The organism is Phnomibacter sp., assembly GCF_036803085.1.
In the GTDB taxonomy this organism is placed as follows: domain Bacteria; phylum Bacteroidota; class Bacteroidia; order Chitinophagales; family Chitinophagaceae; genus Phnomibacter.
The window spans coordinates 1-57,671 of record NZ_DAIRUZ010000006.1 but is presented as its reverse complement, the minus strand read 5'-3'; the positions used below and the strand labels follow the sequence as shown (position 1 = coordinate 57,671).

Annotated in this window: 50 protein-coding genes (1 of these 50 running past the window's edge); 25 read left to right on the top strand and 25 right to left on the bottom strand. The window is 46.2% G+C overall.

What is annotated here, in order from left to right:
- Nucleotides 1-849: the 5' portion of an NAD(P)/FAD-dependent oxidoreductase gene (locus tag V7Q13_RS12570; protein ID WP_333801026.1), read on the bottom strand. Its footprint begins 282 nt before the window's first position; 849 of the gene's 1,131 nt are visible here — the first part of the coding sequence; the start codon lies at nt 847-849; the stop codon falls past the left edge of the window.
- A gap of 175 nt (nt 850-1,024) precedes the next feature.
- On the opposite strand from V7Q13_RS12570, the gene V7Q13_RS12565 reads away from it, so the two are divergent.
- Entirely contained in the window at nt 1,025-2,422 is a 1,398-nt protein-coding gene (locus V7Q13_RS12565) for a tail fiber domain-containing protein (protein ID WP_333801025.1), read from the top strand.
- Nucleotides 2,423-2,659: 237 nt separating this feature from the next.
- Here V7Q13_RS12565 and V7Q13_RS12560 read toward each other — a convergent pair whose 3' ends face one another.
- From V7Q13_RS12560 to V7Q13_RS12545, 4 genes are read right to left on the bottom strand one after another with little or no spacing between them, the layout of a single operon-like run.
- Entirely contained in the window at nt 2,660-3,133 is a 474-nt protein-coding gene (locus V7Q13_RS12560; protein ID WP_333801024.1) for a hypothetical protein, read from the bottom strand.
- Nucleotides 3,134-3,136: 3 nt separating this feature from the next.
- Complete coding sequence (locus V7Q13_RS12555; protein ID WP_333801023.1) at nt 3,137-3,469, bottom strand: hypothetical protein; 333 nt, start codon at nt 3,467-3,469, stop codon at nt 3,137-3,139.
- A gap of 38 nt (nt 3,470-3,507) precedes the next feature.
- Nucleotides 3,508-4,104, bottom strand: coding sequence for an RNA polymerase sigma factor (locus V7Q13_RS12550; protein ID WP_333801022.1), 597 nt, complete (start codon nt 4,102-4,104; stop codon nt 3,508-3,510).
- Nucleotides 4,105-4,113: 9 nt separating this feature from the next.
- Nucleotides 4,114-6,945, bottom strand: a complete 2,832-nt coding sequence (locus tag V7Q13_RS12545; protein ID WP_333801021.1) for a TonB-dependent receptor — start codon at nt 6,943-6,945, stop codon at nt 4,114-4,116.
- A gap of 170 nt (nt 6,946-7,115) precedes the next feature.
- On the opposite strand from V7Q13_RS12545, the gene V7Q13_RS12540 reads away from it, so the two are divergent.
- The 3 genes from V7Q13_RS12540 to V7Q13_RS12530 all read left to right on the top strand — a co-directional run bounded on the left by V7Q13_RS12540 (nt 7,116) and on the right by V7Q13_RS12530 (nt 10,376).
- A complete protein-coding gene (locus V7Q13_RS12540; RefSeq protein ID WP_333801020.1) occupies nt 7,116-7,991 on the top strand; it encodes a carbon-nitrogen hydrolase in 876 nt (291 codons plus the stop codon).
- 102 nt (nt 7,992-8,093) lie between these two features.
- A complete protein-coding gene (locus V7Q13_RS12535; protein WP_333801019.1) occupies nt 8,094-9,134 on the top strand; it encodes an agmatine deiminase family protein in 1,041 nt (346 codons plus the stop codon).
- 144 nt (nt 9,135-9,278) lie between these two features.
- Complete coding sequence (locus tag V7Q13_RS12530; RefSeq protein ID WP_333801018.1) at nt 9,279-10,376, top strand: acyltransferase family protein; 1,098 nt, start codon at nt 9,279-9,281, stop codon at nt 10,374-10,376.
- Between the two features lie 250 nt (nt 10,377-10,626).
- Here the strand turns inward: V7Q13_RS12530 and V7Q13_RS12525 are convergent, their stop codons facing one another.
- From V7Q13_RS12525 to V7Q13_RS12515, 4 genes are all read right to left on the bottom strand, one after another.
- Complete coding sequence (locus tag V7Q13_RS12525; RefSeq protein ID WP_333801017.1) at nt 10,627-12,291, bottom strand: amidase family protein; 1,665 nt, start codon at nt 12,289-12,291, stop codon at nt 10,627-10,629.
- 185 nt (nt 12,292-12,476) lie between these two features.
- Nucleotides 12,477-12,854 carry a hypothetical protein gene (locus tag V7Q13_RS12520; protein ID WP_333801016.1) on the bottom strand — a complete coding sequence of 126 codons (378 nt, stop codon included), beginning with the start codon at nt 12,852-12,854 and terminating at the stop codon, nt 12,477-12,479.
- Between the two features lie 109 nt (nt 12,855-12,963).
- Nucleotides 12,964-13,158 (bottom strand): type II toxin-antitoxin system RelE/ParE family toxin, encoded by a 195-nt coding sequence (locus tag V7Q13_RS17435; RefSeq protein ID WP_442958259.1) that lies wholly within the window; start codon nt 13,156-13,158, stop codon nt 12,964-12,966.
- A 101-nt stretch (nt 13,159-13,259) separates the two neighbouring features.
- On the bottom strand, nt 13,260-13,487 hold the full coding sequence (locus V7Q13_RS12515) for a hypothetical protein (RefSeq protein ID WP_333801015.1): 228 nt from the start codon (nt 13,485-13,487) through the stop codon (nt 13,260-13,262).
- Nucleotides 13,488-13,848: 361 nt separating this feature from the next.
- Between V7Q13_RS12515 and metG the strand changes: the two genes are divergently transcribed.
- From metG to V7Q13_RS12490, 5 genes are all read left to right on the top strand, one after another.
- A complete protein-coding gene (gene metG / locus V7Q13_RS12510; RefSeq protein WP_333801014.1) occupies nt 13,849-16,053 on the top strand; it encodes a methionine--tRNA ligase in 2,205 nt (734 codons plus the stop codon).
- Between the two features lie 131 nt (nt 16,054-16,184).
- Nucleotides 16,185-20,021 carry a hypothetical protein gene (locus tag V7Q13_RS12505; RefSeq protein WP_333801013.1) on the top strand — a complete coding sequence of 1,279 codons (3,837 nt, stop codon included), beginning with the start codon at nt 16,185-16,187 and terminating at the stop codon, nt 20,019-20,021.
- A gap of 41 nt (nt 20,022-20,062) precedes the next feature.
- Nucleotides 20,063-20,626 (top strand): class I SAM-dependent methyltransferase, encoded by a 564-nt coding sequence (locus tag V7Q13_RS12500; RefSeq protein ID WP_333801012.1) that lies wholly within the window; start codon nt 20,063-20,065, stop codon nt 20,624-20,626.
- Between the two features lie 20 nt (nt 20,627-20,646).
- Nucleotides 20,647-21,807: a glycosyltransferase family 2 protein gene (locus tag V7Q13_RS12495; protein ID WP_333801011.1), complete on the top strand. Its 1,161-nt coding sequence runs from the start codon at nt 20,647-20,649 to the stop codon at nt 21,805-21,807.
- Between the two features lie 9 nt (nt 21,808-21,816).
- Complete coding sequence (locus V7Q13_RS12490; RefSeq protein WP_333801010.1) at nt 21,817-23,265, top strand: hypothetical protein; 1,449 nt, start codon at nt 21,817-21,819, stop codon at nt 23,263-23,265.
- Between the two features lies 1 nt (nt 23,266).
- Here the strand turns inward: V7Q13_RS12490 and V7Q13_RS12485 are convergent, their stop codons facing one another.
- Both V7Q13_RS12485 and pdxH read right to left on the bottom strand, forming a co-directional pair.
- Nucleotides 23,267-24,046 carry a TonB family protein gene (locus V7Q13_RS12485; RefSeq protein WP_333801009.1) on the bottom strand — a complete coding sequence of 260 codons (780 nt, stop codon included), beginning with the start codon at nt 24,044-24,046 and terminating at the stop codon, nt 23,267-23,269.
- 245 nt (nt 24,047-24,291) lie between these two features.
- Nucleotides 24,292-24,939 carry a pyridoxamine 5'-phosphate oxidase gene (gene pdxH, locus V7Q13_RS12480; protein ID WP_333801008.1) on the bottom strand — a complete coding sequence of 216 codons (648 nt, stop codon included), beginning with the start codon at nt 24,937-24,939 and terminating at the stop codon, nt 24,292-24,294.
- Between the two features lie 316 nt (nt 24,940-25,255).
- On the opposite strand from pdxH, the gene V7Q13_RS12475 reads away from it, so the two are divergent.
- A complete protein-coding gene (locus V7Q13_RS12475) occupies nt 25,256-27,631 on the top strand; it encodes a 3-hydroxyacyl-CoA dehydrogenase/enoyl-CoA hydratase family protein (RefSeq protein WP_333801007.1) in 2,376 nt (791 codons plus the stop codon).
- Nucleotides 27,632-27,708: 77 nt separating this feature from the next.
- Here the strand turns inward: V7Q13_RS12475 and V7Q13_RS12470 are convergent, their stop codons facing one another.
- The 7 genes from V7Q13_RS12470 to V7Q13_RS12440 all read right to left on the bottom strand — a co-directional run bounded on the left by V7Q13_RS12470 (nt 27,709) and on the right by V7Q13_RS12440 (nt 33,658).
- The gene (locus V7Q13_RS12470) at nt 27,709-29,022 is read right to left on the bottom strand and encodes a WG repeat-containing protein (protein ID WP_333801006.1); all 1,314 of its coding nucleotides are present in this window, start codon (nt 29,020-29,022) and stop codon (nt 27,709-27,711) included.
- A 98-nt stretch (nt 29,023-29,120) separates the two neighbouring features.
- Entirely contained in the window at nt 29,121-30,134 is a 1,014-nt protein-coding gene (locus V7Q13_RS12465; RefSeq protein ID WP_333801005.1) for a carboxypeptidase-like regulatory domain-containing protein, read from the bottom strand.
- A 90-nt stretch (nt 30,135-30,224) separates the two neighbouring features.
- A complete protein-coding gene (locus V7Q13_RS12460) occupies nt 30,225-30,503 on the bottom strand; it encodes a protease inhibitor I42 family protein (protein ID WP_333801004.1) in 279 nt (92 codons plus the stop codon).
- A gap of 82 nt (nt 30,504-30,585) precedes the next feature.
- On the bottom strand, nt 30,586-31,497 hold the full coding sequence (locus tag V7Q13_RS12455; RefSeq protein WP_333801003.1) for a C1 family peptidase: 912 nt from the start codon (nt 31,495-31,497) through the stop codon (nt 30,586-30,588).
- A gap of 34 nt (nt 31,498-31,531) precedes the next feature.
- A complete protein-coding gene (locus tag V7Q13_RS12450) occupies nt 31,532-32,116 on the bottom strand; it encodes a hypothetical protein (RefSeq protein ID WP_333801002.1) in 585 nt (194 codons plus the stop codon).
- On the bottom strand, nt 32,113-32,880 hold the full coding sequence (locus tag V7Q13_RS12445) for a hypothetical protein (protein WP_333801001.1): 768 nt from the start codon (nt 32,878-32,880) through the stop codon (nt 32,113-32,115). Before V7Q13_RS12445 ends, V7Q13_RS12450 begins: the two co-directional genes overlap by 4 nt.
- Nucleotides 32,881-32,965: 85 nt before the next feature.
- Nucleotides 32,966-33,658, bottom strand: a complete 693-nt coding sequence (locus tag V7Q13_RS12440; protein WP_333801000.1) for a DUF2589 domain-containing protein — start codon at nt 33,656-33,658, stop codon at nt 32,966-32,968.
- Between the two features lie 384 nt (nt 33,659-34,042).
- Between V7Q13_RS12440 and V7Q13_RS12435 the strand changes: the two genes are divergently transcribed.
- The 5 genes from V7Q13_RS12435 to V7Q13_RS12415 all read left to right on the top strand — a co-directional run bounded on the left by V7Q13_RS12435 (nt 34,043) and on the right by V7Q13_RS12415 (nt 42,711).
- Nucleotides 34,043-34,672 (top strand): hypothetical protein, encoded by a 630-nt coding sequence (locus tag V7Q13_RS12435; protein WP_333800999.1) that lies wholly within the window; start codon nt 34,043-34,045, stop codon nt 34,670-34,672.
- Between the two features lie 176 nt (nt 34,673-34,848).
- On the top strand, nt 34,849-36,426 hold the full coding sequence (gene atpA, locus V7Q13_RS12430) for a F0F1 ATP synthase subunit alpha (RefSeq protein WP_333800998.1): 1,578 nt from the start codon (nt 34,849-34,851) through the stop codon (nt 36,424-36,426).
- A gap of 723 nt (nt 36,427-37,149) precedes the next feature.
- Nucleotides 37,150-37,653: a hypothetical protein gene (locus V7Q13_RS12425; RefSeq protein ID WP_333800997.1), complete on the top strand. Its 504-nt coding sequence runs from the start codon at nt 37,150-37,152 to the stop codon at nt 37,651-37,653.
- Nucleotides 37,654-37,716: 63 nt separating this feature from the next.
- Nucleotides 37,717-41,520, top strand: coding sequence for a T9SS type A sorting domain-containing protein (locus tag V7Q13_RS12420; protein WP_333800996.1), 3,804 nt, complete (start codon nt 37,717-37,719; stop codon nt 41,518-41,520).
- A gap of 135 nt (nt 41,521-41,655) precedes the next feature.
- On the top strand, nt 41,656-42,711 hold the full coding sequence (locus V7Q13_RS12415; protein WP_333800995.1) for an alkane 1-monooxygenase: 1,056 nt from the start codon (nt 41,656-41,658) through the stop codon (nt 42,709-42,711).
- Nucleotides 42,712-42,764: 53 nt separating this feature from the next.
- Here V7Q13_RS12415 and acs read toward each other — a convergent pair whose 3' ends face one another.
- Nucleotides 42,765-44,729, bottom strand: coding sequence for an acetate--CoA ligase (acs, locus tag V7Q13_RS12410; protein ID WP_333800994.1), 1,965 nt, complete (start codon nt 44,727-44,729; stop codon nt 42,765-42,767).
- Between the two features lie 136 nt (nt 44,730-44,865).
- Between acs and V7Q13_RS12405 the strand changes: the two genes are divergently transcribed.
- Genes V7Q13_RS12405 through V7Q13_RS12395 form a run of 3 tightly spaced genes read left to right on the top strand, consistent with a single transcriptional unit; the run spans nt 44,866 to nt 46,901 of the window.
- On the top strand, nt 44,866-45,084 hold the full coding sequence (locus V7Q13_RS12405; RefSeq protein WP_333800993.1) for a hypothetical protein: 219 nt from the start codon (nt 44,866-44,868) through the stop codon (nt 45,082-45,084).
- A gap of 6 nt (nt 45,085-45,090) precedes the next feature.
- Entirely contained in the window at nt 45,091-46,620 is a 1,530-nt protein-coding gene (locus V7Q13_RS12400) for an MFS transporter (RefSeq protein ID WP_333800992.1), read from the top strand.
- A 23-nt stretch (nt 46,621-46,643) separates the two neighbouring features.
- Nucleotides 46,644-46,901, top strand: a complete 258-nt coding sequence (locus V7Q13_RS12395; RefSeq protein WP_157476727.1) for a DUF6814 family protein — start codon at nt 46,644-46,646, stop codon at nt 46,899-46,901.
- 236 nt (nt 46,902-47,137) lie between these two features.
- Here V7Q13_RS12395 and V7Q13_RS12390 read toward each other — a convergent pair whose 3' ends face one another.
- Nucleotides 47,138-47,866, bottom strand: a complete 729-nt coding sequence (locus V7Q13_RS12390; protein ID WP_333800991.1) for a DUF2490 domain-containing protein — start codon at nt 47,864-47,866, stop codon at nt 47,138-47,140.
- A 69-nt stretch (nt 47,867-47,935) separates the two neighbouring features.
- On the opposite strand from V7Q13_RS12390, the gene gldA reads away from it, so the two are divergent.
- From gldA to V7Q13_RS12360, 6 genes are all read left to right on the top strand, one after another.
- On the top strand, nt 47,936-48,853 hold the full coding sequence (gene gldA / locus V7Q13_RS12385; protein WP_333800990.1) for a gliding motility-associated ABC transporter ATP-binding subunit GldA: 918 nt from the start codon (nt 47,936-47,938) through the stop codon (nt 48,851-48,853).
- A 143-nt stretch (nt 48,854-48,996) separates the two neighbouring features.
- Complete coding sequence (gene eno, locus V7Q13_RS12380; RefSeq protein WP_333800989.1) at nt 48,997-50,286, top strand: phosphopyruvate hydratase; 1,290 nt, start codon at nt 48,997-48,999, stop codon at nt 50,284-50,286.
- A gap of 129 nt (nt 50,287-50,415) precedes the next feature.
- Nucleotides 50,416-50,712, top strand: a complete 297-nt coding sequence (locus V7Q13_RS12375) for an FtsB family cell division protein (protein WP_333800988.1) — start codon at nt 50,416-50,418, stop codon at nt 50,710-50,712.
- Between the two features lie 101 nt (nt 50,713-50,813).
- Complete coding sequence (locus V7Q13_RS12370; RefSeq protein ID WP_333800987.1) at nt 50,814-51,050, top strand: hypothetical protein; 237 nt, start codon at nt 50,814-50,816, stop codon at nt 51,048-51,050.
- 43 nt (nt 51,051-51,093) lie between these two features.
- Nucleotides 51,094-51,765, top strand: a complete 672-nt coding sequence (nth, locus tag V7Q13_RS12365) for an endonuclease III (RefSeq protein WP_333800986.1) — start codon at nt 51,094-51,096, stop codon at nt 51,763-51,765.
- Between the two features lie 43 nt (nt 51,766-51,808).
- The gene (locus tag V7Q13_RS12360; protein ID WP_333800985.1) at nt 51,809-52,810 is read left to right on the top strand and encodes a DUF6089 family protein; all 1,002 of its coding nucleotides are present in this window, start codon (nt 51,809-51,811) and stop codon (nt 52,808-52,810) included.
- Here V7Q13_RS12360 and V7Q13_RS12355 read toward each other — a convergent pair.
- The 5 genes from V7Q13_RS12355 to V7Q13_RS12335 form a co-directional block, all read right to left on the bottom strand.
- Nucleotides 52,790-53,083, bottom strand: a complete 294-nt coding sequence (locus tag V7Q13_RS12355; RefSeq protein ID WP_333800984.1) for a winged helix-turn-helix domain-containing protein — start codon at nt 53,081-53,083, stop codon at nt 52,790-52,792. The genes V7Q13_RS12360 and V7Q13_RS12355 overlap by 21 nt on opposite strands.
- Entirely contained in the window at nt 53,076-53,735 is a 660-nt protein-coding gene (locus tag V7Q13_RS12350) for a hypothetical protein (RefSeq protein WP_333800983.1), read from the bottom strand. The genes V7Q13_RS12355 and V7Q13_RS12350 overlap by 8 nt, the downstream gene beginning before the upstream one ends.
- A 74-nt stretch (nt 53,736-53,809) precedes the next feature.
- On the bottom strand, nt 53,810-54,454 hold the full coding sequence (locus tag V7Q13_RS12345; protein ID WP_333800982.1) for a hypothetical protein: 645 nt from the start codon (nt 54,452-54,454) through the stop codon (nt 53,810-53,812).
- 39 nt (nt 54,455-54,493) lie between these two features.
- On the bottom strand, nt 54,494-54,763 hold the full coding sequence (locus V7Q13_RS12340; protein ID WP_333800981.1) for a 2TM domain-containing protein: 270 nt from the start codon (nt 54,761-54,763) through the stop codon (nt 54,494-54,496).
- Between the two features lie 35 nt (nt 54,764-54,798).
- Nucleotides 54,799-57,018 carry a TonB-dependent receptor gene (locus V7Q13_RS12335; RefSeq protein WP_333800980.1) on the bottom strand — a complete coding sequence of 740 codons (2,220 nt, stop codon included), beginning with the start codon at nt 57,016-57,018 and terminating at the stop codon, nt 54,799-54,801.
- 159 nt (nt 57,019-57,177) lie between these two features.
- Here V7Q13_RS12335 and V7Q13_RS12330 point away from each other — a divergent pair, with 159 nt between their 5' ends.
- Nucleotides 57,178-57,606 (top strand): CBS domain-containing protein, encoded by a 429-nt coding sequence (locus V7Q13_RS12330; protein ID WP_333800979.1) that lies wholly within the window; start codon nt 57,178-57,180, stop codon nt 57,604-57,606.
- The last annotated feature ends 65 nt before the right edge of the window (nt 57,607-57,671 follow it).

Below are 57,671 nucleotides of genomic sequence, written 5' to 3'. Positions count from 1 at the left end.
AGCTTCGCTGGGCTGGTCGTTGGTATAATGATTGTTGTAGGTACTACCGGCCCAAAAATACCCGCCCCGCCAAGGCGTAAGGCTGTTTCCTTTTTTATAAATATGGTTGTTGGGCAAGCCATCTATTTTCAGTATCAGTGCTTCGCCTTTATTAAGGGCAAAGGGTAGCAGCTGAAAAAAGCCTGCAGCATTTGCAGCAATGCCATCGGCAAACACAATCTTATCGGCACGGATATCCTGGTACTGTACTCCGTCGGGCAGCAGTTGCAGTTGGCTGGCATCAAAGCGTTGTGCCAGCAGTTGCTGGTGCTGCAGCAGGTATTGCCGCCAGCCGTCGAGCATGGTTTGCAGGTCTACCTGATAGGCAGGTGCAATAATGCCGTAGCCCAACTCGTAGCGAAAATGTTGTTGCATGGCCGCCTCATCTTCGGGCCATTGCAGGTATTCGGCCGCATACTGTTTGGCTTTTTCTTCAAAGTCTTTGCGCCTGTCGGGGCTGTTGAAAAAGTCGATGATATCGCAACGTTGAATGAGGGTAGTGGCAGGTTGTTGTTGTTCTTGTGCAGGAGAGAATGTTCGCTCCCTCGAACTTCGTACTTCGTACTTCGCAGTGATTTTCCTTCCCAGTTCCTCATAGGCTTTTACAGCAAAAGGAATCACTTCATCGGCCATCCAGGTGCGGGTCATGCGGCGGCCGGTTACAGGGTTGATAACGCCACTGGCCACACGGGTGCTGGTGTTGGGTCGTTCTTCATCTATTACTACACAATCAATACCCAATTGCTGCAGCCAAAAGCTGAGCCAGGTGCCGCAGAGGCCCTGCCCTACTATCAATACCGATGTTTGCATGCCGCAAAGAAAGGGTGTGTTACGGCTAAACGTGCATGAGGAACGTCAGCTTGGCATCTATAGCTGCATTGCTGCAAGTACTGCGACTAAGTATTCGTGTACAGATGCGCATTTAAGTTATGAAAAGATTGCCAGAGGATGATTACATTAGTTCTACTTAAACTCCCCCTTCCCCATGAAAAATTTAATCTTGACCATTGCATTTGCAACGGCAATGCTTTCCGGTTTTGCACAAGGTGTTGCTATTAGTTCGCCATCCAGTACGCCAGATGGCTCTGCAATTCTCGACTTAAAAAGTACCAACAAAGGATTTTTAGTGCCTAGAATGACAGCTGCAGCAAAAGCAGCCATCGCTTTTCCTGCAAGTGGTTTGCTCATTTACCAAACAGATGGCATCAGTGGCTTTTATTACTTCAACGGCATTGTGTGGGCAAAACTCACCGTTGCAGGAGAAGGCGACAACATGGGTAATCATACCCAAACCATGAACCTGGCAACTAACAACTTGTACATGTCAAAATACGGCACCAATATGGGCATTCAATTGCTCGACAGTGGTGCTGTAAGAATACTGACGGACTATAAAGGCGCAGGCTACTCTTCCGGTACTGTAGGAGAACGGTTTCGGTTTGATGCAGGAGGGGGCTTTGTTGCCAAAAGCACTTTAGGCATCGGATTTATTCCAGCAACAGGTGCTGGTGAAAGAATGATGTGGCACCCTTACAAAGCAGCTTTCAGAGCTGGCTCTATCGGTTCGGCAGGTACTCAATGGGATGATCCCATGGTAGGTTTTTACTCAACAGCTTTTGGCTACAACACTGTAGCACTGGGGTTATCCAGTTTTGTGTCCGGCTATACCAGCTATGCCATGGGCTCTTATTCCAGCGCCCTGGGCTATACCTGTGCTGCCGATGGAACCGGAGCCGTAGCATTGGGCTACCGCTGCACCGCTAACGGTGATTACAGCATTGCCATCGGCCAACGTGCCAGTGCCAATAATTTTAATGGAGCATTCGTATTGTCAGATGCATCAACAACCGATAGTACACTGGCTACAGCCAGCAACCAATTTTCGGCCCGGTATGCGGGTGGATATCGACTGTTTAGCAATGCCACACGAACTGTAGGCGTATCATTAGCTGCCGGTGGCAACTCTTGGGCATCCATTTCAGATTCTTCAAGAAAAGAAAACTTTGAACCCGCTTCCGGCGAAACGTTTTTAGAAAAACTGACCTCATTGAAATTGGGTTCGTGGAACTACAAAGGTCAAAACCCCGGCAATGACAGGCATTACGGCCCCATGGCACAAGAAATATTTGCTGCCTACGGCAAAGATGAATTTGGCATCATCGGCAATGACACCACATTGGCCAGTGCCGATATGGATGGCATCATGATGATATTGCTTCAAGGCTTAGAAAAAAGAACACGGGAGCAGCAAGAACGCCTGACAAGCCTGCAACAGGAAAATGCGATGCTGCGTTCACAACTTGCTGAATTAGCCGAATTAAAAACTGCAGTAAGACAGTTGCTGGCTGCATCTGCATTGGCTTCGGTAAAAGAACAACAATGATAAAACTGATTTAGCTCCTACATAAATACAAAGCCGAAACAAAAAATGCTACGGGCTTATGCTGCTGTGTAAATAATTTTCTGTACAACAGATTTTCTTTACGATCTGCGTACACTCCAACCGAAGTCTACTTTTTTAAATAACAGCCAGCAGCTGCCAAGCGCCATGGTTACGCTGCATGTACAGGCACAAAAAGAGCTCACCCCAAAAAGGTGAGCTTTACTATGCGTTCTGCTTTTATTTACCGGAGCTGGTTGTATCGCCTGTATTGCGGCGTACCATTCGAGAGAGCATACTATCGAAACTGCCCAGCTGTTCAGGTGAGCACAAAGCCTGTATGCGTTTGAAGTGTTGAAAAAATTCCACTTCGATGGGGGCTTGTTTCATGGCTACTTCCAGCGCTGCTTTTTGCACCAGGCTATCGGGTACATTGGGCTGGCGCAGCAGTTCCAGAAAATTCATTTTGGCCTGGCGTAGTTCCAGATTGAGGGGCTGCATCAGCGAGTCGCGGCGCAGACGAAGCGTAATGTATTGCTGCACCTGGTCGTCGTTAAAACCCAGCTCTTTGCGCATCATATCGCCCATGCGTTCGGTGCGGCTTACGGGTTTGGTTTCTACCTTGCTTTCGCGGGTAAAATACCACAGCATACCAAGGTTGGTAGCCAGCAGTACCAATATGAGTACCAGTAAAACCTTGTTGTTCGACTTCATGACTTACTTGTTTGCGCTGAGTTCATTACTAAGGTTGGAACTGGTGCTGTATTCCGCTGCGAACATTTGCTCGTTGGCCTGTTTTTCACGGGCCAGCCGCTCCTCTTTTTCCTGATTGGCCACATAGAAATTGGCGGCCAAAAACAACAAAACCACGGCCAGGGCAAATGCCGGACGGGCTACGAAGCGGGCCAGCTTTTCCCAAGGGTTATTGCGTTGGCGGAGGCGTTCTTCAATGCGGGTAAACAGAAAGGGGTTGGCAGTGGCACGGCCAATACCATCAAGGCTTTCCAGCGCCTCGTTTACCCATTGTTCTGCTTGTTGTTCTCTTTTCATATACGGCAATTTAATACTGCCAACAATTTAGACGTTCCTTATTCTAAATTCTGACGGTAGAAATCTGATAACTGTTTTTTTAAATTTATTTTGGCACGTTGCAGCAGGCTTTCTACCGCTGGTACCGTGTTACCCATTACTTCACTCACCTCTTTGTGGCCCAGCCCTTCCAGGCGGGTCAATACAAACGCTACCCGCTGCTGTTCAGGCAATGTTTCCAAGGCTTTGAACAAAGCCGCTGCCACCTGTTTTTTTTCCGACACAATGCCGGGGTGCACAAATTCAGGCGGGTTGATGGCCAGTTCATTGTCTTCGCCAAAGAGGCTATAGATGTACCCAAAGCGCTTTTTCCGCTTTTTGCTACGCAAAAAATCGAGGCTTTTAGTAACGGTAATGCGGTACAGCCAGGTGCTCACTTTGCTTTCGCCCTTAAAACCGTGGATGCTTTCGAAGGCTTTTACAAACACTTCCTGCGTCACATCTTCGGCATCCATTTCATTCTGTACCAAGCCCAGCGAGGTATTATATACCATATCCTGCCACGAGGTAACCATAAAGCGGAATGCCGCCTGGTCGCCTTTCTTCAGTTTCTCAATTAATTCCTGCTCTATCACGTGGTAAGATCGGTTTTGCAAGCCGCCCGATTAGCGGCGCTGCAAGGTAGGCGTTTCACCCGCATTGCGTTTAGCCGCTTGTCCGAAATTTCGCAGGGTATACGTGAACGTAAGCATAAAATATTGCTGCAATACCTGGGTTTGCACGTCTTCAATATAGGTTTCACCAATGGTACGGGCAATGCTCTGGTTCTGCTTCAGCAGGTCAAACACACTCATTTTGATTTCACCACGACGGTTTTTCAGCATCTTTTTACCCGCACTCACATTCCACAGCCAAAAGCTTTGGTTGAAGCCATCGGCCAGGCCGCTGTACAGCTGGTTGGTGACTTCATTCAAAATAAACCAGCCGTATTTAGTCAGCAGGTTCACCTTAGCTCCGGTGGTATGGAAATAGAATTTGTTGTTCAATTCCGGACGGATACTGTTCACCACATTATTAAAATTGGCGGAATAGTTCACATTGAAATCGATAAACTCACTGATGTTGCTGGCAATGTTGATGCCGGCTGTATAGCCATAGTTGTTGGAGTAGTTCAGCTGATTGTTGACCAAACCCGGTGTGCGGGTATAGTTCAGTCCGGCATTCAGGTTCAGGTTGCTTTTGATGGCTTTGAGCGGAAAGCCATAGGTAGCAAAGGACCGCAGCGAGTAATAGCCATCAAGGTTGACAGGCTTGCTGATTTGTGCGCCTTTGCGCAGCGTAATGTTGTTGGCTATGGCTGAATCTTTCGAAGCAATCCAGGTACCGTTGGTTACATACTTGCTCACCATTTGGCCAAAGAAACCGGCAAACAAAGAGCGGCCTTTGGCAGCATTGGTATTGTTGATACGGGCGGTAAGAAAATGCGTGTAGCTCTGATCCAGATTTTCATTGCCCGTAGTAATAAACAGCGGGTTGGAAATATTAATCACGTTCTGTAACTGATTTACCGAAGGTGGGTTTACAGATGCCCGGTAAAACATGCGCAGGCTGGTTTGTTTGCTCAGCTGCTTGCGCCACTGCAGATTGGGCAGCCAGTTGCTGAATGTTTTGTTGAGTGTAGCCACGGCCGGAAACTGCTGCTCACTCAGCAGGCGGGTGTGCTGAAAGTTGATGCCCACAGAAAACTGATTGTCGCGGTCGCCGAGGCGGTAAGTAAGCCCGGCGTTTTGGGCCCGCACTTTGTTGTCGAACAGGTTGGAGAGTGTGGTGTCGAAGTTGGTATAATCGCCTTCGGTTTTATCATACCTAAAGTTGCGCTGATCGGCCTTGTTGCTGGTAAACTGCGGGTTGTAGTTCAGTTGTATCTGTCCTTTTTTACCTACAGGTTCGGTGTAAGCAATATTGGTAGAAATGCTGCTGCTGCGGGTGCTGTTGTCGGTGTACTGGCGCAGGGTATCGCCCAGCAACAGGCCGCCGTTGAAATAGGCCGAGATAGCATCTAGGTAGCTATCGCTGTTGCGGTTGCTGGCGCTGTTGTTGAGGTTGACCGAAATAGAACGGCCCCGCTTGGCAAAGCTGTGGCGGTAAGTAATCTCATTGCGCAGGTTAAAGCCGGCCGCATCGCTGTTGCGCAGGTTGGCGGTGCTGTTGATGAGCTGTTTACCAAAAGTATTGTTGACACCCGTCAGGTCGCTCCACGATTCATTTTTTTGGAAACTCAGATTGGGGGCAATGATCAGCGTGTTGTTGCTGTCAATTTTATACTCCGCCCTAAAGTTGATGCGGTGGTTGAAATTGTCGGTATTGCTGCGGCTCACTTCATTGTAAAACTGGCTGGTATCGCCGGTGAGGAACAGCTGCCGGTTGGTTTCCGAACGGGCCACCGTGTTGCTGTTATTGAAAAAATAGCTGGCTGATACTTCCATTTTTTTAAACCACAGGTCGCTGAAGTTGAGGCCAAAGGCATTGGTTTTGGCAATGCCCGGCTGCTGGCCCACAGAGAAACCGCCGCCACCACGGCCACCAAATCCACCGCCAAATCCACCACCACCGGGGCGACCACCGCCGCCACCACGGCCGGCATTGGCCTGGCCATTTACACCCAGCAGGTCTTCACCCGAAAAATTTTGCTGGTTCACGTTGTTGAACATGCCAATCACATTGAGTCGGGTATTGTTTTTGAAAAAATTGACACTACCGCCAGCGGCATAACGGTCGTCGGTGCCATAGCCACCATACACCCGGCCAAACTGGCCATTGCGCATGTTGGCCTTGGTAACAATGTTGATGGCCTTGAAACCATTGCCATCATCAAAGCCGGTGAGCTGTGCCTGATCACTCAGGCGGTCGAACACCTGCACTTTATCAATCACTTCCGCAGGCAGGTTACGCAGTGCCGCAGTAGCATCATCGCCAAAATACTGGCGGCCATCAATGGTAATGCGACGCACCTGTTCGCCCTGTGCGGTTACCTGTCCGTTTTCAATGGTTATGCCCGGTGCTTTTTTCAGCACATCTTCAGTCGTCGCATCGGGGTTTACCTTCAGCGCAGCGGCATTAAACTCGGTGGTATCGCCTTTTTGGCGGGCCGGTGGCACTTTGCCCACCACTACCACATCGCCCAGGGTTTTGTCTTTTTTAATGAGCAATACTTCCCCCAAATCGAGGGTGGTAGTTCCCACAGTAATTTTTCTGGTTTGCGGCTGATAGCCGGTAAAACTAAACGCCAGCACATAGGCGCCGGGTTTTACCTCTGTAAAAATGAAAGCGCCTTTATCATCGGCGGTTACGTAGCGGCCACGGGTGGTATCGGCGGCGGGTGATAGTTTCACCGAAGCCTTGGCCAGCATGCGGGCCGTATCGGCATCCTGAATGGTACCTTTTACAGAAACAGTTTGTGCCTGCGAGTGGCCGGCGGCCAGCAACAAGAGCAACATTGGAAAGAGAGTTATTACAAACCTTTTAAGCATACATCTTTTGACGGTGAAGCATGGTTGAACAGTCGAATCCTGCGGGCTTGATGATATTTTAACAATTGGCTAATACGCATGGGATGCGGTACTTTTGCCCGCCCCCAAACCGGGGAGGCAAAATTCAATTGATACCTATGAGTAAAGTGCACGTAGGATTGGTGCAAATGACCTGCACCGCCAACAAACAAGAGAACCTGCAAAAGGCCATTGAAAAAGTAAGGGAGGCAGCTGCCAAAGGAGCGCAAATTGTGTGCCTGCAAGAGCTGTTCACCAGCTTGTATTTCTGCGATGTAGAAGACTATGCCAACTTTGAGCTGGCCGAGCCCATACCCGGGCCCAGCACCGATGCGCTGCAACAAGTGGCTGCCGAGCTAAACGCGGTGATTATTGCCAGCTTGTTTGAAAAACGTGCTCAGGGTTTGTATCACAACACCACGGCCGTGATAGATGCCGACGGCAGCTATTTGGGTAAGTACCGCAAAATGCACATCCCCGACGATCCGGCATACTATGAGAAGTTTTACTTCACTCCCGGCGACCTTGGCTACAAGGTTTGGAAAACAAAATATGCCACGTTTGGTGTGCTCATTTGCTGGGATCAGTGGTACCCCGAAGCGGCTCGCATTACCAGCCTCATGGGTGCAGAAATTCTCTTCTATCCTACTGCTATTGGTTGGGCTACCTCGCAGGATACTGCTACCAACGAAGAACAATACAATGCCTGGCAAACCATACAGCGCAGCCATGCTGTAGCCAACGGTGTGCATGTGGTAAGTGTGAACCGCTGCGGATTGGAGCAAGATGGTGCCATGCAGTTTTGGGGTGGTTCTTTCATCAGTAATCCCTTTGGGAGCCTGCTGTACAAAGCCAGCCATACCGAAGAGGAAGTGCATGTGCAGGAACTTGACCTGAGCAAAACCGACCGCTACCGCACCCACTGGCCCTTCATGCGTGACCGGAGGATTGATAGTTACGCTCCTATTACCAAACGATTTATCGACGAGGATTGATAGCACACGGATGCCGCAGATAAAAAACGGATGCTCACGGATGTTTTTATCTGCGTACATCAGTTTTCATCCTTAAAATCTGCGTCCCATAAAATTCATTGCATGCAACCAACTCCAAAAGAACTCGGCTACTACTTCCCTGCAGAATTTGCACCCCATGAAGCCATATGGCTGAGCTGGCCGCATAAGGAAGCCAGCTGGCCTGATAAAATACAGGCCATTTTCCCCTACTACAGCCAGTTTGTAAAATACGTGGCACAAAGCGAAAAGGTACGTATCAACGTGGCCGACGAAGCCATGAAAGCCTTTGCCAGCGGGCATTTGCAGCAGGCAGGCGTAGACATGAGCCAGGTTGAATTTTTCTTTCATCCCACCAACGATGCGTGGTGCCGAGACCATGGACCGGCTTTTTTGTTGCACAAAACAGAACAAAAAAAGGCCATCGTTGACTGGGGCTACAACGCATGGGGCGGCAAGTATCCGCCCTACGATTTGGATGATGTGATTCCGACGTTGATTGGTAAACACTATGGTTACGAAGTGTTTCACCCGGGCATCGTGATGGAAGGTGGCTCGGTGGAGTTTAATGGTGCTGGCACTATTCTTACTTCAACCGCTTGCCTGCTCAATGAAAATCGTAACCCGCATCTCAATCAGGCACAAATAGAACAATACCTCTGCGACTACTACGGACAAGACCAAGTACTGTGGGTAGATGAAGGCATTGTAGGTGATGACACAGACGGCCATATTGATGATACTGTTCGCTTCGTCAATGCAGACACCGTTATTACGGTAATAGAGCCCAACAAGCAAGACGAGAACCACGATATTTTGCAGCACAACCTGCGGCAGTTGCAGCAAATGCGATTGCTGAATGGCAAGCAGCTCAACATCATTGAACTGCCCATGCCCGATGCTGTCATTTGGGAAGACCAGCGATTGCCGGCATCATACGCCAATTATCTCATCACCAACAAGTATGTGATAGTGCCTACGTTCCGCTCCGCAAAAGATGATGTAGCCATGCAAATTATTCAGCAGGCACACCCCGAAAGAGAAGTGGTTGGCATCGATTCTACAGAAATCATCTGGGGACTCGGTAGCTTTCACTGCCTGAGCCAGCAGGAACCGGAATGTTAATACTCAGAATCAAATGCGCCAAACTTTGGGTTTATTGAAGTTAAGAGAGCTGTCTATAATAACCAGTCAAATTCAAGATTGTCAGCATAATGGCTACTCAAACATGAACAACGTAAAGAGTAGCTAAAAATTACAATTGGCTAAATGCAAAAAGAAAGAGAAAATCCTATTTATTACAAGGGATTAAATGGCTTAAGAGCCATAGCCGCCCTCTTAGTAATAATGGCCCACAGTTGGGATGAAATGGGTAAATTTTTACCAATATTCAATGATGCTCCTGTGGGCATGGGCAATTTAGCTGTTACCATTTTTTTCACCTTAAGCGGCTTTCTTATTACCAGTCTATTATTTCTGGAGCAAGAAAAAAAAGGGAACATTGATATAGGTAGTTTTTACGTCAGGCGAATACTACGGATATGGCCTTTGTATTACTGGTATATACTGCTGTGCATAGTTGTGTTTTTTTTCTTACAGCAAGACAATTTACTTCAAAGTAGTTTGTGGTTTTATATACTATTTGCTGCCAACATACCATACATGTTTGATAAAGGGCTGAATGGCATCAACCACCTTTGGTCAATTTCTGTTGAGGAACAATTTTATTTGTTTTGGCCGCTTTTTTTCAAAATACATAAGAACATAACGAAAAGGATTTCAATTTTTCTTTTGGCTTACATCGGCTTAAAAATTATAGGATGGTTGGTATTTAAATACGCAGAATGGCCTTACTTGCACAACGCACTCCGCGTTTTTCGGTTCGATTGCATGGCCATTGGAGGATTGGCTGCATTGTTTTTTCACCAGCAAAAAACCATTATCAACTTTCTCTCAACCAAAGTAGCGCAGCTATTGGCTATTTCAATAATGTTGCTGATGATGATTTTTGAGTTTCGGATTTCAAGTGCTATTGATCATTTAATTATAGCCCTATGCACCGTTGTACTTATTATATCCAATATAGTACACCAAAAGCCTCTTATTAATTTAGAAAACAAGACGCTAATCTTTTTTGCAAAAATTTCATACGGCCTTTATGTTTATCACATATTGGTACTTACGCTCTTGGCCGTTATAGTACCCAAACTTGTAACAGATCCTTTATATCAGGCATTGCTCATTGGGTTTTGTACGTTTATTTTTTCAACCATCATTGCATATGTATCATATCGTTTTTTAGAGCAACCATTCTTGAGATTCAAGTCAAGATTTCAAAAAGTAAAAAGTAATGCAAATCCGATTTAAATTCTTATGTCTTTAAGAAGATACTTACCCTATTCATTGCTGTAATCTGATATTACAACGATGCGACTTTCTCATAGCTTCCGCAAATGGAAATATTGATTGCAGTAGCTGATAAAAAAAGAACTACTTATCTAATTATCATTGGTAGAATAAGCGTATCCATATTTATTTGGTATAAATAGTACGGCACGATAGTGGTTCGTACCGTGCTACCACCTATGGCAATACGAATTGCAAAAGGAACGATGAATTATTGTTTCAAGCTAACCTTGGCTTTCTCCAAATCCGGATCTTTTCTGGCTTTGGTTGCTTGCTCATAGCGATGGCCAACTGCGAGCAATTCGTATTCGCCCATGTAGCCACCTACCAATACAATCCAGTTAGGCTGTCCATTGGTTGCATAGCCCGATGGTACCGCCAATGCCGGATAACCTGCCGGCGCATAAATCTGTGAGAGTGACGAAGCAATCACCTGCACATCGTACTTCTTCAACAATCCATCAATAGCTGCTCTGGAACGTTTCAAATGATCGGCGGTGGCACTGTCGTAATGCGCTTCGGTCATGGTATTGTTTTGTGCATTAATCAAATGCCCCATGCCATACGGTGCCCTGTTAACAGAGTCTGCTTTGTTGTACGCAATGATGGCTTCCAAAGAAGCATGCGGAGCTTCCTTACCCAACCCCTGTAAAAATGCATTGAGGTCACGCTTGAAGCCATGCTGCAGCAAAGGGCCAACATTAAGACCGCTTGGCAAATCATACGCAGGAATGCGTACCACTTGCACACCCCCTTTTTCAAACTCCGCTTTTTGTTGCTCCATTTTCAGCTGCTCACCGGCATAAAAGTTTTTGCTCCGGGCTTTCATGGCAGAATCGGTATTTGCTGGCAGTCGTTTCATCATACTATCGATTACTGCAGCACTGTAATCAGGTAAGCCCACCCGCCACACTTTATTGTCGGCAGTTGCTTTGGCAAAATCCTTTGCCTGTGGCGTGTTGGCAGTGAGTGCATTCAATACCACAGCCACATCGGCTACGGTACGACCCATGGGGCCAGCCACATCCTGAAACAACATGAGTGGCACAACGCCTTCGCCGCTAAACAATCCCATGCTGGTTTTGAGGCCCACAATGCTGTTGATACCCGCCGGCATAATGATAGAACCCTGCGTTTCGCTACCAATGCTTACGGTAACCAAATCAGCCGCTACAGCTACCGCACTACCGCTGCTGCTGCCCCATGTATCATAAGCCCCATAAGGGTTGCGGGTTTGTCCGCCGTTGGTGCTGAAGCCACTGGGCATGCAGGGGTCCATGTAATTGGCCCACTCACTCATGTTGGCTTTACCGAATATAACGGCTCCGGATTTACGCAGTTGCTGCACCAAGGCAGCATCCTTGGTTGGCTTCCACAAAGCGAGTGCCGCAGTACCTGCACTGGTATGCATTTTATCGGCCGTAGCAATATTGTCTTTTAGTAAAATGGGAATGCCATGCAAAGCACCTTGTGCTTTTTTGGTTTTACGTTCGGCATCGAGTTTGGCAGCAATGCTCAGTGCATCCGGATTGAGCTCGATGATGCTGTTGAGCAGGCCTTCATCGTACTGCTTGATGCGGTGTACATAATACAGCATCAACTCTACTGAACTCAGTTTGTTGCTGCGCATCAGCTGTTGCAATTGCTGTACGGTTTGCCCATGCACCATACTGTGAAAAGCTGCTGTTTGCACCTGCGGGTGCTTGGCCAGTTCGGCATCAAAAATGAAAAAGTTGCGGGCCAGTTTGCCGCCATATTTGGGCTCGGGGCGGGGGTAAATGCCGGAGCGGGCCATGCAGGGATTGCTGGGCTGGGCCATGGTTTGGCTGCCGGCTACCATACCCGCCAGCAACAGCGTCATCAAAAGAGATCGCATATTCAGTTATGGTTTTACAGTTGTATCAGACGACAATACGTATGATTGCTGTTTCGAATATCGGAAAGCAGCAACTGAAAGCAATAGATTGTTTGACTGTGCTTGCTCTCAACAGGATTTTCTTAGAAATAGAAGCAGAGAGACAACGAGTTACTTAGATTTTTCCGGCATGGAAAATAGATTTCTCAATTTTCATTTCGAGATGTGAAAACACTATCCAAAATTTCTCCTGCTTGAAAGTATTGTGCATTGGGCAATGGTGTGAAAAGCAGACTGGCTTTTTGCGGATCTTTCTTATCGAATTTCACAAAAAGACGTTGTGAGCTTTGCCGCAGTTTATCAACTTCTTCATATGGCAAAGCATTTTTCAATGAATACCAACTTGTACCAACCAGATAACGAACGCTTATAGAGTCTGATTTTTTTGTAAGGTCGCTAGTGATAAATCCGATGGTGTATTGATACGGCAATGTAGCTGAAACGAATATTTGTCTCCATAAAAATTGGCCAGTTAGAATAACAAACACAACAATCAATCCAACAAAGCTGATTCTGTTAGACATTTTAGGGTCACTTAGGTAAAGACTGCAACTACCAATCATAAATTCAAATTAAAAACGTGTCCACCAAAGAATACGACTCACTGCATGCAAACAAAAAAACTTTGAGGAATTACATCTTCCTCTTCTTATCCGGGTTTTGCGATGCATGAAATACACTAAAAACAACTACCTTCTCATGAAATACTTCGTAAACTACCAAGTAGGGAAATGTGGATAGCCTGCCTTGGCGGATGTTGTCTTCAAGAAACCCACAAGTATTGGGGTTGCGGAGTAACATGGAAAAGAATTCGTCGAGGTCGGACAAGAACCGATCTCATAATCCAGCAAGCTGCGATTCATACCAATCATACGCATCCAAAATTTCCAGTGAAGCCAATGGCCGGAATTCCAATTGAATGGCCATCATTAATGCAAACTTTTACGCTGCGCTAAAGCTTTCACCTGTTCCCATGTAAAGAAGGCATCTTCTCCCCGAATGTATTTTTCCCGTTCTTCTCTGATGAGATTCATGCGTTCATCGGGAGAAGCGGCACCACGATGTTCAATGGCTTCCAGCGCATTTTCTTGCAACAACTGCTCGATAGCTGCGGCGGCATATTCCTTTTTCACTTTTACAAGATATACTTGCTCCATGCTTCCCGATTTTAAGGAAAGGTAAGCAGGAATGCGAATAAAGCAGTTCATGCCGATGGGCTGCGGGATGGAACGCCTGCCTGTCGGCAGACAGGGATACCCCACAGGCCGCAGCGCAGCCAGGCCGAGGAGTAGCAGTGACAGCCCGGACGGCTGCTGAGCAGGGCGATGTTGCTGATAGCCCACCCTCACCCAACCTCTCCCTACAGGGAGAGGAGCTGAAACCGTCTTCGATTGAGGAGATGCCTCCTGCGTCGGCATGACGATTTCTCCGGACTACCGACTACGGACTTTCCGTCTTCCGGTCTTTCGGACTTTCGGACTTTCCGTCTTCCCGACTACCCGCTGCTAACGCTTATCTTTGCGCCTCCGGCCCCGATGGCCGGCTTTTTTTACCAAGGAAATGAACACGATGAAAGACTATAAACGCATACTGGTAACGGCAGCGCTGCCCTACGCCAACGGCCCCGTGCATGTGGGCCACCTGGCGGGTTGCTACCTGCCGGCGGATATTTATGTACGCTGGGAACGGGCCCGTAAAAACGATATCAAATTCATAGGCGGCAGCGATGAGCATGGTGTACCCATCACCATCCGTGCCATGAAGGAAGGCATTACGCCGCAGGATGTGGTAGACAAGTACCACGCTATTATTAAAGACAGTTTTGAAAAACTGGGCATCAGCTTTGATGTGTACAGCCGCACCAGCAACAAAGTGCACCACGAAACATCAGCAGACTTTTTCAAAAAGCTGTACGACGACGGCATGTTTGAAGAAAAAGAAACTGAGCAGTACTACGACGAAGAGAAGCAAACCTTTTTGGCCGACCGCTACATTACCGGCACCTGCCCCGTGTGCAGCAATCCCAATGCGTACGGCGATCAGTGCGAAAAATGTGGTACATCATTAAGTCCTGAGCAACTCATTAGCCCCCGCAGCACACTGAGCAACAACCCGCCGGTGAAGCGCAAAACCAAACACTGGTATTTTCCGCTGAATGAGTTTGAACCTTTTTTGAACGAATGGATATTGCAGGGCCATACCGAATGGAAAACCAATGTGTTTGGCCAGTGCAAAAGCTGGCTCACCAGCGGTTTGCACCCGAGAGCCATGACCCGCGACAGCCAGTGGGGTGTGCAGGTGCCACTACCCGATGCCGAAGGCAAAGTGCTCTACGTGTGGTTTGACGCCCCCATTGGTTACATCAGCGCTACCAAAGAACTGCTGCCCGATACCTGGCAAGATTATTGGCAGCAAGAGGATACCAAACTGGTACACTTTATTGGCAAAGACAATATTGTATTTCACTGTATCATTTTCCCCTCAATGCTGAAAGCACATGGCAAATACGTGCTGCCCGATAATGTGCCGGCCAATGAATTTTTGAACCTTGAAGGCGAGAAAGTGAGTACCAGCCGCAACTGGGCGGTGTGGCTACACGAATACCTCGAAGATTTTCCCGGTTGTGAAGATGTGCTGCGCTACTACCTCACCAGCATTGCTCCGGAAACCAAAGACAGCGATTTTACGTGGAAAGGTTTTCAGGATGCCAACAACAGTGAGCTGGTGAGCATTTTTGGCAACTTCATTAACCGCACCTGGGTGCTGATGCACAAGCTCTGCGGTGGCAAAGTACCACCGCTGCACCTGGATGCAATGGACGATGATGACCGGAATATCTTCAACGACATTAGAGCGACCAAGCATAAAATGGAGCAACTGCTGGAGCAATACAAGTTCCGCGATGCACTGTTTGAAGTAATAGACCTGGCCCGCAAAGGCAACCAGTACATGCAGAAAAAAGAGCCGTGGATTAAGGCCAAAGTATTGGGCGATGATTTGCTGGCCGGCAAGGGCGGACTGGCTACCCCTGAGCAAGTGGCTGCACGCCAAAGCATCGACATTACCATGCATGTGTGCCTGCAGCTGAGTGCCAACCTCGCCATCATGATCAATCCTTTTTTGCCCGGCACTGCCCGCAAAATGATGCACATGATGAAGGTGGTAGAAAAAATGCTGGACTGGGAAAATGCCGGCAAAGAAAAACTGCTGAGCACAGGCTACAACCTGCGGGCACCGGAGCTGCTCTTCCGCAAAATTGAGGATGCAGAAATAGAGAAGCAGATTGAAAAATTGAAAGGACAAAGCCCCCCTGCCCCCGGAGGGGGAGAAAATAAAGGCATAGTAAATGCCAGTGAGGCTGTCTCTTCCCCCGCTGGGGGCCAGGGGGCAGTAAAGCCAGAAATCGTGTTCGATGATTTTGCCAAAATAGACCTTCGTGTAGGCACCATTGTAGCGGCTGAAAAAGTAGAGAAGGCCGACAAGCTGCTGAAACTGCAGGTAGATTTGGGCTTTGAAACCCGCACTATTGTAAGCGGCATTGCGCTTCACTTCAAGCCTGAAGAAGTAGTAGGCAAGCAAGTAACGGTGGTGGTGAATTTGGCGCCCCGCAAAATGCGTGGCATCGAAAGTCAGGGTATGATACTGATGGCAGAAGATGCCAGTGGCAAGTTGCACTTTGTAAATCCCGAAGACAAGATAAATGCTGGTGCCGGCGTAAGCTAAACCACCTGCTTATATTTCAGCAAAGCTGCGGGCAAGTTTGTCCGCAGCTTTTTTTATTACTATGCTGCGTAAATCAATTTGGGCTAACAACTGCTTTCTGTTTATTTTACTGCACCCATTTGTTTGTTGTTATGCGCCGATTGAAAAAGCTTGGGATTTACTTACTACTAACGGTAGCATCATTGTTACTGGCAGCGCACTTGTTGCTACAATACCGGGCCAAGCAGGTGCTTGAACAAGTAGTGAATGAATTATCAAACGGGCAATACAGTACAACAGCTAAAAAAGTACGTTTTGGATATTTTCCTATTGGGGTTAGTATGAAAGAGTTTGCACTACAACCCACCAATGCTACACGCAAGCAACTCTCATTTAGTGCCGATAGTATTGAATTGAAAATTGGCTCATTGTGGTCGCTACTTTTCAGCAATAAATTAGATGTACAAACCATTCAGCTGCAACGCCCAAGCATTGTAACATACAGCCTGTATAAAACAGATAGCAGCAACAAAAATGTGGCACAAACCATTGGTGCCATACAGCAGAAACTATTTGAGGCATTTGCTGAACTGAATATAAAAGATGCGGCAATAAAAGATGCGGCAATTACCATTATCGATGCAAAAGATGAACAGCAATATTTTAGTATAAACCATCTTGACATTTTACTAAAGGGCCTTGATGTTGGAAAAGATGCGCCTTCAAACGCTCCGCTTTTTACCGATGGAAAAATAATATTACAACGGCCAGACATTCATTTTGAAGATAGCAGCTTACAAATACAATTAGGCAAGCTGGAAGTAGATGGCATAAAGGGAGACCTTGAAATTGACTCACTCGACATTAGCTATCAAACAGCTAATGAGGCTACAGAAAAGGTACAACTCAATAGTATTGATGTAAGAAATTTCAACTGGAGCAGATTTATACAAGAAGGTTTTTTTGAAGTGGACTCCGTACTCATTAATGAGGGAAAAGCCAACCTGGACCTTACCCGAAAATCTACCGTACTAAAAAGGGAGGTTTCGAAACAGCAATACAATGGCAGTTCGTTTGCTATTCATTATGCAGCAATCTCAAATGTAACTTATGCATTAAAAACCCGTGACTATGTAAAAAAAGATGACATAGCCGTCATGCAGTTGCAAGGCGACAGGCTTTCTGTAAACGAGTTATCAGTAATAAAAGGCCGGAGTCCGGCTATTGGCATTGGCGCATTAGATATTCATATTTCAAATTATGCTGAAAGCGACAGCAATAGTGTGTATGCAGCATCACTAAGCGACCTTTCGATACAAAGCAATGCACTAATACTACGCAACTATCAAATTAGTGAAAAAGGCAAAGGCCATCGTCAATCTAACGTAGTGGTAGTACCCGAACTTAGGTTAGACGGATATTCATTAGGCGATTTATTACTGCGTAGAATCATTGCCAAAAAACTGACTGTTGTTCATCCTGAAGTAGTCTTCAATATTTTACAACAACCCAAAAAGGATTCGGTACGTCGAAAAGACATCAATCGGTCTGTAGATGTACTATTGAAAAAAATTGCGCAAAGCATACAAATAGATAATATTGTAATACAACAAGCAGCCATAAAGATGATACCTGCAAAACGGCAGCAGGATGAGTTAAAACTGTTAGGGCTATCGTTACAGATAGATGGTAAAAAGGCGCTGAAAGCGGGCAATATTATGGAGCTGACACACGCCATTCGCCAAATGGAAACAAAGGGATTCACCCTTACCGGCAATAATATTTTATTAACCTTGAGCGATGTACAACTGCTGAATAATCCACGTGGTTTTTACTTTGGTCGCATCAAGGGCCAGTTTGGTGAATACGCACAAATAGACCTGCAAGGTGTAACACTCCTGAACGCCTACAATAGCATTGATTTGACCAATCAAGCTGGTCTTTCACTATCACATATCAGTGTACAAAGTGGCACGGTAACCATCGACAAAAAAGGAAAAACAAACAACACGCAACAAACTACTTTGCCGGCATTTGCTATTGGCAACTTAGATATTCAAAACATTGTTTTCAACCTGCATCAGCACAATCAGCTGGCTGTTTCTGCAGCAATTGATCTAAAAGCTACTTCATTCAACTTTACCAATGGCATTGCTTACTGGAAGAGCCTGCAAATTGGCAGCCACAGCAATACTTTGGAAAGTGGAAACACCTGGTTTCAGGCAGGCAGCATGCAGCTGGAACAACCAGGAAAATTAATCATCAACAATGCCAAAGGCAGCAATAAAAAAGGTAACACAATCATCAATTTTAGTAGCGAGAAATTAGAAGCTGGTTTCGGCATATTTAATTCTCACCCCGAAGAGCTTCGCCTCACAAGCCTGTACATGCTGGAGCCCAAACTTCATATCAATACCACAAAACCGAGTGATAAAAAAAATGTACCTAAAGCACAGATAGCAGTCAGCACATTGTCTAATCCATTCTTTCTTCAGCACCTTGAGTTAGACAATCCTGCAATTGATTTTGTATTGAAATCTGATGCAGGAGATACACTCCACTACAGCAACGCTATAAAAGGAAAGTTGGTATGCGAAAACTTATCTTTTACAAACAACAATAATGTGCCACAGCTGTCGGCTGCTCATTTACGCTACCAAAGCAAGGATGTAAAAACTGTGTTTGCCAATCAACAATTTCAGCCCGATGGAGTGTTACTCGTAATGAGCAATCTACGTGTATGGCCCGTGAGCAAGCAGGCTAGCGGCATAGTAGATTCGCTATTGCTCAAAGGGCTACAGCATCGTATAATTGGCAAAAATCAGGATACCACAACCATGGCTATAGAAGAATTTGGCGCCGTCAATTTTGCCTACTCCAGTATGGATAGTGTAGAGTGGAAAAAAATATTTAAACAGCAGCATTGGTGGATACGTGGCGCAAACCTCACCCACCAAACAGCTAAACAAAAAGTTCAGGTTGTTGGACTGCAGGCCATCAACCATCACTCACTCAGCTTTATGCTCGATTCTTTTCTACTTACTCCTACGCTTAGCAGGGAATCTTTTTGGTTACAGCAGCCATTTGAAATTGACCACATCAGTGTATCAACGGGAAAAATAACCGGGCGAAATGTTCAAATAGATTTATCACAAGACAAGCCGCCAATTAGTATTGCCAGGCTCGACATAGATGCTGCAAACATTTGGCCACAAAGAGATAAAACAAGACCGGAAGACACTTTGACCTACAGGCCCCTGCTGGCACAGCAAATAATGGCGTTGCCTTACCCTATTCAAATCGACAGCATCAAACTCAGCAACAGCACTATTCGATACAATGAAATAGTACAAAAAACAGGTAAAGAAGGAAAGGTTTTTATTGATAATGTTGAAGGGCTTATCACGAACGTAAAGAATTACAACATACAAGAGCATGACTCTTTAATAATGATTATAAAAAGCAGGCTGTACGGCAAAGGGGAAACGAAGTTCAATTTCAGACAGTCGTACACAGACAGCCTGCAAGGCTTTTGGATGCGGGTACGCATGGGCCACATGGATATGCAGGAAATGAATGCTTTGCTACGGCCACAAATGAGCTTGCAAATAAGAAGTGGCATCATAGATACCTTAACCCTGCTTACCAATGGCAACAAATATTTTGCCTACGGCACCATGGATATACGCTATCGTAAAATGAGTGTAATGCTATTGGGAAAAAATGGGGATGGTGAATACTTTTTATCTGGCACCATCAACTGGCTGGTCAATCAAATGGTAAGGCGCCACGATAACGGCAAGCCCAATCTGGTATTTAAAAAAAGAACAGTAAAACGTGGCCAATTCAACTTCCTGAGTAAAATTGGTATTGAAGGAGTGCTGACCAATATTGGCATTAAAACAGACCGTAAAGAACGCAAGAAATTCAAAAAGAATTTGCACAAATACAAGCTGCCTGTCAACTATTGGGGCAATGATGATTTGTAACAGTGAATCCAGGTGACGGGTTGCTTATTTTTGACAACGTTATGACAGGTATTGATCGTTATTTGCAACAGCAGCGCATAAAAAAAGCCAGCAAACATATACCTGCCGGTAGCCGCTTGTTAGATATTGGCTGCCACCAGGGTGAAATGCTGCTTCAACTCGCAAACCGATTATCATTTGGTGTGGGTGTAGATCCGCTTTGCCAGGCCACTTCTCCGCATGCACACATACAATTGCATAAAACAAATTTCCCTTTTGATTTTTCGCCACACTGGCAGTTCGACAGCGTCACTGCACTCGCATTGATTGAACATTTGCCCAATGATATGTTGCTTCCTTTTTTCAGTTGCTGCTTTGAATGCCTGCAACCTGGCGGCCAGCTCATTTGCAGCATTCCATCCAAACAAGTCGATTACATTTTAGCGGTTTTATCTACACTCAAACTCATAGAAGGCATGAGCCTTGAACAACACCACGGTTTTGAGGTAGAGCAAACGCCGGAGATAGCAGCTAAAGCTGGTTTTACCTTGTTGCTGCATCAGCGCTTTCAGTTGGGACTCAATAATCTTTTTGTGTTTGGCAAACCAGCCATGCCTGTGTTGTAAAATGCCGCACATTTGCTGCTATGAATGCACTAACGGTACTCATGCCTTGCCTCAACGAAGCCAACACATTGGCCCGCTGCATCAGCAGTGCCCGGTTGGCATTGGCACAAGCAGGCATCACCCATAGTGAAATCATTATTGCCGACAATGGCAGTACAGATGATTCTGTAGCTATTGCAACAGCAGCGGGTGCACGTGTGGTACATGTAACCACAAAAGGATATGGTGCTGCTTTGCATGCAGGCATTCTTGCAGCACAATACGAATGGATCATTTTTGCAGATGCAGATGAGAGCTATGATTTTGCGGATGTGCACCAATTTATACCTGCTATACGTAGCGGTGCAGACTTAGTTGTAGGCAACCGTTTTACCGGCGGTATAGATGCAGGTGCCATGCCTTTGCTACACCGCTACCTTGGCACACCGGTTATTTCATGGATTGGCCGACAGTCATTTGCTGTTTCCCTGGGCGATTTTAATTGTGGTATGCGGGCTATTCGTAAAGCAGCATACGAACAATTAAACATGCAATCTCCGGGCATGGAGTTTGCATCAGAAATGATTGCCAAAGCCGGATTGCAACGCATGCATATTGCTGAAGTTCCGGTAAGGTTGCACAAAGATGGCAGGGATCGAAAACCGCATTTAAAAACATGGCAAGATGGCTGGAAGCATTTGCGACTTATGCTGTTGCTCAGCCCCAAATGGTTGCTACTGGCACCAGCTATTTTCTTTTTAATCCTGGGTCTGCTGCTCAGCAGCACATTGTTGTTTAGCTACATACAAGTATTCAACCTGGTGTTGGATATTCATACGCTGTATTATGCTTCCATTTTTGTAATGCTGGGCACACAGTTGCTACAGTTTTATGTGCTGGCCCGCCTGTATGGAAGTAAAATGGGATTGTATCCTGCACGGCAGTTTTCTCAGAAAATAAATCGCTGGCTCGATTTTGAAACGGGCTTACTCTTAGGTGGAAGCATATTCTTATTGGGTATTTTGCTATCGGCTTATGCAGTATGGCAGTGGCAGCAAGCAGGCTTTGGCCCACTCGATCCTTCTGCCGTTTTTCGCATCATTATTCCGGCAGGCTTTTGCATAGCCTTGGGCATGCAAATAATGGTCTTTGGTTTTTTATTGTACACCATTCGCCAACTTCAACAACCCACTTTAAAATAAGGCAATGCTATGCGTACATGGCTGAGTACACACCGCCTGTTTTTATTATTGCTGCTGGTGCTTATTGCTTTGCGCCTGCCGCATATCAACAGGCCATTGTCCAAGCACCACGATTTCAACAATGCAGTGATACTCATAAATGCTGTAAGCTGGTCACAGGCTGGTGGGGCTGCCAATGTTGGTTATACCCCGCTCATGAATTTTCAGGGAAACAGCAACAGGGTTTTGGAAAACGGTCCGCATATTGATGCAAATGGCAATCATGTCTATCTCTCCTTTGGTGCAGGCTGGTATGTACTCCCCTATTTTGTATTTCACTTTTTACAAATAACTCCCACGCCACTGGCACTTGAAATACTCAATATTTTCATCGGACTTTTTACTGTAAGCTTATTGTACAAATTGCTGCGCCAATGGCTGGCAAATGAACAACAAACCATACAAGCAGTGGCACTGTTTGCCCTGCTACCAGCACCGCTGTGGTACATGGGGCACAGCTACGTAACCACCGGCATTATGCTGCCATTAGTTTTGTGTGTATTGCTACTGTGGCGTAAGGCGGCAAGCACCAGCAATGCACTCACTGCCAGCTTTCACCTGCAATTATTTGTGGCGATTGTAATGCTCATGTATTTCGATTGGGTGGCTGCTTTTTTAGCCGCAGGCATGGGCGTATGGGGCCTTGCTAGCAAGAAACGAAACAACAGTTATGTTGGCTTATTCTTTACCGCAGGCATAAGTGCTGCCGTAGGCATAGGCCTTATCTTTTATCAGTTTGCACAATACCTGAGTTGGCAGCAGGTTGTTGATTATTGGAGTAGCCGGTCGGCCTACCGCACCATTGCCAATCAGGATGAAGGATGGCTTACGATGATTCGGCACTGCATTACCCATATTGGCAGTGGATATAACGGCATTGTATTTCTGCTGATATATATTTCGATAAAGCAAAAAAGCATACGTTGGTTACACATCCCCAATCAATGGCTAAGCTGGGCAATGATTGCTGTGCTGATATATAATCTGGTTCTTTTTCACTGGAGTGCCAGTCATGAATTTGCATGGATGGCATTTGCGCTGGTATTTACGATGTGGCTTTTTGTACATAAATATGAGTGGATTATAACCGTGAGCAAACCTGTTTTCTTCCTCCTTGTGGCTCAAGGGCTTTTACAATACTTCCTGATCAATTTACCCGGTGAAAAAGGAATTACGGGTACCGCTTACAACGATCAACAAATGAAAGCAAAAAAGATTTCTGCAAGTATACCGGCCAATGCAACTGTATTTGTGAATATGCAAAATCCGAAGATAATTGAATGGTACAGCCAACGTACGTTCAACTATGCGCCTACAAAAGATGCAGCAATACGCATAGCAGACAGCCTGTATCTGAAGCATGTATTTTGGATTGAGCGAATGGAAACGGACTCAATGAAAATTCAAGCATTGAGGTAGATTATTCCAGGTAAAAACTGATAGATTGTATGTGCCGGTAAATAACCGGTTCGTTGTATTGCAAAGCGGGCACCCATGTAGGACTGAGTTTCATGAGGCGCAATACTTCATCAGACAAAGACTTATCCGGAGAGCTAAGGATAACGAAACTATCAAGTTTGCCATCTTTCGCAACATTAAATGCCACTTTAACTGCACCGGTTATTTTGCGTGTTTGAGCGTCAGAAGGGTACTGTAAATTTTGCTGCAAAAATAATCGCCATGCTTCTGCACCGCCCGGAAATGATGCCAGCTTTTCAAATACGCAATCCCCTATTTTAACTGAACCGTCTGGGTTAAAACAAGCAGTAGATTGGATCTCTCCATTTGTAAACTGCACCTGCATTTTTACTACACCGGTTTCGGATTTTGCCTGCCACAGCCCATGCTGCTTTCCTTGAAACAGGCGGCCACTGAATTTACTTTTACCTGATGAATACAACTCTCTGCACAGTCCATTGCCGTTACTATCTGTAATGCTGATATAATTCAAAGTACCACCCGGCGACCATTTTAAACAAGTATCAACGGGGTTGCCCATGTTGTAATGAAACTCACTTTCGATGTTACCATCATCGTACCAACTAAAGTAATCACCATGCAATTTATCGGCTACATAAAATCCTGAATCTGACTGATTTCCATTGAAATGAAAAGAGAGTACCCTTCCTTGCTTTTGTGTTCGTGTTGAATCGGTATACGAAAAATCCTTTACCAACACTTTTCCAGGGAATGTCATCATTTGAGCCCGCCATTGGCCAGCATCTTTCCATACGGCTTCGATGAAAGCTACAGATTTTGCATTCTTTGTTTCCTTGTAATTGTTATCTAAATAGAAATACAACGGGTTATTGGCAGACTGTGCAATTAATTGTTTCGTATAAATACAATTAACACAAAAAAACAATGCTACGGTTATTAGAAATGGGAGGTGTGATTTCATGCAATAAAAATAAACAACCACATTACATAAATACATAGAAAGTCTTACGGAGCCAACCTTGAAATACTCCAGCCACCTTCGGGGTTTTGCTGATATAAAATACGGTCGTGCATGCGGCTGGGGCGGCCCTGCCAAAACTCCATGCGCACCGGCTTTACCCGCCAGCCTCCCCAATGTGGTGGCTTGGGTATTTCGCCGTGTTTGAATCGTTCCTTGTAAAACTCAAAGGTTTCTTTCAACCACGCTTTACCTGCTACTGCCAGGCTTTGTGGCGATGCCCAGGCGCCCAGCTTGCTGCCATCGGGGCGGCTATTGAAGTAGGCAATGCTTTCTGCTTCGCTTATTTTTTCGGCGATGCCGGCAATGCGTACCTGACGCTCCAGTTCTTTCCAAAAAAACAGGAGGCTGCATTGGTTGTTTTCCAGCAATTGCTTGCTTTTGGCACTGTCGTAGTTGGTAAAAAAAACGAACCCTTCCTGATCAAATCCCTTGAGCAAAACGGTACGGGCTTCGGGCATGCCATCGGCGCCGCAGGTGGCCAGTGTCATGGCGTTGTGCTCCAAAATTTGGGCGCCAGTTGCCTCCTGCCACCAATGGCCAAACTGGGCCACCGGTGTGGCGGCTACCGAATCTTCATCGAGGGTATGCAGGGTATAATCTTTGCGTATATCGGCAATGTTATGATGACTCATGGCTTGAATTTTTGGTCTGCAAAATTCCTGTTTTTCGCCGCAGCAGCCACAAGTATTTTGATGGGCGATGTAACACAGCTCAGGGGCTGCCCGGGCTGGAAGGTCACGCCTCGACTTAGTCGAGGGCGGGGGCCCGCAGCGCAGCGAAGGGCGGCACCCTGAAAGCACGGGAACAACTGCCGGGCCATGTACTCCTGCCGACAGCCCCAAAAAAGTATGTCATCAAGGGCAGTGAAAAGAGTTTCTTAAAATAGTTGTTTATGCAACCATTTTTTGGTTACTTCGTCATCATCTTGCTTAAAAACTGTTTTGCTATATGAATCGCTCCATTAAAAAAGTGGCTGTGTTGGGTAGCGGCGTTATGGGTAGCCGCATTGCGTGTCATTTTGCAGGTATCGGCCTGCCGGTACTGCTGCTGGATATGGTACCCAAAGAAGCTACTGAAAGCACAAAGCCCGCCGAACGCAATAAATTGGTAAACGATGCGCTGGCCGCTGCGCTGAAAAGCAACCCCAGCCCCGTGTTTACCAAAGCCGTGGCCAAACGCATTACCACCGGCAACTTTACCGACAACATGAAAGACATTGCCCAGTGCGACTGGGTGATTGAAGTGGTGGTGGAGCGCCTCGATATCAAACAAATCATTTACGAGCAAGTAGAAAAATACCGCAAGCCCGGAACGCTGATTACCAGCAATACATCGGGCATTCCCATTCACATGCTGAGCCAGGGTCGCAGCGAAGATTTCCGCAAACATTTCTGCGGTACGCACTTCTTCAACCCGCCCCGCTATCTGCGGTTACTGGAGATTATTCCTACTCCCGATACCGACCCTGCCATTGTAGACTTTCTGATGCAGTATGGCGATTTGTATTTGGGCAAAACCACCGTGCTGTGTAAAGACACACCGGCCTTTATTGCCAACCGCATTGGTGTGTTCAGCATGATGGCCATTATGCGGGTGATGGAACAACAAGGTCTTACTACCGATGAAATTGATGCCCTCACTGGTCCTGCCATTGGCCGACCCAAGAGTGCTACTTTCCGCACGGCCGATGTGGTGGGTATAGACACGCTGGTAAAAGTGGCGCAGGGCGTAGCCGCCAACTGCCCCAACGATGAAGCCAAAGACATTTTTACCATCCCTGCGTGGCTGGAAAAAATGGTAGCGGCCAATATGCTGGGCGACAAAACCAAGGGTGGCTTCTTTAAAATGGACAAGAGCGGCGGTAAAAAAGAAATACTGACGCTGAACCTGCATACGCTGGAATACGGCCCGAAAGTGAAAGCCAAGTTTGCCAGCATAGAAGCGGGCAAGCAAATAGACGACCTGAAGCAGCGCATTAAAATGTTGGTGGCAGCCCCTGATAAAGCAGGTGAATTCTACCGGGCATTCCACAACCATCTTTTCAGCTACATCAGCCACCGCATTCCCGAAATAAGCGATGAACTCTACCGCGTAGACGACGCCATGATGGCGGGCTTTGGCTGGGAAATTGGTGCCTTTGAAACATGGGATTTGTTGGGCGTAGCCAAAACCACCGAAGCCATGAAGGCTGCGGGTTTCAGTGTAGCGGCTTGGGTAGAAGAATTCATTGCCGCAGGTAATAAAACTTTTTACAAAGTAGAAAACGGCAAACGCTATTGCTACGATGTAGCCAGCAAAACCTACAAGCTGCTGCCAGGTGGCGACAACTTTATTATTCTTTCTGACCTGAAAGAAAAGACCGTTTGGAAAAACAGTGCCTGCACTCTCGTAGACATGGGTGATGATGTGCTGGGCCTGAGCTGGAGCACCAAAATGAATACCATTGGTGGCGATGTGCTGGCGGGCATTCAGAAAAGTGTGGCCATTGCCGAAGAAAAATACAAGGGACTGGTGATAGCCAACGAAGGCGCCAACTTTAGCCTCGGTGCCAATGTGGGCCTCATCTTTATGTATGTTATCGATCAGGAATATGATGAGCTGGATATGGCCGTTCGCATGTTCCAGAATACCAGCATGCGGCTGCGCTACAGCAGTGTGCCCGTGGTGGTAGCACCGCATGGCATGGCGCTGGGCGGCGGCTGCGAGTTTAGCCTGCATGCCGATAAAATACAGGCTGCTGCCGAAACCTATATTGGCCTGGTAGAACTGGGCGTGGGCCTGATACCCGGTGGTGGCGGTACCAAAGAATTTGCGCTGCGTGCCGGCGACGAATACTTTGATGGCGAAATAGAAATGGAAGCATTGAAGCGTCGCTTCTTTACCATTGGTATGGCCAAGGTGGCCACCAGTGCGTACGAAGGTTACGAACTCGGCATCTTACGCAAGGGTATTGATGAAGTGAGCATGAACATCAACCGCCGGGTAGCCGATGCCAAACGCAGTGTGTTGGAAATGTACAACAAAGGATATGTGCAGCCCGTGCAGCGTACCGATGTAAAAGTGCTGGGCCGTGGAGCATTGGGTGCCATGCTGGCCGGCCTCAACGGCATGCAGCTGGGCAACTACATTACCGAGCACGACGTGAAGATTGCAAAGAAGCTGGCCTACGTGATGTGCGGCGGCGACCTGAGCGAAGCAGCCCTGGTAAGCGAACAATACCTGCTCGACATTGAGCGGGAAGCCTTCCTGAGCCTGACGGGTGAAAAGAAAACACTGGAACGTATACAAAGTGTATTGAAGGGTGGAAAGCCGGTGAGGAATTAACCGGTATTTTACCCCAATCAAAAAAGCGATCAGCACAAATGTTCTGATCGCTTTTTTTCATGAATTAATATGGCTAACTACCAGGCACTTTTCTCTTTTAGTAAAACAGTGAACGTACCCTTCAAATCAATGAATCCATCCATCAGCATGGGCTGACCGTTCTGTGCTTTTCCTGTAATCATTTTGGCACGGGCTAAACCGCTTACCGGATCAAATTCCATCAAGTTTTTACTACCATCCATATGAAACACCGGTGGCACTACTATGCCATCTCGTAGCAATATGTAACCGTAGTTGCGGGCATTGGGATTAATGCTGTTCAAGCCTGCTCTGCCGGCATACGAATAGATGAGGATGGGATGTTTTTCTTCCCGCCAGGTAAGGTCAATAGCATGGAATGATACCGGCTGTGTGATGCCTGCCTTTTGCAATAACTGCTGCATGGATATGGTTGCCATGCTGGTATCCATAATGGCAGTGGCATTGTTGCTTACACTAAGTCCGTTGGCAAAGAATTTAAACTCCCCCATTTGCTGTATGGTTTGCTTGGTTTGCTTGAGCAATACAGCACCTTGCTTGTTGATGATGGCCGAAACGAAATCGGCTGTGTTAGTGGGTTGTACTCTTGCTCTTCCATTTTGAAAATAGGAAGGCATATTGCTGTACATAAAAGGAATTGCCAGTTTACCAGTGGCATCAACAAAGCCATATTTTAGTTCATTAAACTCATTTCTTTTTTGCACCAATGCCAGCTTGTCTTTGAAAGGATGACCGGGACTGTTGAATTGATCTTGCACCAGGATACTGCCATTCAATTTCCTGTAGGCTGCTTTGCTACCTGCCGGCTCGTTACTAAAAAAGAACCCTTCACCAATAGCATTCGGATAAAAGCCCGGCTGATACTTTTTTCCATCCATTGCAATGATGCTGTATGGCTTTTGCGTAAGCGACACCAAATGCCGCTTATCTGCCGACAACTGAAAAGCCGCATAAGGATCATGTATCACTACTTTGCCACTTGCATCTACAAAGCCAAAACCATCTGGCGTACTGTAATTGAACCAACCATTGTGAATGAGTTCATTATTGATATTGAAAACACCAGTACTGCTCAGCGTTTTGTATTTGTTGTAAGGCACCAAAAATTCGCCGCTTGCATTCATCAAAGCATAGCTGTTGCCTTTGCGCAGTACCACAGCGCCAAGATTGAATACACTTTCAAACACGTCAGCATCAACATACAATGCTTGTGGCGAAATAGTGCCGCCTTTATGTGTAGTGAAATTCGTTTGCTCCAGCTGCTGCACAGTGAGTAAAGGTTGTGCTGATACGAAGCCAATAGAAAACAAACAACAACTAATACAGCTGAGGATGAAGAAGAGATAACGCATCTTACAAGGGTTTGGCGGATAAGATAATATCCAATCTGCCAAGATGCAACCCCGATCTCCAATTCTTACACACCCTTAACAAAAGTGCTGTGATACAATTACTGCACCAATACCTGTGCCGTTTGTGGCTGTTGGTTTTCATTTGTCAGCAGCAGCGTGTACAACCCAGTGCTGATAGATGCGGGAAATGTACAGCTCAGGTTGGCAGCACCCTTTGCTTGTAGAATGCAGGCGGTGGCCACTGGTCGTCCATCATTGCTGTACAATTGAAGTGAGTAGGTACCAGGTTTTATTTGTGCAATGAAAATGGGTTGTCCTGCCTTTGCCGGATTGGGAAACACCTGCAGTAATTCTTTCGTTGTGGTTTTCTCCACTGTTGATTTCATTGATGCTGCAGGCTTTGATTTTTTCTTCTTGCGTACAATCACCACTTCGCCAGAAAGAGCCATCATTGCCTTGGTAAACTGTGCATGTTGTTGGTAAATATGGTAAGACTTCAATGGCGCCAATTGTAATTGATGTTGCATGGACATGTATCCAACGGAAGAGTATTGAATGTTTACCGAAGGCGCAGGCTCTTTCACCCTCAATTCGTACCTGCCCAATGCATTGGTACTGGTGCCCACAGTAGTGCCTTCAATCATTACAGATACGCCAGCCATGGGCATACCTTTTTCATCTGTTACCTGCCCTTGGATAATGATGGGTTGTGGAGCTGGCATCATTAGCTTGCCCATTGTCACCACTTCAGCTTTGGATTTTGGTGCTGTCACTACCACCGTATCAGCATAGCTTGCTTTTTGAGCAGTTGCTTTGTTGGCAAACAATGCGCCGGAAATGAGGGCTGCCCAAAACCATTTTACCCGTAGCCAGCTGCGTTGTAAGTGAGTGGGTTGCATCGGCCGGCCTAATTGTTGTGCCAAAAAACGGCCACAGGTATTTCCTGTAGCAGCTTTCAATGTGTCAAGCACTTCATCATCAGTCATTGTGGTAAAATCAACCACCGTTTTTTGACACTGACCGCAAAAGCGACCTTTTTCAGCGGGGGTCATGTGTTGCCAGTTTTCGTGGCAGGGCTTGGGTATATGTAAATGAAAGGTTGACTCAGGCATGGCTCCGTTTTTACACAAGAGCCCCGGAAAGATGAAATGGTTGTAGCGAGATGAATAATTTTATGCAAGAAAAGTGAATCAGCAATTCGATCAAGTGACAACGACTTCGTATTGCTGCACCTTAGCCGCTTGCTTTTCCCAACTGCGGCGGTAAGTTGCAGAAAGAATGAATATTCCGATTTTCGAAGCAGTAATTTTCACTTCAAGTACAGCACCTGCTCCTATGAGTTTGGACTTGGCAGGCAATATTTTAGTGCTGATTTGAAGACTTTCTTCATCGGCGTTTTGCAGCAACCAGTTATAGCCGCCCACACCTTCTTTTTGCAGTAAGATGGTTTTGCTTTCTCCAATGTGCAATGTGATACGCATATGCAAAAATAAAAGAACAGCAGGGCGGTGCAGTAGCAACACCGAAACCTGCTGTATGTACTAAATCAAAGATGGCGATTCCTTAAATACCGAACTGTCCGGTATTGATGTATTCTTTTTTGATGAGGCACCAAAAGTCGTCGGCCAGGCCACGCAAAATGTATTCGTACGGCAGCCAGCCGTAGCCCGCTTCGCCCCAACCAGTTCCCCAGCTATTACGGATGAGGATGGCACCTTTTGTTTTCTTTTTATCGTTGGGGTTGGTGATGGTTTTGTTGTCATCAAAACCAACCGCCATTACCGCATGACCACCAGCAGTTTTTTCTGTAGCACTGGGAAAAGGAATCATCCCCTTGCGACCGCTTTCGCTGTACAAAGAACTGTAGCAGGTAAAGCCAAACATAGCAGGTAAGCCTGCAGCCAAATGTGTTTTCAGGCTGGTCAAAATATCGGGGCGGGCAGTACCCGGCGGGTCGAGGCGGTAAAACTGAATGGCCTGAAAACTTTGCCCGTAAGCATACAAAAAGGCGCTGGGCTCCTGATCGTACTTGCTGATGACATACGGCCAGTAAGATTCGGGTGGTGTACCAAACAAAGCCATGGCACCCATGGTGGTGCGCAGAAAGGCACCTGTGTCGCCGGTCCAACCAAGCATGTTGCGTGTTACTTTATACAAAAACAATCTGGATGCGTCGAGATGACGGCCATAAGCCCGGCTCTCAAAATACTCAATCATTCCCACACCAGCGTGTGCCGTGCAGCTACCAATAGAGCCTTGGTCTTCAATAGGTGAGCACCACGACCGCAGATCTGCGCTGGAAGGTGCTTTGGCTGGCTTTCCGGCCTTAATGTTGGCCGATGCCAGCATGCCTTTTACGGTTTCCGTTCGGCCTACTGCCAGCAGTTGGGCAGGTACTACTGTGCTGTCGGCGGTGTAATCGCGGAAGTCGGGCAAATCGGGCAACCAGCCCATGCCATAATTCGATGTTTCCATAATGAGATTTTTGGGTGTAGAAAAAAGTGTAGCATTATTTATTGCGCAAAGCTGTGAGCACCAAGCCCAGCAAAATGATGGCATCGTACTTGCTTGTTTGCAGCAGTACTTTTTGCTGCACCAATAGCAGCTGGTTATCTTTTGCCATTTTTTGCCAAAGCGTTTCGCTGTGCTTTTGCGTAGTCATTTTCTGTATGTCGTTGGTGGTAATTAAGCCTGCTTGCAGCATGGCCAAAACCATTTGCCCTATCAGGTTTTTCGATTCTTCCAGCCGGTTGTACACCAGCTGATAATAATCCATGAGCACCTGCAAAGCTTCCCTTGCTATTCGGTAGCCAATGGTTAGTTCCTGGGCACGTTTGTTGCGTTCTATTTTTTCAAAGCTGTAAGGATCGGTGCCCCGAAGCAATGTGGCAAAATCGGTGTACAAGGATTTCATTTTTGATCTTTCCACCGGACCATTGTGTTGCTCGAAAAATTGGTCGCATCGTTGCAACCATTGCTTCAGCTGATCGTCAAAATAATAGTCCCGCATTTCGTAAGCAGCAAACACTTTTCTGCCATCGAGCATCAGCTTATCCAGCAGCTCCAGTTTGTGGTATTGCAGTACAGGTATCATTCGAAATCTACTACTTTGGTTTCTTCGCCTTCTGCATTTGTTACACTATTTACGAAAATGCCTTCCTCAGTAATCTTCGCCCTGATTTGCAAAATCGAAATATCGGTACCCTCTGTTTTTACAATTTGTGTTTCCGGACTAATGAGCAGATTTTTAAGCACACTCTCTGTGAGGCGAATATTTTCACCCAGCGTTTGCTGAAGCATTTTTTTCCATTCGGCTATCAAATCTTCCATGGTTTGAATGCGAATGAATCTGGTAACAATGAGTGGATTGGGATTCGGTTTTACCCGTTCTACATTTGCATAAATACCCATGAGTGTTTTTACAATCCTGTCGATGTGTTGCACCGCATCTTCTTTCTTTTCAATCACCAACTGGTTCAGATCTTGCAGGTTGGGCATTTCACTCAGGTCGTTGTACGCCTCTTTAATCAATTGACGCACTTGCATCATCTCCCTTGCATCGTTGGGAAAGGGCTTTGCAAACTGCCGGCCAAAACGGTCGACATAACCGAGCATGAATTTTTCAAACTCTTCATACTGCCAGGTAAAAGTGTAAATGTTGTTGTACTGTGCACCAGCTATCACCATCGGAATGTTGAGTTCCAGCTCCGGTATTTTAAACCGGGGTACGGAGAAATGTTTCATTACCGAGTCTTTGGCGTATTCGGTAGCAATGCGTACCGATTCGGTGTCGGCTATCACACGGGCCCGGGTGATTTCGCTGAAAATAAAAGAGAGGTATTGTGCTACGGTAATCATAACAATAGAGTGATACAACCACAGCCCATACCGGGCAAGCCGGCATGGCGCTGTAGCGTGTTGTATGGAAAATGCTTTGGGAAGATTAGCTAGCCAGCATGTTCAGGATTTTCTCCAAACCTGCAGGCATTTCATCCTGAGTGGCTTTTACTTTCACATTCAGGCTGTATTCTTTTTCCACCTTTACACCAGTGCTGCTTTGGCGCTGGTAAGAGGCCGACACTTTAAAGCTTACCGGACCAAAACCACCTTTTACTTCGGCAGCTACATTCAGCTTATCGCTGGTGTTAGCGGTTTCAACGGAGTTTAGCTTTACGTTGAAATTTATGTCTACCGTTTCGATACGGATAGACGGGATGGGCAGCATGGCTAATAAAGGGACTTTGATAAACGATTCACTGGTTACTTCTTTGCCTTCGGCATCCACATCTTTTTTGGTATGCGAAAAGTCGACCATCACCAATTCTTTTTTGCCATCGACTTCTGTAAAACCTACGGCATTAATAAAATTGATGGTAGCCATGGCCGAAGCAGTTTGTGCTTCAATGGCAGCTTGCAGCGGGCCACCAATCATCTTATGGAAGTTGATGTTGTTGAGCTCACTGGTGAGGTTGGTGCTGGGTGCACCCAGCGGACGAGGATTGCCGCTCAATGCGGCAACAGAACGGATTGCTTTGGTAGCAACGTCTACCGGTTCGGCAGATGCCCTTCGTGTGGCAACGGCCTTAGTAGCGGTTTGGCTGCGGGCAGGTGCAGCAGCTTTTTTACTGGTAGCCATGTTTGTTTGTTTTTATGGAGTGAAGAAATGATGTGTAGAAGGTACTGCTAATACATGGCATTGTCAATACGCTGAAAGGGGTACAAGCTTTTACTTCATCGTTTTTTGATAATTATCAAGCGATATTTTGGCGTGTTGTTCTTTTGTAAGCGGATGTAAAAGTATTTGCTGAAGCAGCATCGTCATAGCGTAGTTGTACTGAATTGCATCAGTAAAAGCCGAAGCAAAAAAGCTACATTGATTTTTTTGCTACAATATTTTGTGTGGCACACAAAAATCTATAAAAAACACTACAAGAATTAACTACCACACCTCATCATCGTCCTAGCAAAGCATATAATTTCCGGACTTACATTTACCCGCAGATAATTTTTCGATATGCACATGAACCAACCTTTTCGGCGCCATACCAATTCCCGAAGCAATATGATGGAAGGGCTAATACTGCAGGGGCTTAATAGCACCATGGGTAAAGTAGCAGTGGCCATGTTGCTGCTGTTAGGTGCATGGTTGGTGATTGGGAAAAAACAGGTGGATGTAAATACATTAACCAAAGTACAGGCTACGGTAAAAAGCAAACCTTATCAACCAGGTATGGATTCATCAGTTCAAAAAAATCTGGTGCTGATACCTGTGGAAGAAAACAGCAAGCTTTTAGTGGCAGAAAGTTTTGCACTGAAAGCTATTGGCGCAGATAGCTTACTACGCAGCCTGTTGCCCGGCGACAAGATTACGGTTTGGCTCGACGAAGTAAATGCCGGCCACTTTGCCAACAGAGGCGGCGGCGGAAGGGTCCAAATCAGCTTGCTGTCAAAAGGCAATACAAATGTTATAGATGAAGCGGGCTATAACCGGGAGTTGGGCAATAATGGCCAAATGGGTTGGTGGGTCATTGCCTTGGGGCTGAGTATGATACCTTATTACTTTATCAGCCGGCCACGCATTCACCCGGGCTGGGTTTTTGCCATTATTGTGGTGGCCATGCTGGCCTGGCTCATTTGGGGAAATGCTTAACTGCAACAGGACCGAAAACCCGGTTTTGGACTTACCTGATGATTAGAAAAAATATCGGGCCGGTCATTTCCAAAAATGCTTTTGCTAACTGAGGGATAGTGCCTTACTTTTGCGGCCTGAAAATTTAGGGGTAAACCCTGAAAACTTGAATTCTTTACACTATTCAATAAAAAACTATGGTGGACATTAAGCCAGATGAGATTTCGGCGATTCTGCGCCAGCAGCTCAGCAACTTTGACGCCGCAGCCAACCTGGAAGAAGTAGGTACTGTGCTTCAGGTGGGTGACGGTATTGCCCGCATTTACGGCCTCAACAACGTAAAGAGTGGCGAACTCGTTGAATTTGAAAATGGCGTAAAAGCCATCGCCCTCAACCTCGAAGAAGACAACGTAGGTGTGGTACTGATGGGCGACAGCGCTGAAATTAAGGAAGGCGATAAAGCCCGCCGTACAGGTCAGATTGCCTCTATTAAAGTAGGCGAAGGCCTGCTGGGTCGTGTTATCAACACACTCGGCCAGCCCATTGATGGCAAAGGACCTATTGCTGGCGAACTGTACGAAATGCCGTTGGAACGCAAAGCTCCCGGTGTAATCTTCCGTGAGCCGGTAAAAGAACCGCTCCAAACTGGTATCAAGGCTATCGACGCTATGATTCCTATTGGTCGTGGTCAGCGTGAATTGATCATTGGCGACCGCCAGACCGGTAAAACCGCCATTGCAATTGACACCATCATCAACCAGAAAGAGTTCTTCGAAGCTGGTGTACCTGTATATTGTATATATGTAGCCATTGGCCAAAAGGCATCTACCATTGCTGGTGTAATGAAGACCCTGGAAGACAACGGTGCCATGGCCTATACTACTATTGTAGCGGCTTCTGCGTCTGACCCTGCTCCTCAGCAGTTCTACGCTCCGTTTGCCGGTGCTGCTATCGGTGAATTTTTCCGCGACACCGGACGTCCTGCCCTGATTATTTATGATGACCTGAGTAAGCAAGCTGTGGCCTACCGTGAGGTGTCTCTGCTGCTCCGTCGTCCTCCGGGCCGCGAAGCTTACCCTGGTGACGTATTCTACCTGCACAGCCGTTTGCTGGAGCGTGCAGCCAAGGTAATTGGTAAAGATGAAGTAGCTAAAAACATGAACGACCTGCCCGAAAGCATCAAGCATTTGGTGAAAGGTGGTGGTAGCCTGACTGCCCTGCCCATCATTGAAACGCAGGCTGGTGACGTATCTGCTTACATTCCTACCAACGTAATCTCCATCACCGACGGACAGATCTTCCTGGAAGGTAACCTGTTCAACGCTGGTATCCGTCCTGCCATCAACGTAGGTATTTCTGTAAGCCGCGTAGGTGGTAACGCCCAGATTAAGTCGATGAAGAAAGTGGCCGGTACCCTGAAACTTGACCAGGCCCTCTACCGCGAAATGGAAGCCTTCTCTAAGTTTGGTGGCGACCTTGATGCGGCTACCAAGCTTGTACTCGACAAAGGTGCCCGTAACGTGGAAATCCTGAAGCAGCTGCAATACTCTCCTATGAGTGTAGAAAAGCAGGTAGCCATCATTTACCTCGGTACACAAGGTTTGCTCCGTGATGTAGCCGTGAAGAACGTTAAGGCTTTTGAAGAGCATTTCCTGCTGGAAATGGAAAACAAGCTGCCAAACGTACTGGCTGAGTTTAAGAAGGGTAACCTGAACGACGAAAGCCTGAAGCAAATGACAGATTTGGCAAAAGGTATTGCCGTACAATACAAGTAAGTTTTTTAAACTTTACTCATTGGCCCTCCGAATACTATTCGGGGGGCTTTTTTATGCCCAAGGCCGGAAGGATGATTGTAGTTGAAATACTACAATAGATAGAACCATGAGCCACAAAAAAACTGACAAAAGATATGTGGTACTACACGCCAAATCAGATGTGTAATTCAAAAACAGGGCCAAAAATGACGTTCTAACATCTTTGTACGAACTTTTTTAGAAAATAGTTTTTCCACATCAATTTTGTAAGTTACTGATTTTCAATTGATTATTATTTTCCGGTGAAATAAAATTTGACAAAAATCAAATTTGACAAAAATCAATGTTGCAAAATTGATTGGCCGTATTACATTTGCATTAGGAAATCGGAGATAAAACCCTAAACCTCTGTTACCTACTGGTTATACCGCTTAATGAATGCGATTCGATTGATTGAAACCCCAACCCGAATCGCCAACAAAAAGCCTTCTTAACCGCCCCGTTACTAGAGTTAATCATTCAAATTGATGGATGTTGTGACTAACCCCCTCAACAGACCAATCTGGAATGTTATGCGATACTACGGACACAAGATCTGATTGAACCATAAACCCTTGAACTACCCTACCCCGAACCTTAAACTGAACCCAAACACCCGACCAACCCTTAAACAACCCAAAACGGATATCAATGGCAGACTCACCCTATTGTCTGCCATTGATTCCAACCCCTTAAACTTAAACAATGAAAACGCTTCTTACCCTGGCAGCGATTTGCTTTACCCTTAGCACATCTTTTGCCCAACAAGTAGTTTCTGTAAAAGAATTTTTGGCTGCTCAAAAAACACAGCAAGGTGCTCTGGCTTTGGGCACATCTTCCACCTCTTCTAAGTCGGCCGTTGAAAGTATGCTCTACGATGTACAACCCAGCATTGTATTGCGTAACCATCAAAAACAAGTAACAGGAAATACGCCTGCAATTGTGTTGAGCACCGATGCAGCCTCTCTTTCATTTATTGCTACAATGCCCGATAGACCAGCAAAGGTTGCTGTGCTGGAAGTTCGCATTCGTACGAAGCAGGACTTGCAATCTGCCATGATTACAAGTGCTATGCTTGAAAAAATAAGCAACGTACAATACATCATTTTCAAAAGCGACGTACCCTGCACAGCAACAGAAATAAAGAAACTGGTACCTGCCACCCTTTCAGGTATCACAGTTTTGTACGATGTACAACAAACATCGTAAGTGCAGTACCCCTACCCGACTCTTATTCTTGATCTGATATTCCTAAACGCTAAACCCTTAAAGATGAAAAATCTTTACACCCAATGGTTGTGCTTGCGCAACCGTAACGTTGCACTGTCCATCTTCACGCTGATGGCATTTACAACGATTCAACAAGTAAACGCTCAGGTAGTAAAGCAGTTTGCACAACGCAGTGCTGCAGTAAGTCCCGATCGTAAAATCTACAACATCAAAGGCGACTTTACAATGATTGGCAACACCAATCTCACGTTGTCATCGTATGGAGAAAACTCCGATAACGGTAACAACAATATGGTGTATGTAGATATCGACGGAGATGGCACTACTTTCAACTCATCTTCTGCTAATCTTACCTTCTCTTCAGAAAACGGAGCTATCCCTTCTTGCTCCAATATTCTGTTTGCGGGTTTGTATTGGACAGGACGTGCAGGTAGCAGCAATACTTTTAGCGTAAACAAAACTGTTTCTACTCCTCAATCGGTAAATAACACACAAATAGTAAACCACAATGAAGCCATTACCAACACAGCTTACACTATGAGTGTAGCACGTGCTGGTGGCAGTAACAACCGTTATCCCCGTTACACTTTTAGTGGTAACGGAAATACGGTTGTGTTTGATTTTACCAACAACAGCAGTAACCCAATTACGGTTGCCGTAAATGGCGGAACTGCCACCAATGTGGCTGCTACAATTACTACCAGCAACGGTGTGAGCACAGCTACATTAAGCACTCCGTATCAGGTATACAGCGCCACTGGTGGTGTAACTATTGTGGTGAATAAACTTATCCGTGCTGAATATCCAACCAGCACAGGCACTGAAACAAACACTCAAACTACTTCTGATGCTGAAGTGAATGTATCTGGCACTATTCAAGTAAATACTACCGTTACAAAAAGCTTCGACAAGCAACAATTGAAGTTGAAAGGTCCTGCTGCTGCTGGTTATACTACCATCACAGCATCCCCTTCTGACATTTACTTTCCTACTACCTCAGAAGGGAACATGTATGCAGCCTATGCCGAAGTAACTGACTATGTAAGAGCGAATGGTTTAGGCGCTTATACCGTAGCAGATATGGCTCTCATTGAGGGTGATGGTGGTGGTACCGGCTACTTTGGAGGTTGGGGCCTGGTAGTAGTGTATGAAAACACCAAGATGAAATGGCGTGATGTAACCGTGTTTGACGGCTATGCTTATGTTGCAGGTAGCACTACCGCAGCTTTTGATTTGCCCATCAGCGGTTTCAAAACAGTTCAGACAGGACCAGTAAATATTAAAGTAGGTATGATGGCCGGCGAAGGCGATCGTAACATTAGCGGTGATTATTTCCAGATTCGCCGTGCAAGTGACAACACATTTGTATCACTCAACCATAGTGGCAACGCTGCTACCAATTTCTTTAACTCAAGCATACAAACTGGTGGCAACACCCGTAATTTGAACCGTACCAACAATACAGGCATCGATATTTCGATGTTCAACATTACCAATACGAACAACGAGGTGATCGGCAACAATGCTACTGAAACGATGTTCCGTTACGGTTCTACTCAGGACACCTACATCATCTTCAACATGGCGATGAGTGTAGATGCGTACATTCCTGAAGTACAGAACTTGTTGACCGTAAGCAAAATCAATGGTGTAGTGCCTGCTACCGGCACTTTGAGTGTAAAGCCTGGTGAAGAAGTAGAATACAAAGTAGACATCAAAAATATGGGTACTGAAGCAGTGAATAACTACAAGCTCGTTATTCCTATTCCATACAACACCACCTTTGTACCAGGCAGCATTCAGCAGAATGTATACTTCACTCCAGCACCCACTCCATTCAATGCTTATTTCGACCCATTGCTCGGCTCTACAGGTTCTGTAGTACTCGACTTTGGCACTGTACCAATGCCAGCAGACGCAACTACTTTGTTGGCCGATTTAAGCTTCAAGTTTAAGGGAACAGAAAACTGTGCTATTCTTAAAAATACCAATTGTGCCCAAACAATTATTGTAGCTGGCACAAGCTCTGGTACAGGCGCCACTTCTGGCACTTCATTCAACAATCAACCATTGGTACAGGGCTTTACTCAAAACGGCTCATGTGCCGGTGACCCTATCACAACTCCATTGATGATAAACTTTGATGTAACGGCTTACAACAACACACATTGTACAACTACACCTTCTGTACGCAACTTCCCCATTTGCCCTGTAAATGGCCCAAGCATAGCAGTATCTACTATCAGTGCTGAGTTCCCTGCTGGTACACGTTTCTACAATTCTTACCCTGTTACACCAAGCAGTATCGAATACAACAGCAGCAATCCTTTCCCGGCTACAGCTGGCACTTCAAACTACTTCGCTGTTCCTCCGGCAGAAGCTGGTTGCTACATTCAATTCACCATTACCCCATGTGCTATATCTCAAACACTTACAGGTAAAATTTGGATTGATGCGAATGGTAACAGAACAGTAGAAGGTACAGAAACTATTCCTGCACAAGGAACCTATAAAGTAATTGCTATTGCTTCTAATGGCCCTGATGCTGGTAAAGTAATGCAGTCTGCTTCTTTCGCAGCCAACGGTACATATGCTATTAGCGTACCTGCAAACCCAGTTTTGCAAGGTGGCAGCACTGTTGACCCAACCTATACCATTGCCATAGTACGTGCCGATGCGGCTCCTTCAGTTGGTAGCAGTTATTCAGTAGCTCCAACCGGCGCTATGGGTGCAGCACCTTCAACGGGCAGTGTATATTATGTAACCAATGTAAACGATGGTACACCTGGTGCAGGCAAATTCAACAGCATTGGTGTGTTTGAAAATGTATTGGTAACTGCTCCGTATACAACACAACCAAACATTGATGTTGCAATTCAGTCACGCCCGGTTAGCAACCCTGTATTTACCAATCTCCCTGCTCGTAACGTAGGCACATTCTGGCAGCTGGATAATGATGACCAAATAATGTCAGGCATTGATGCAGAAGATGGCATACTGGAAACAGGCATGAACAAAACATTCCGCTTGTTGTCTAACCCTACCTCTCCTGCAGGAACAGATCTGGTAATCAGAATTGCATATGATGCCAACAACAACGGCCCTGATGCTGCTGATATTCTGGACGCTAGTTCCGACCCCGATGACAACATTTTTGTAAACATTGCCAACTACGATAAGACCAAACTGTATGTATACTTTGTAAGTGGTACAGGTGCATACAACGGTTCATTTACTTACACTGCTGTAGACGCTGCAGGTGTAGGTAGCTCAGAACCTGCTCAGTATTCATTTACCGCTATTCTGCCTATCAATGGTTTGGAACTGACAGGTAGCTACGGCAACAGCAAAGGCAACCTCCGCTGGACTATCATAGATGGTGCAGACGCAGCATACTACACGTTGGAAAGAAGTGCTACTGCCAACGGATTTAAGCAAGTAGCTGTTGTACCCGCCAATGGCAATACGTACAACTATGCTGATGATTTGCATGCTTTTGTTGGAAACGATGCTTACTATCGAGTGAAGCTGGTTCGTAAAAACGGTACTGTTTCTTACAGCAACGTTATCAGTCTCAAACTTGCAGGCATCAGTGGTTTGCAACTGACTCCAACAATGGTACGTTCTGATTTGCAGGTTCGCTTTAGCAACCCCAAAGCACAAGACGTAAGTGTACGTGTACTGAACATGGCCGGTCAAGTAGTGATTCAACAAAAAACTACTCAGCCTGCTGGCAACATCAGCATCAACGTAGGTGGTTTGGAAAGAATGCCAGTTGGCACGTACACTGTACAAGTGTTTGCAGGCAACAACATTCAACAAGGAAAGATTATTGTACAACATTAATAGAACCCTGACCTGAAACAACCCTAGAGCAACGAGGCCGTCCAACGTAGATTGGGCGGCCTTTTTCATGCACAAAACGGCAAATGTGTGCGTTTATCCAGTACATTCAATTCATCAATTCAAACGATGCTTGCTATGCGTTGGAAAGCCCTCAAATATGCTTTGCCCCTGCTGCTGTTTTTTGCTGCACTTATAGCATTGCAAACAAATGGCTGGCTGGTGTTTTTACCCGTCATTATTTCGTTTGTTTTTCTGCCCTTACTCGAACTTATTTTTCCACCCGATAGCAGCAATATGGATGCTGCAGAAGAAGCCATTGCAAAAGCAGATTCCTTGTACGATGTACTGCTCTATGCAGTTGTTCCATTGCAATATTTTACGCTGTTCATTTTTTTAAAAGGGATAGATAATCCTACTCTTTTGTGGTGGGAACAGTTGGGCCGCATTGCATCCATGGGATTGATGTGCGGCACTTTTGGCATCAACGTTGGCCACGAATTGGGGCATCGGAGTAAACCCTATGAACAGTGGCTGGCCAAGGCCTTGCTCTTAACTTCTTTGTATACACACTTTTTTATTGAGCACAACAAAGGGCACCACAAACATGTGAGTACACCCCGTGATCCCAGCAGTGCTCCTTATCGTATGTCAGTGTATCGCTTTTGGATTCGAAGCATTGCTGGTGTGTACAGCGGCGCCTGGAAAATTGCCAACGCAGAGCAACACAAAAACAATACACCGACATTTCATCTGAGCAATGAAATGCTGCAGCTGCAATTGCTGAGCGTTATCTTTTTGCTGATGATTGGCGTTTTATTTAGCGGGTCCGTTCTCTTGTATTTTCTGGCGGCTGCAACCTTGGGCATTTTACTGCTCGAAACCGTCAACTACATTGAACACTACGGGCTGGCAAGAAAAGAAAGCACTCCGGGCAAATATGAACGGGCCATGCCATGGCATAGCTGGAACAGCAATCATGTAGTAGGTCGCATTCTGCTGTTTGAACTCAGCCGCCACAGCGATCATCATTATCTGGCCAGCAGGAAGTACCAGCTACTGCGCCACCACGACGATGCACCACAATTACCCACGGGCTACCCCGGCAGTATGTTGCTGGCATTGGTACCGCCGGTATGGTTTGTAGTAATGGACAAGCAAATGCAACGCTACCAGATTGATGTAACGGCATAAAAAAACGGCGCTGCTTTTTTGAAACAACGCCGCTGCTATACAACAAAAGGAATTTACAATTTGCCGTCACGTATTTCTTCCACCACGGCAGGGTCAAGTAAGGTGCTGGTATCTCCCACATTTGTAAAATCACCTTCAGCAATTTTCCGCAGAATGCGCCGCATGATTTTACCACTTCTTGTTTTGGGCAAGCCACTTACAAACTGAATTTTATCCGGCTTGGCAATGGGACCAATGATGCGGGTAACGGTTTGCAAAATATCCTGACGAGTCAGGTTTTCATCTTCATGAAAACCCTGATAAATGACATACGCATAAATGCCTTGTCCTTTAATGTCGTGCGGATAACCCACTACAGCACTTTCCACTACACCCGCATGCATGTTGATGGCATTTTCTACTTCTGCCGTGCCAATGCGGTGACCACTCACATTGAGCACATCATCCACACGACCCGTGATGCGATACATGCCTTGTTCATCCCGCAAGCAACCATCGCCGGTGAAATACATATTGTCGTAAGTAGAAAAATAGGTCTGCCGGCAACGTTCATGATCGCCATAGGTAGTGCGGAGCATGCCCGGCCATGGAAACTTCACACACAAATTGCCAGACGCTTTTAATCCATCGCCTTCAGGTTTTTCCAGAAAAACACCATCTATTGCTGCGTCGCTGTTTGGTATGGCATTGCCATTTTCATCAACCAACACTGGTTGAATGCCAGGCAATGGCAAAGAGGCATAAGTTGGTTTTGAAGGAGTAACGCCAGCCAGATTGCTGATCATGGCACCGCCGGTTTCTGTTTGCCACCAGGTATCAACAATGGGGCAGCGTCCTTGTCCCACATTTTCATCATACCAATGCCATGCTTCGGTATTGATGGGCTCACCCACAGTGCCCAATACTTTCAATGAATCCAACTTTTTTCCATGCAATGGTCCTTCGCCAAAACCCATGAGGCTGCGAATGGCAGTTGGTGCGGTGTACAAAATATCGACACCAAATTTTTGAACGATGTCCCAGAATCTTCCTGCATCGGGCCATGTAGGAATACCTTCAAACATGAGCGTAGTACCCCCGGCACTCAATGGGCCGTATAAGATATACGTGTGCCCTGTAATCCAACCAATATCTGCCGTACAAAAATGCACCTGACCACGCTTGTATTGAAACACATTCAGGAATGTATAATTGGCCCAAACCATGTAGCCGGCGCAGGTATGCACCACACCTTTGGGTTTACCCGTGCTACCACTGGTGTACAAAATAAACAGCGTGTCTTCCGCATCCATTTCTTCCGCAGGACAATCAGGATTGCCTTGTGTTTCTACTTTTTTAATCTCGTCTTCCCACCACACATCGCGGCCTTTAATCATGCTCACCGGTGTGCGGGTATGCGTACATACAATGATGCGTTTTACTGAAGGGCAACCAATCATGGCATCATCAATAGTGCTCTTCAATGGCACTACTTTATTGCCCCGATAAGCACCATCACAGGTGATCACACAGGAAGCTTCGGCATCTTGAATACGATCGGCAATGCTGCGGGCACTAAAGCCACCAAAGATGACTGAGTGAATGGCACCTATTCGGGCACATGCCAATACGGCAATGGCCAACTCTGGTATCATGCCCATGTAAATGCACACACGGTCGCCCTTTTTCACACCGTTATTCTTGAGCACATTGGCAAACTGCACTACTTTATTGTACAGCTCTTTGTATGTTAGTATTCGATGGTGATCTTCAGGATCGTTAGGCTCCCAAATCAGTGCCGGCTTATCGCCCATGCTATTCAGGTGGCGGTCGAGGCAGTTTTCTGTAATGTTGAGTTTGCCTCCTTTAAACCACTCAATACTTGGTTCTTTAAAGTTCCACTCGAGAACTTTGTCCCACTTCTTTTTCCAAACAAAATGCTCGGCTATTCCTGCCCAAAATTCTTCCGGATTGGTAACGCTGTAATCATACGCCATCCGGTACTGGTTCATGCTTCTTATCTGATAGGGAACTGACATGGCAACACTTTTCAATCTGTGAAATACAAACAATGATGCAATACATCACTGGTTAAAGAAAAAGATTTATGCCCAAACAGCAAGTCAAAATTGGCACCAATTTTTTGTGGACTTTGCTAAGAAATTTTATTGATACATGCTGCAGAGCATTGTAACACAGCGCTGCAAAAACAACAAGAGCACTGCATTACAGAAAAAAACAGGAGGAAACATCCTGCACCGTACCGAGAATATTTTTTTGGCAGCGTACCATTTTACCGATTTATATTACGACCTAAACGAATCAGGCAATCCATCATTCATGCTGTTGCACATGCTTGTTATGCACATGTGTACAGCCATCAACCATGCTTAATAACCCATGAGTAGCGCTAAAAAAAGTTCGCTCTTCACCATTATTGGTGCCAGCTCTGTAGGCACCATGATTGAGTGGTACGATTTCTACATTTTCGGAAGTCTGGCTTCCATCATTTCTACCAAGTTCTTTCCGCAGGAAAATCCTACAGCCGCATTCCTGAGTACACTGGCCACTTTTGCTGCTGGCTTTGTGGTACGGCCATTTGGGGCTTTGTTCTTTGGTCGACTGGGCGATTTAATTGGCCGCAAGTACACCTTTATGGTAACGCTCATGCTTATGGGTGGGGCTACATTTTTAATTGGCTGTGTGCCCGGCTACGAAACCATTGGCTTTATGGCTCCATTGCTTATATTGGTACTACGCTTATTGCAGGGCCTTGCTTTGGGCGGCGAGTATGGCGGTGCAGCAACGTATGTAGCCGAACACTCCCCTGCCAACCAGCGTGGATTTATGACGAGTTGGATACAAACCACTGCTACCGTTGGCTTATTTGTGTCTTTGCTCGTTATCATGGGTACCAGAGCTGCACTTACCAAAGAGCAATTCAACGACTGGGGCTGGCGGGTACCATTTTGGGTATCTATACTTATGGTACTTGTGAGTTACCTCATCCGCAAAAACATGGAAGAGTCGCCCATCTTCGCCAAGGCCAAAGCCAGCGGTAAAACTTCCACCAATCCACTCAAAGAAAGCTTTGGCAACAGGTACAATTTCAAGTTTGTATTGCTGGCATTGTTTGGGGCAGTCATGGGGCAGGGCGTTATCTGGTACACCGGTCAGTTTTATGCCATGAGCTTTCTCGAAAAAACCATGAACATCGCCAAGGATCAGGTAGACAGCCTCATGTTTATTGCCCTCATGCTGGGCACACCTTTCTTTCTCGTGTTCGGTTGGCTCAGCGATAAACTCGGCCGTAAGTGGATCATGATGGGCGGCATGCTCATTGCCATTTGCAGCTATTGGTTTATTTACGAAAGCATGTATCAAACCACCAACCTACAACACAAAACGGTACAAACCAGTAGCACAACTGCCAGCATCGTTACACATGCCAACAATCAACAGGATAGCATCTACAGCACCAGCACCACTTATACCGATGGCACTATTGCAGTAGTAGAAAAGAAGCTGCCGCTGCAAAACGGCTTGCCAATGGTAGAAGCCGGCAGAAGCAAACAAGATATCAGCACCAGCATACACATCAACAGCAGCGATAAATGGACGCTTATTTTTTGGGTGTTTGTGCAAGTGTTGTTCGTTACCATGGTGTATGGCCCCATTGCAGCATTCCTTGTCGAAATGTTTCCTACCAAAATCCGTTATACTTCTATGAGCCTGCCTTACCACATTGGCAATGGTGTGTTTGGCGGCTTGCTGCCAGCGGTGGCTACTTATCTGGCTACTACTGCCAAAGCCAACGATCATCCGCAGTGGTACCTGCAAGGCTTGTGGTATCCTATTGGCGTAGCACTGGTGTGTCTCATCATTGGTGTGCTGTACCTCAACCCCAAAGACAAAGAAATCAACGATTAATTCACTACACAAATACATGTACGATGAATCGCATCAAAAAAATACTTGGGCTGGTTTGGATAGCTTTGGCACTTGCGGTGTTGTATTTCGGCATCACGGTACTGGGTTGGCCCAAACTCAACAGTGGCAAACAAGATGATCTGGTTTTCGGCATCATCATCATTTTTATTTTGCTGCCCATTGTGGTGGGTGGCTTATTCCTGTTTGGCCTGTATGCCTGGCAGGGTGAATACGAATTGATTGATGACAATCCCGAGCATGCCCATTTTATAGAAGATTAACTGGGGCTCTCATCCAACTGCATCAATCTGCAGTCGTTCGGTCCCTTTCGGGCTCACTGCGTTCGGCCCTTCGTTGCACTCCGGGCCCACGCTTGTGGCGTGGCCCTGCAGGCACCGCAGCCCTTCAGCCATCAATCTTTATTCAGCAATTACACCAGCGCCATCCTGATGCAGGATGGCGCTGTTACTCTGTCGCAGGCCTCCCGGCCTGTGACTCCTCGTTACTCCATTATTCTCTATAACCTCGTATACATTGCCAATTGCCAAATATGATTCACGGTATTGGCATTGTTACCCGAAGCCTTCAGGTATTGATTGAGATAACCCGTTTCCACATCTGCTTTTTTGCTGAGCCTGCAACCCATTGCCACGTACAAACGGTTCTGGTCAAACCAACGACCATTCACATGACTGCGATGTGTCGTATTGATGAACACTTCATTTTGTAGCGCTGCAAACAATCCTTTGTTGAAAGCGCCTGATTGTTTGTGCAACGGCACTACCAGCCTGTTGAAATAGCGAAACCTTGTGGTAAAACGACTGCCGGTTTTTTCCAACGCATTGCCCACGGCGGCTACGTTCGGCAGCCAGCGTTCCTCCAGGCGAAAGCGGTGCTGCAATGCTACCGCTTTGCTCAGCGGTTGGTTGATGATGTACTGTTGCCACAAGCGATGCTCCGCAACCAATCCATCTACTGCACCAGCCCTGTAACGGTTGGGTATGTATGCATAGCCCGCCGTAGCCACATGGTTGCTCCGCACCTGGTAGTTGAGCCCCACCCTGGGCAGTAGTGTTTGCAATTGTGCTACATGGTTGGTGCTGCGCAGCTGCAGCTCGGCATGCAATGCCCACTTGCCTTTGAGCTTGATGGTATTAAAGCTGGCCAGCCAGCCGCTATATTGCACTTGCTGTGCCTGTGTGCTTTGTGCTGCCAATAGCAGGCAGCCTGCAATAATTTTTTTCACGAAGCAAAAGTAAGGTGTAGCGGTTTTGACGATTTTTTGGCAGCCAATCAAATATCTTGCAGGCACTTTATGTCGATACAAGTACAACAACTTTGCAAGCAATACGGCAGCCAGCTGGCGGTCAACAACATTTCATTCGAAGCCCGGCCGGGCCAAATCACTGGCTTTCTCGGGCCCAATGGTGCGGGCAAAAGCACCACCATGAAAATGCTGACCGGCTACCTGCAACCCGACAGCGGCACCGCATTGGTGAGTGGCCTCAACGTGGTAACGGCCCCCGAAAAAGTGAAACAACAAATAGGCTATTTGCCCGAGAGCAATGCCTTGTATTACGATTTGTACATCCGCGAATACCTGGCCTTTACAGGTGCTTTGTACAAAGTACCTAACCTAAAGCAGCGGGTAGAAGATGTGATTACCCAAGTGGGGCTGACCATTGAAGCCAATAAAAAAATTGGCCAGCTCTCGAAAGGGTATAAACAGCGGGTAGGATTGGCTGCAGCCATTATACACAACCCTGCCGTACTCATTTTAGATGAGCCCACCACCGGCCTCGACCCCAACCAGATTGTGGAAATTCGGCAGGTGATTAAAACCCTGAGTGAGGATAAAACCGTGCTGCTGAGCACCCACATTATGCAAGAAGTGGAGGCGATTTGTGAGCAGGTCATCATCATCAACAAAGGCAGCATTGTGGCCAATGCACCTCTGCAACAATTGCGTAGCAAAAGTGATGGCCAGCAACTCCGTGTTTCGTTTACGGAAACAATTGAAGCCGAGTGGCTGCTTCGGTTGCCGGGCATTTTAGCCGCCGAAAAAACCGACAGCCAGAGCTGGACCCTGCAAACCAACAATGCACAAGATGCCCGCAAGGCCTTGATGCAACTGGCACTCAACGAAAACCTCAACATCCGCAGTATGCAGGAAGGTGGTTCGCTGGAAAGCATTTTCAGAGAATTGACCACAAATACTGTTGCTGAAAAATAACCTTAGAAAAGTCAGGATAATTCCTGACTTTTTTCGTTGGGATTGTAGTTGCAAAGGCAGAAATTTGCTTGCCTTGCAAAAAAGGCCAACCGATTTTTTTTACAAGCAATCATTTATCGTTTTCATTCAAACAAAAAAAGATTATGCCTTACATCGCAAACATTCACGCCCGTCAAATTTTGGATAGCCGTGGCAACCCCACTATCGAAGTTGATGTAGTAACTGACGAAGGAGCACTGGGTCGTGCTGCTGTGCCAAGTGGCGCCAGCACTGGTATTCACGAAGCAGTTGAACTGCGTGATAATGACAAGAAAAAATACCTCGGCAAAGGAGTACTGAAAGCCGTAAAAAATGTAAATGACATCATTAGTAATGAGCTGGCTGGTTGGGACGTAGCCGATCAAACCGGCATCGACAATGCCATGATTCAGCTGGATGGCACTGCCAACAAAGGCAAGCTCGGTGCCAACGCACTGCTGGCCGTGAGCATGGCCGTAGCCAAGGCTGCTGCCGAAGAAGCCGGCCTGCCACTGTACCGCTATGTAGGTGGTACCAATGCCAAGGTAATGCCCGTGCCCATGATGAACATTCTGAATGGCGGTGCACATGCCGATAACAAAATCGACTTTCAGGAATTCATGATTATGCCTGTGGGTGCTCCCAATTTCAGCGAAGCGCTGCGCTGGGGTACCGAAATTTTTCATGCACTGAAAAACACCCTCAAGAAAAAAGGCTACAGCACCAACGTGGGCGATGAAGGTGGTTTTGCCCCCAACATTCAGAGCAATGAAGAAGCTATTGAAACTGTACTGGAAGCCATTACTGCTGCTGGCTACAAAGCCGGTACGCAAATCAAAATTGCCATGGATGCTGCCAACAGCGAACTGTGGGATGGCAAAAAGAAAAAGTATGTGTTCCACAAGAGCAGCGGCAAAGAAATGAAGAGCGAAGAGCTCGTAAAATACTGGGAAAGCTGGGTGAAGAAATATCCCATCTGCAGCATCGAAGACGGCATGGCCGAAGATGACTGGGAAGGTTGGAAAGCGCTTACCCAAGCCATTGGCAGCAAGTGCCAGCTGGTAGGCGACGACCTGTTTGTAACCAACGTAACCCGCCTGCAGCAAGGTATCGACAAAGGCATTGCCAATGCCCTGCTGGTAAAAGTAAACCAGATTGGTACCCTTACTGAAACCATCAACGCGGTTACCATGGCACAGCATGCTGGTTACAACACCATCATGAGCCACCGCAGCGGCGAAACAGAAGACACTACCATCGCTGATTTGGCAGTAGCCCTCAATTGCGGCCAAATTAAAACCGGTAGCGCCAGCCGCACCGACCGTATTGCCAAGTACAACCAGCTCTTCCGCATTGAAGAACTGCTGGAAGAAAGTGCCTACTTCCCTGGCAAAAACCTCAAGTTTGGTAAATAATTTCCATTACCAATACATACATACAAAAGCAGCCTCGCCTGGGGCTGCTTTTTGTTTGTGAAGATGTGGAGAATGCCCCGCATACAACTTGCACAGCTGAGCATGATATTTGCAGTGAACACAAAAGCTATGCTCACCATTCTCCGAAAAATATTGCTCAACCGCTACCTGCTGGCTTTGGCAGCTTTTGGGGTATGGATGGCTTTTTTTGACAAGAACGACTTTTTTGCGCAGCGCCATCGGGCAGGCGAACTGGACGAACTCAATGAAAAAATTGAGTACTACAAAGAGCAGATTCAGCTGACCAAAAAAGAGCTGCAGGCATTGGACAATGACCCAGCCATGCTGGAGAAATACGCCCGGGAAAAGTATTACATGAAGCGGCCCAATGAAGAAGTATTTGTGGTGCCCGCCACCGGCAACTAGTCTTTTATTTTAGGCATTATTTTTTGCTGCTATACAATATCGGCAGCCAACCATCGTTTTAACTAACAAACCTGCCTGAAATCTTAAACTGATTATTGCCTATGCGCAACTTTACTCCTGAAGATTTGATTGCTTTTCATTACAACGAATCCTCGCTAACCGATACCGTAGCCATTGCCGAAGCTCTTGAGAGCAACTGGCCTTTACAAGAAAAATACCGCGTCATTCAAGATGCAGCCCGTTCGCTGGATAAGGCTAAAATTGCTCCCCGCCGGCAAGCAGTAGCAGCAATACTGGCCTATGGCATGGCAGAAATAGATACTGCCACCATCGAATAGTTTTTTATTTTCTTTGCCGCACTTTACAGCAAACAACAGCGGGATGACAATAAAAGAACGGTACGACACGGTGATACGCTATTTCCAGGCACATATACCTGTGGCAGAAACAGAACTTACTTACGATAGTCCTTTCGAACTTTTGGTTGCAGTAGTGCTTTCTGCACAGTGTACCGATAAGCGGGTAAATATGGTAACACCTGAACTCTTCAGGAAGTACCCTACGCCAAAGGCACTAGCCAATGCAAATTTTGCCGACCTGTTTGCACAAATACAAAGCATCAGCTATCCCAACAATAAAACCAAGCACCTGCTGGGCTTAGGCCAAATGCTGATTGATAAGTTTGGTGGCGAAGTACCCATGACCGTAGAAGAGTTGGTACAACTACCGGGTGTTGGCCGTAAAACTGCCAATGTAGTAACCAGCGTAATTGCGCAACAACCCAACATGGCGGTGGATACGCATGTGTTTCGGGTGAGTGCCCGGCTGGGCCTTACCAAAAAAGCCACAACACCATTGGCCGCCGAAAAACAGTTGGTCAAAAATCTCCCAACCGAACTCATTCACAAAGCACATCATTGGCTCATATTGCATGGCCGCTACACCTGTTTGGCCCGCAAACCCAAATGTGACGACTGCGGGCTAACACATCTTTGTACCTACTACATTCAACAGCAAAAACGTTTGGCAAAAAAGGCAACAACCAAAAGTTAAACATTGAATTGGCCCATTTTTCTTTATTTTGCTTTTCGACATCATGCTTCAGTTGCTCAAAAAATACTGCTTACCCATCACACTGGCTACGGTTTTATTCGGTAGTTCCTCCGGGCTTTCGGCTCAGGGCTACTTTCAATACAGCACCGGTATTTACGAACCAGAAATATTGATTGAAGCAGGCATCAACCTCGGCATCATGAACGGGGTAACGGATATTCAAGGTAATCCCCGTGTTTATCAGGGCCCGTTTGCAGGGGTCACTTTATTAAAAACAAACTTCAGCACAGGGTTATATGCCATTGCCAGCTATCGCAATGTGTTTGGCGTTCGCCTCGAAGCAAACATGGGCCGCATAGAAGGCTATGATAGTTTACTAACCAACGCTACCGCTCCAAGTGCCATTGGCCGCTATGAAAGAAACCTGAATTTCCGGAGCCCAATAAGAGAGGTAATGCTGATGGGCGAATTGCATTTGCCACAGCTTTTCCGGTCGTACGATAAAACTCCTTATCGCTTGTCGCCCTACATTATGGCAGGTATCAGTTGGTTTACTTTTAACCCGAGAGCTTATACCGCCAATGGCTGGGTCGATTTGCATCCGCTGCGATTAGAAGGTCAGGGCTTTGCAGAATACCCCAATAGAAAACAGTACCGGCTCAATTCATTTGCCTATCCGGTGGGTATCGGATTCCGGTACGACGTATCTCCCAAATTGACCATGCGTTTTGAAATCAATAAACGCACAGCCTTTACCGATTATATTGATGATGTACACCAAGGCGACTGGGTAGATCCGAACTTGTTTGCCAATTACCTGAGTGCCAGCCAGGCTGCACTTGCCCGCCAATTGTACAACAGAAGCACCATTCATACCCCACCGAGAGACACACGACCCCGTGGCAATCCCAATGAAAATGATGCTTACTGGACGGCGGTTATTAAGTTCGGGCTAAACCTCAACCGCTCTGGGTACAACTCAGGCATTTTTGGCGGACAAAACAAACGGGATATGCGCAAACGCTTACGTTGTCCCAATTTGTAAATACGATTGTAAATCCCGCACATATTTTTCGAAGGCTTCAACACCAGCAGTTGTAATGCTGCAAAGTGTTTGAGGGTAGTTGTCTTTAAACTGTTTTTTTACTTCAATGTAGCCGGCATCCTTAAGTTTATTGATTTGAACACTCAGGTTGCCTGCTGTAGCATTGGTCTTTTCTTTAATAAAAGTAAACTCCGCTTCCTTCACTGTTATCAACAGCGACATTACGGCGAGCCTGAGCTGCGAATGCAATATGGGATCGAGGTCTTTAAACATGTACTGCCTTCCTTCTTGCCAATGTTTTGCAATACAAGATGATGCCGGGAAAAAGCCATGCAGTAATAGCAGACAGCGCCATCAGCAACATATCAACCTTTATATTGGTGTAAGGAACCACCAATGCGCTTATCCAACAAATAATACCCCCCACCCACATGGGTTTGAAGTTTTTGATGCTGGCAGTAACGATGGTGGGAATACCATACAGCACCAGCATGTACGCGGAATAATATTCAAGAAAGCTTTGAGCTGGCCTTGGCTCTCCGGCAGATTCTACCATACTCTTTAATTCGCCCACCATCTGAAACACATGATTATTGGCATGTACCACCAAAAAAATACCTACACCAAAACAAATCCAAACGGCGTCCATAGCCGTTTGGTCGTAAGTTTTCACTTTACGTTGTTTGTTTTCTTTTACCGATAAAATAACGGTAGGTATCACCGCCAAAAAAGTGAGCACCCAAATATCAAAAGGCAGCTTGTAGTCGAATTGTATTTGCGACCAGGTTGCTAATGAACAAAGACCAATGACCGTACCCCACAGAATGGATACGATACCAGTATCGTGATACGAATCTTTCGCTTTAGCAATCATGCTACTGATTACCTGCAGGCTTTCGTGGGTGTCTAAAGGTTTGTCTTCCATCTTTGCTTTTGTATTGAGTGAAGGTAATAGCTCATTCCTTCTTTGGCGGCAGATTTATACACAAGAAATACTAGTTACTGAGCTGTCCATTGTGCCAATAAATTAACTGCATAGGGCTTGCCCCAGGTGGGATCCAGCTCACTGGCAGGCTTAAAGCTATCGTAAGCAGCAATACTTTTTTTCAGCAGTTCAATACCGGCATCTTTGCCACCACCAAAAGCAGGCGGCGTATAAAATTTCATTTGTGCCATTTGCATCAATGCACGTGGGTTACCTGTTGGTTGCTGCTGCAGGGCCTGCTGCAAAATCATAGTAGCCTTGGGGCCCATGGTCATGCCACGGCTCCCATCGGCCCGCATACGTGCCGTAAGGCACATGGCTTTGAGGGTAGCTATTTCGGAGTTGTTTTGGGAAAGGCTTTCAGCATTGGCCAGCAGCACATCTGCTTTATCGCACAGCGGATCAATGTCTTTCATTTCTTTTACAAAGTACGCCTTCATGATATAGGCATACGCTGCGTAATAATTTGGCAGCCACGCATCCTTTTCAGTGTTGGCAATTCGTTCAAAGTTATTGGCCGACACCTGCAAGTCTTCTGGGCTTTTGGCAGAGTCGAGTGCTGCAATATTCTTCTTCATGAAATTTACGTACTTCTCATTTTGAGCTTGTACAGCTATAGCCAATACGGCAGTAAGGCAAAGAATAAATACTTTTTTCATAGTGATTTTTTTGAAGTGATGAGGTGATGGAGAATGTGTTTATCGTTGTTGTTGTTTGAGCTTTTCATACTCTTTTTCTGCAGAAAACAATTGTGTACCCATGTAGGCATTGGCATACTGAAAAGCCAGGCCAAGTCCCCAGCCTAGAATGGGCCAAATGGGCCAGAAATGGCGGCTGTTACCACCCGTAGTGAAGTACCAAATGCCAATCAAAAAAGCATTGACCAAAAAGTAAGAACTCAGGCTTTTTTTGAAAGCTGCCCTTCTGCGGGCTGTTTCCCAAAGTTCATTGTTGTGCATGTTGTCCATGATAGGAGTTTGTGTGGTTGATGAAATGAAATCGGTTATAAATTATTGTTGATGGCATCTTGTGTACGGTCGGTTCCCCAGCTTAAAAAGAGGCCCAAGAAAATGAACCGGTTGGCAGGTGGCACAACGGCTACTTTATTGCTGCCATCTGCGTTATAGTTGTAGCCAAACACCTGCTTACTGTTGAGCACATTGGTTACACTCAGCACTACTACGCCAAAGGCTTTGCCCATATTGGCCAGATAGTTGGCACTAAAACTCAGGTTGTTGTATGCAATGGTTTTGCCCTGATCGAGCACATCCCATTGCTGAGCACCGTTATTATATTTGAATTGATAATACGGACGACCAGCGGCAAATTGATAATTGATATTCAGCTGTGTTTTCATTTTGGTGAAAAATCTTTTTACAATCAAATTGGCGGTATGCGTAGCAGCAAATGTTGGCTGCATTTCGTAAGGATAATTGAGGTAAGCTCTCTTAGTATCGAGGTAAGAATAAGTGAACCAGTAATCAAAGTTTTTGAAAGTGGATTTATCACGCCAAAAGAGTTCTGCTCCACGGGCATATCCGGTGCCGGTACTACTGGTATCGGGAAAGGTTTTGGTGAGTTGCTTGTACTCTTTGTGAAATACCTGTGCCCGAAATACTTTGTTGAAACCAATCTTTTGATACGTGACTATGTAATGGTCTGCCCGCAACTGATTCTGGCGTGGATGCCACATTAAATAATGCGATTGAGGCTTTTGATAAAACACGCCATAATCTGCTGAAAGCTGCGCAGCGTTAGCCAACTTGTATGCCAGTGAAGCCCTGGGTGCAACATTCGTTTTTTGCAACAGAGAAGAATGTTCTGCCCTTACGCCTGCTCTCGCCGCCAATCCGTTGCTGATGTAAACATCTGCTTCTGCAAAAGCAGCTGTGAAATGATCTTGTAATGCCGCAACCGGAAATTGCTGGTATTGATTTTCATCTTTGCTATACCAATATTCTGCGCCTGCTTTTACAGCACTCAGGCCCGACAATTTATAATCTACCACTGCCCGTAGCTGCATGAGTTTGCTGTTGGTAGCAAGTCGAAAGTTTTTAGCAGCCACCCAATCTGGCAGCGTATGTTGCACAGGTTTATTATCAGCATCTTGCACCTGCTGGTGAATGTTGTCTTTGTTTTGGCTGTAGCTGAAACCGGTTTGTAATTTCAGCCTGTTGGCAATTCTTTCTTTGTAGCTAATGTTGGTGTAGATGTTGCTATTGTTGAGTTCAAAAGCATTTTTCAAAACCGGCATGTCTATATCCGGATTGCGCAAGCCCAATATATTTTTTGCGTAGCTGCCATAAAACTTGAGCATGCCAGTGCGGGATGTTTTGATACGGAAATTGGCATCGCCATTCAATACTTCCGGTGCTTTAAAATAATCGGGCTGTTGTTTTACCGCCTTGAAGTACAACCCCACATTGGTGTAGCCGGCACTGGCGCCCCAGCTATGCAGCGAATCTTTGGCCAAATGCTGGTATTGTGCCCCAACAAACAAAGGCGAAAAAGACGCACTGGCTTCCGACCGCTCTGGCAAATCAATACTTTCCAAAATGAGAGCCGAAGACAACGCCTGGCCATACAGCGCCGAATAGCCACCGGTGCTAAATACTGTGCCTTTGAATAAAAAAGGCGAAAAACGTCCACGGCTGGCAATGTTGGGCGCCTGTCCGAAAAACGGATTGGCGACCGTAGTGCCATCAATAAACTGCCTGGTTTCGTAGCCTTCGCCACCCCGTACAAAGAGTTCGGCACTTTCACCAATTTGCTGTGTGCCGGGCAGGGTCTTCATGGCGGCGGCTACATCGGCATTGGCACTGGCTGTGGTCACAATATCGAGTGGCTTCAATACGGTGGCCTTTTTGGTATCGCCGGCTTCAAAAGCACCAGCAGTAATAACTACAGCAGTCAGTTCATTGGGCGATTCTTTCAACTGAATGCTGAAAGACTGGGAGCCGCCTCGAAGTTCCACTGGCTGCTCCCAGCTTTTATAACCTAACATGCTTACCAGGAGTGTGTGCTTGCCGGTGTCGGTAGTGCTGAAGGCGAAACGACCAATGCTATCGGTACTGGCGCCATCGTAACTATCGGCAATAGATACGCTTACGCCTGCAATGGGTCTTTTTTTAAGGTCTGTGATGGTGCCGGTGAGGGTAGTTTGCTGTGCAAGCAACCCAAGAGTGCTGAAAATTGAAATGAGTGTGAGGATGACCGTTTGCATTGATTATTCGCTTTGATGAGACAAACATAGAGTAGTTTATTTTATAAACCAAACTATAATGTAAATGTTTTTTAGATTTTTTTTCGCCGATAGGCAGTCAACAAATGCAGTGGGTTACTAAATGTGCTATCTTAATTCTCCCTTTAAAACTGAAAAGCCATGAAAGTATCCGACATTCTCGCCAAAAAAGGTAGTGCCGTCATTTCCATTTCGCCAGGTACTGCTGTAATTGATGTACTTAAACTGATGGATGAAAAAAACATCGGATCTGTGGTAGTGCTCGACAACGGCACTTACTGTGGCATTGTTACAGAAAGAGATTACTCACGGAAAGTTATTCTGAAAGGGAAGAATTCAACAGACACGGTGGTGGCCGATATCATGACCACCGATTTGCCGGCGGTGGCACCTACAGATACCATCGATCATTGCATGACATTAATGAGCAATAAGCACATTCGTTATTTACCCGTTTTTGCCAATAATGCATTAGCAGGCATCATCTCTATGAGTGATGTAGTGGGTGCCAAAATGAAAAGACAACAAGAAACCATTAGTCACCTGGAGCAGTATATATCAGGTTCATAATCAAAAAAAATGGTAGTATAAAACACTTTGTGTAAATGTATTCTATAGCTGTGTTCAGAGGTAAG

What these genes read in the sequence shown, in the direction of transcription:
- V7Q13_RS12335 (WP_333800980.1), bottom strand. Translation starts at nt 57,018, where the DNA reads ATGCAAACGGTCATCCTCACACTCATTTCAATTTTCAGCACTCTTGGG.
- V7Q13_RS12535 (WP_333801019.1), top strand. Translation starts at nt 8,094, where the DNA reads ATGCAACCAACTCCAAAAGAACTCGGCTACTACTTCCCTGCAGAATTT.
- V7Q13_RS12505 (WP_333801013.1), top strand. Translation starts at nt 16,185, where the DNA reads ATGCGCCGATTGAAAAAGCTTGGGATTTACTTACTACTAACGGTAGCA.
- V7Q13_RS12485 (WP_333801009.1), bottom strand. Translation starts at nt 24,046, where the DNA reads ATGATGACATTCCCTGGAAAAGTGTTGGTAAAGGATTTTTCGTATACC.
- V7Q13_RS12450 (WP_333801002.1), bottom strand. Translation starts at nt 32,116, where the DNA reads ATGATACCTGTACTGCAATACCACAAACTGGAGCTGCTGGATAAGCTG.
- V7Q13_RS12340 (WP_333800981.1), bottom strand. Translation starts at nt 54,763, where the DNA reads ATGGACAACATGCACAACAATGAACTTTGGGAAACAGCCCGCAGAAGG.
- nth (WP_333800986.1), top strand. Translation starts at nt 51,094, where the DNA reads ATGACAATAAAAGAACGGTACGACACGGTGATACGCTATTTCCAGGCA.
- V7Q13_RS12560 (WP_333801024.1), bottom strand. Translation starts at nt 3,133, where the DNA reads ATGAAGTCGAACAACAAGGTTTTACTGGTACTCATATTGGTACTGCTG.
- acs (WP_333800994.1), bottom strand. Translation starts at nt 44,729, where the DNA reads ATGTCAGTTCCCTATCAGATAAGAAGCATGAACCAGTACCGGATGGCG.
- V7Q13_RS12490 (WP_333801010.1), top strand. Translation starts at nt 21,817, where the DNA reads ATGCGTACATGGCTGAGTACACACCGCCTGTTTTTATTATTGCTGCTG.
- V7Q13_RS12425 (WP_333800997.1), top strand. Translation starts at nt 37,150, where the DNA reads ATGAAAACGCTTCTTACCCTGGCAGCGATTTGCTTTACCCTTAGCACA.
- V7Q13_RS12530 (WP_333801018.1), top strand. Translation starts at nt 9,279, where the DNA reads ATGCAAAAAGAAAGAGAAAATCCTATTTATTACAAGGGATTAAATGGC.
- V7Q13_RS12350 (WP_333800983.1), bottom strand. Translation starts at nt 53,735, where the DNA reads ATGGAAGACAAACCTTTAGACACCCACGAAAGCCTGCAGGTAATCAGT.
- V7Q13_RS12395 (WP_157476727.1), top strand. Translation starts at nt 46,644, where the DNA reads ATGAATCGCATCAAAAAAATACTTGGGCTGGTTTGGATAGCTTTGGCA.
- V7Q13_RS12330 (WP_333800979.1), top strand. Translation starts at nt 57,178, where the DNA reads ATGAAAGTATCCGACATTCTCGCCAAAAAAGGTAGTGCCGTCATTTCC.
- V7Q13_RS12460 (WP_333801004.1), bottom strand. Translation starts at nt 30,503, where the DNA reads ATGCGTATCACATTGCACATTGGAGAAAGCAAAACCATCTTACTGCAA.
- V7Q13_RS12565 (WP_333801025.1), top strand. Translation starts at nt 1,025, where the DNA reads ATGAAAAATTTAATCTTGACCATTGCATTTGCAACGGCAATGCTTTCC.
- V7Q13_RS12470 (WP_333801006.1), bottom strand. Translation starts at nt 29,022, where the DNA reads ATGCGTTATCTCTTCTTCATCCTCAGCTGTATTAGTTGTTGTTTGTTT.
- V7Q13_RS12495 (WP_333801011.1), top strand. Translation starts at nt 20,647, where the DNA reads ATGAATGCACTAACGGTACTCATGCCTTGCCTCAACGAAGCCAACACA.
- V7Q13_RS12415 (WP_333800995.1), top strand. Translation starts at nt 41,656, where the DNA reads ATGCGTTGGAAAGCCCTCAAATATGCTTTGCCCCTGCTGCTGTTTTTT.
- V7Q13_RS12440 (WP_333801000.1), bottom strand. Translation starts at nt 33,658, where the DNA reads ATGGCTACCAGTAAAAAAGCTGCTGCACCTGCCCGCAGCCAAACCGCT.
- V7Q13_RS12555 (WP_333801023.1), bottom strand. Translation starts at nt 3,469, where the DNA reads ATGAAAAGAGAACAACAAGCAGAACAATGGGTAAACGAGGCGCTGGAA.
- pdxH (WP_333801008.1), bottom strand. Translation starts at nt 24,939, where the DNA reads ATGAGTCATCATAACATTGCCGATATACGCAAAGATTATACCCTGCAT.
- V7Q13_RS12455 (WP_333801003.1), bottom strand. Translation starts at nt 31,497, where the DNA reads ATGGAAACATCGAATTATGGCATGGGCTGGTTGCCCGATTTGCCCGAC.
- V7Q13_RS12520 (WP_333801016.1), bottom strand. Translation starts at nt 12,854, where the DNA reads ATGTCTAACAGAATCAGCTTTGTTGGATTGATTGTTGTGTTTGTTATT.
- V7Q13_RS12420 (WP_333800996.1), top strand. Translation starts at nt 37,717, where the DNA reads ATGAAAAATCTTTACACCCAATGGTTGTGCTTGCGCAACCGTAACGTT.
- V7Q13_RS12360 (WP_333800985.1), top strand. Translation starts at nt 51,809, where the DNA reads ATGCTTCAGTTGCTCAAAAAATACTGCTTACCCATCACACTGGCTACG.
- V7Q13_RS12370 (WP_333800987.1), top strand. Translation starts at nt 50,814, where the DNA reads ATGCGCAACTTTACTCCTGAAGATTTGATTGCTTTTCATTACAACGAA.
- atpA (WP_333800998.1), top strand. Translation starts at nt 34,849, where the DNA reads ATGGTGGACATTAAGCCAGATGAGATTTCGGCGATTCTGCGCCAGCAG.
- V7Q13_RS12525 (WP_333801017.1), bottom strand. Translation starts at nt 12,291, where the DNA reads ATGCGATCTCTTTTGATGACGCTGTTGCTGGCGGGTATGGTAGCCGGC.
- V7Q13_RS12465 (WP_333801005.1), bottom strand. Translation starts at nt 30,134, where the DNA reads ATGCCTGAGTCAACCTTTCATTTACATATACCCAAGCCCTGCCACGAA.
- V7Q13_RS12375 (WP_333800988.1), top strand. Translation starts at nt 50,416, where the DNA reads ATGCTCACCATTCTCCGAAAAATATTGCTCAACCGCTACCTGCTGGCT.
- V7Q13_RS12540 (WP_333801020.1), top strand. Translation starts at nt 7,116, where the DNA reads ATGAGTAAAGTGCACGTAGGATTGGTGCAAATGACCTGCACCGCCAAC.
- V7Q13_RS12345 (WP_333800982.1), bottom strand. Translation starts at nt 54,454, where the DNA reads ATGAAAAAAGTATTTATTCTTTGCCTTACTGCCGTATTGGCTATAGCT.
- gldA (WP_333800990.1), top strand. Translation starts at nt 47,936, where the DNA reads ATGTCGATACAAGTACAACAACTTTGCAAGCAATACGGCAGCCAGCTG.
- V7Q13_RS12435 (WP_333800999.1), top strand. Translation starts at nt 34,043, where the DNA reads ATGAACCAACCTTTTCGGCGCCATACCAATTCCCGAAGCAATATGATG.
- V7Q13_RS12475 (WP_333801007.1), top strand. Translation starts at nt 25,256, where the DNA reads ATGAATCGCTCCATTAAAAAAGTGGCTGTGTTGGGTAGCGGCGTTATG.
- V7Q13_RS12500 (WP_333801012.1), top strand. Translation starts at nt 20,063, where the DNA reads ATGACAGGTATTGATCGTTATTTGCAACAGCAGCGCATAAAAAAAGCC.
- V7Q13_RS12445 (WP_333801001.1), bottom strand. Translation starts at nt 32,880, where the DNA reads ATGATTACCGTAGCACAATACCTCTCTTTTATTTTCAGCGAAATCACC.
- V7Q13_RS12400 (WP_333800992.1), top strand. Translation starts at nt 45,091, where the DNA reads ATGAGTAGCGCTAAAAAAAGTTCGCTCTTCACCATTATTGGTGCCAGC.
- V7Q13_RS12405 (WP_333800993.1), top strand. Translation starts at nt 44,866, where the DNA reads ATGCTGCAGAGCATTGTAACACAGCGCTGCAAAAACAACAAGAGCACT.
- V7Q13_RS12545 (WP_333801021.1), bottom strand. Translation starts at nt 6,945, where the DNA reads ATGTTGCTCTTGTTGCTGGCCGCCGGCCACTCGCAGGCACAAACTGTT.
- V7Q13_RS12355 (WP_333800984.1), bottom strand. Translation starts at nt 53,083, where the DNA reads ATGTTTAAAGACCTCGATCCCATATTGCATTCGCAGCTCAGGCTCGCC.
- eno (WP_333800989.1), top strand. Translation starts at nt 48,997, where the DNA reads ATGCCTTACATCGCAAACATTCACGCCCGTCAAATTTTGGATAGCCGT.
- V7Q13_RS12515 (WP_333801015.1), bottom strand. Translation starts at nt 13,487, where the DNA reads ATGGAGCAAGTATATCTTGTAAAAGTGAAAAAGGAATATGCCGCCGCA.